General features: G+C 63.8%; 39 protein-coding genes and 1 pseudogene. 1 reads left to right on the forward strand and 39 read right to left on the reverse strand.

The window, feature by feature from the left end; genetic code table 11:
* From EO156_RS22065 to EO156_RS22260, 39 genes and pseudogenes are all read right to left on the reverse strand, one after another.
* Positions 1-731: pseudogene (locus tag EO156_RS22065) on the reverse strand (flagellar hook-length control protein FliK); the annotation flags it as partial.
* Entirely contained in the window at positions 728-1,183 is a 456-nt protein-coding gene (fliJ, locus tag EO156_RS22070) for a flagellar export protein FliJ (RefSeq protein WP_005918178.1), read from the reverse strand. The pseudogene EO156_RS22065 and the gene fliJ, both read right to left, overlap by 4 nt.
* Positions 1,184-1,186: 3 nt before the next feature.
* A complete protein-coding gene (locus EO156_RS22075; protein ID WP_005918170.1) occupies positions 1,187-2,563 on the reverse strand; it encodes a FliI/YscN family ATPase in 1,377 nt (458 codons plus the stop codon).
* Positions 2,560-3,180 (reverse strand): FliH/SctL family protein, encoded by a 621-nt coding sequence (locus tag EO156_RS22080; RefSeq protein WP_016850279.1) that lies wholly within the window; start codon positions 3,178-3,180, stop codon positions 2,560-2,562. The genes EO156_RS22075 and EO156_RS22080 overlap by 4 nt, the downstream gene beginning before the upstream one ends.
* Entirely contained in the window at positions 3,177-4,166 is a 990-nt protein-coding gene (gene fliG, locus EO156_RS22085) for a flagellar motor switch protein FliG (RefSeq protein ID WP_005918162.1), read from the reverse strand. The genes EO156_RS22080 and fliG overlap by 4 nt, the downstream gene beginning before the upstream one ends.
* Before the next feature lie 10 nt (positions 4,167-4,176).
* Positions 4,177-5,901 carry a flagellar basal-body MS-ring/collar protein FliF gene (fliF, locus tag EO156_RS22090; RefSeq protein WP_005921334.1) on the reverse strand — a complete coding sequence of 575 codons (1,725 nt, stop codon included), beginning with the start codon at positions 5,899-5,901 and terminating at the stop codon, positions 4,177-4,179.
* A 13-nt stretch (positions 5,902-5,914) separates the two neighbouring features.
* Complete coding sequence (gene fliE / locus EO156_RS22095; protein ID WP_005918157.1) at positions 5,915-6,286, reverse strand: flagellar hook-basal body complex protein FliE; 372 nt, start codon at positions 6,284-6,286, stop codon at positions 5,915-5,917.
* A gap of 334 nt (positions 6,287-6,620) precedes the next feature.
* Entirely contained in the window at positions 6,621-10,145 is a 3,525-nt protein-coding gene (locus EO156_RS22100) for a glycosyltransferase (protein WP_078585887.1), read from the reverse strand.
* Entirely contained in the window at positions 10,142-11,512 is a 1,371-nt protein-coding gene (locus tag EO156_RS22105) for a polysaccharide pyruvyl transferase family protein (protein WP_016848714.1), read from the reverse strand. Before EO156_RS22105 ends, EO156_RS22100 begins: the two co-directional genes overlap by 4 nt.
* Positions 11,513-11,548: 36 nt before the next feature.
* Complete coding sequence (locus tag EO156_RS22110) at positions 11,549-13,072, reverse strand: FkbM family methyltransferase (RefSeq protein ID WP_016848713.1); 1,524 nt, start codon at positions 13,070-13,072, stop codon at positions 11,549-11,551.
* Positions 13,069-13,692 (reverse strand): UDP-3-O-(3-hydroxymyristoyl)glucosamine N-acyltransferase, encoded by a 624-nt coding sequence (locus EO156_RS22115; protein ID WP_016848712.1) that lies wholly within the window; start codon positions 13,690-13,692, stop codon positions 13,069-13,071. The genes EO156_RS22110 and EO156_RS22115 overlap by 4 nt, the downstream gene beginning before the upstream one ends.
* The gene (locus tag EO156_RS22120; protein ID WP_026006773.1) at positions 13,682-14,827 is read right to left on the reverse strand and encodes a Rieske 2Fe-2S domain-containing protein; all 1,146 of its coding nucleotides are present in this window, start codon (positions 14,825-14,827) and stop codon (positions 13,682-13,684) included. Before EO156_RS22120 ends, EO156_RS22115 begins: the two co-directional genes overlap by 11 nt.
* Positions 14,828-14,830: 3 nt before the next feature.
* A complete protein-coding gene (locus tag EO156_RS22125; protein ID WP_016848710.1) occupies positions 14,831-15,484 on the reverse strand; it encodes an acetyltransferase in 654 nt (217 codons plus the stop codon).
* Positions 15,481-16,215 (reverse strand): SDR family oxidoreductase, encoded by a 735-nt coding sequence (locus tag EO156_RS22130; RefSeq protein WP_016848709.1) that lies wholly within the window; start codon positions 16,213-16,215, stop codon positions 15,481-15,483. Before EO156_RS22130 ends, EO156_RS22125 begins: the two co-directional genes overlap by 4 nt.
* Complete coding sequence (locus tag EO156_RS22135; RefSeq protein ID WP_003483002.1) at positions 16,212-16,976, reverse strand: SDR family oxidoreductase; 765 nt, start codon at positions 16,974-16,976, stop codon at positions 16,212-16,214. The genes EO156_RS22130 and EO156_RS22135 overlap by 4 nt, the downstream gene beginning before the upstream one ends.
* On the reverse strand, positions 16,973-18,010 hold the full coding sequence (locus EO156_RS22140) for a ketoacyl-ACP synthase III (protein ID WP_016848708.1): 1,038 nt from the start codon (positions 18,008-18,010) through the stop codon (positions 16,973-16,975). Before EO156_RS22140 ends, EO156_RS22135 begins: the two co-directional genes overlap by 4 nt.
* Before the next feature lie 4 nt (positions 18,011-18,014).
* Positions 18,015-18,236 carry an acyl carrier protein gene (locus tag EO156_RS22145; protein WP_003482998.1) on the reverse strand — a complete coding sequence of 74 codons (222 nt, stop codon included), beginning with the start codon at positions 18,234-18,236 and terminating at the stop codon, positions 18,015-18,017.
* A 64-nt stretch (positions 18,237-18,300) separates the two neighbouring features.
* Positions 18,301-19,410 (reverse strand): DegT/DnrJ/EryC1/StrS family aminotransferase, encoded by a 1,110-nt coding sequence (locus tag EO156_RS22150; RefSeq protein WP_005914429.1) that lies wholly within the window; start codon positions 19,408-19,410, stop codon positions 18,301-18,303.
* A gap of 118 nt (positions 19,411-19,528) precedes the next feature.
* Entirely contained in the window at positions 19,529-21,013 is a 1,485-nt protein-coding gene (locus EO156_RS22155) for a sigma-54 dependent transcriptional regulator (protein WP_007962152.1), read from the reverse strand.
* Positions 21,006-21,389, reverse strand: a complete 384-nt coding sequence (locus EO156_RS22160; RefSeq protein WP_003482992.1) for a response regulator transcription factor — start codon at positions 21,387-21,389, stop codon at positions 21,006-21,008. The genes EO156_RS22155 and EO156_RS22160 overlap by 8 nt, the downstream gene beginning before the upstream one ends.
* An 8-nt stretch (positions 21,390-21,397) precedes the next feature.
* Positions 21,398-22,801, reverse strand: a complete 1,404-nt coding sequence (gene rpoN, locus EO156_RS22165) for an RNA polymerase factor sigma-54 (protein ID WP_029828974.1) — start codon at positions 22,799-22,801, stop codon at positions 21,398-21,400.
* Between the two features lie 216 nt (positions 22,802-23,017).
* Positions 23,018-23,650, reverse strand: coding sequence for a response regulator transcription factor (locus tag EO156_RS22170; RefSeq protein WP_003482986.1), 633 nt, complete (start codon positions 23,648-23,650; stop codon positions 23,018-23,020).
* Positions 23,651-23,718: 68 nt separating this feature from the next.
* Positions 23,719-24,285, reverse strand: coding sequence for a PilZ domain-containing protein (locus EO156_RS22175; RefSeq protein ID WP_003482980.1), 567 nt, complete (start codon positions 24,283-24,285; stop codon positions 23,719-23,721).
* On the reverse strand, positions 24,285-24,578 hold the full coding sequence (locus EO156_RS22180) for a hypothetical protein (RefSeq protein WP_005932695.1): 294 nt from the start codon (positions 24,576-24,578) through the stop codon (positions 24,285-24,287). The genes EO156_RS22175 and EO156_RS22180 overlap by 1 nt, the downstream gene beginning before the upstream one ends.
* Before the next feature lie 8 nt (positions 24,579-24,586).
* Entirely contained in the window at positions 24,587-25,000 is a 414-nt protein-coding gene (gene fliS, locus EO156_RS22185) for a flagellar export chaperone FliS (RefSeq protein ID WP_003482976.1), read from the reverse strand.
* 149 nt (positions 25,001-25,149) lie between these two features.
* Positions 25,150-26,475, reverse strand: coding sequence for a flagellar filament capping protein FliD (gene fliD, locus EO156_RS22190; RefSeq protein WP_016848726.1), 1,326 nt, complete (start codon positions 26,473-26,475; stop codon positions 25,150-25,152).
* A 271-nt stretch (positions 26,476-26,746) separates the two neighbouring features.
* Positions 26,747-27,946, reverse strand: coding sequence for a flagellin (locus tag EO156_RS22195; RefSeq protein ID WP_016848727.1), 1,200 nt, complete (start codon positions 27,944-27,946; stop codon positions 26,747-26,749).
* A 318-nt stretch (positions 27,947-28,264) separates the two neighbouring features.
* On the reverse strand, positions 28,265-29,470 hold the full coding sequence (flgL, locus tag EO156_RS22200; RefSeq protein ID WP_016848728.1) for a flagellar hook-associated protein FlgL: 1,206 nt from the start codon (positions 29,468-29,470) through the stop codon (positions 28,265-28,267).
* The gene (gene flgK / locus EO156_RS22205) at positions 29,470-31,344 is read right to left on the reverse strand and encodes a flagellar hook-associated protein FlgK (RefSeq protein WP_016848729.1); all 1,875 of its coding nucleotides are present in this window, start codon (positions 31,342-31,344) and stop codon (positions 29,470-29,472) included. The genes flgL and flgK overlap by 1 nt, the downstream gene beginning before the upstream one ends.
* 11 nt (positions 31,345-31,355) lie before the next feature.
* A complete protein-coding gene (gene flgJ, locus EO156_RS22210; protein WP_016848730.1) occupies positions 31,356-32,534 on the reverse strand; it encodes a flagellar assembly peptidoglycan hydrolase FlgJ in 1,179 nt (392 codons plus the stop codon).
* A 1-nt stretch (position 32,535) separates the two neighbouring features.
* A complete protein-coding gene (locus tag EO156_RS22215; RefSeq protein ID WP_005921309.1) occupies positions 32,536-33,654 on the reverse strand; it encodes a flagellar basal body P-ring protein FlgI in 1,119 nt (372 codons plus the stop codon).
* Positions 33,655-33,664: 10 nt separating this feature from the next.
* Positions 33,665-34,357 carry a flagellar basal body L-ring protein FlgH gene (flgH, locus tag EO156_RS22220; protein ID WP_003482963.1) on the reverse strand — a complete coding sequence of 231 codons (693 nt, stop codon included), beginning with the start codon at positions 34,355-34,357 and terminating at the stop codon, positions 33,665-33,667.
* A gap of 38 nt (positions 34,358-34,395) precedes the next feature.
* Positions 34,396-35,181, reverse strand: coding sequence for a flagellar basal-body rod protein FlgG (flgG, locus tag EO156_RS22225; RefSeq protein WP_003482961.1), 786 nt, complete (start codon positions 35,179-35,181; stop codon positions 34,396-34,398).
* A gap of 773 nt (positions 35,182-35,954) precedes the next feature.
* Positions 35,955-36,710, reverse strand: a complete 756-nt coding sequence (gene flgF, locus EO156_RS22235) for a flagellar basal-body rod protein FlgF (protein WP_005921307.1) — start codon at positions 36,708-36,710, stop codon at positions 35,955-35,957.
* Between the two features lie 142 nt (positions 36,711-36,852).
* Positions 36,853-38,076 carry a flagellar hook protein FlgE gene (gene flgE, locus EO156_RS22240; protein ID WP_003482957.1) on the reverse strand — a complete coding sequence of 408 codons (1,224 nt, stop codon included), beginning with the start codon at positions 38,074-38,076 and terminating at the stop codon, positions 36,853-36,855.
* A 31-nt stretch (positions 38,077-38,107) separates the two neighbouring features.
* Entirely contained in the window at positions 38,108-38,773 is a 666-nt protein-coding gene (locus EO156_RS22245) for a flagellar hook capping FlgD N-terminal domain-containing protein (RefSeq protein WP_003482955.1), read from the reverse strand.
* Positions 38,774-38,810: 37 nt separating this feature from the next.
* On the reverse strand, positions 38,811-39,218 hold the full coding sequence (flgC, locus tag EO156_RS22250) for a flagellar basal body rod protein FlgC (RefSeq protein ID WP_003482953.1): 408 nt from the start codon (positions 39,216-39,218) through the stop codon (positions 38,811-38,813).
* Positions 39,219-39,221: 3 nt separating this feature from the next.
* On the reverse strand, positions 39,222-39,623 hold the full coding sequence (gene flgB, locus EO156_RS22255; protein WP_003482950.1) for a flagellar basal body rod protein FlgB: 402 nt from the start codon (positions 39,621-39,623) through the stop codon (positions 39,222-39,224).
* A gap of 319 nt (positions 39,624-39,942) precedes the next feature.
* Positions 39,943-40,887, reverse strand: coding sequence for a chemotaxis protein CheV (locus EO156_RS22260; protein WP_003482947.1), 945 nt, complete (start codon positions 40,885-40,887; stop codon positions 39,943-39,945).
* 363 nt (positions 40,888-41,250) lie between these two features.
* On the opposite strand from EO156_RS22260, the gene flgA reads away from it, so the two are divergent.
* Positions 41,251-41,895 carry a flagellar basal body P-ring formation chaperone FlgA gene (gene flgA / locus EO156_RS22265; protein WP_016848732.1) on the forward strand — a complete coding sequence of 215 codons (645 nt, stop codon included), beginning with the start codon at positions 41,251-41,253 and terminating at the stop codon, positions 41,893-41,895.
* Positions 41,896-41,995: the final 100 nt, after the last annotated feature.

Here is a 41,995-nt window from a genome sequence, read left to right on the forward strand (position 1 = left end):
ATCAACGCGGCGGTCTGCGCGTCGCCGCTCACGGCGGTGGTCGAAGTCGGCTTGGCGCCTGCGACGGCGGCCGGCACCAGCGCTCCCAGCGCGGGCAGGGCGGTGCCAGCGTTTGAAGTGGCGGCGGCTGCGGTTGCATCGGTGGGCAGTGCGGTGGCCGTCGCGGTAGCGCCGTTGGCACCGGCCATGCTGGCCGTCAGTGCCGCCGCTGCGGCCGCCAGCACATCGCCACCCGGCAGCGCCTGTGCCAGCAGGCCCATGCCGAAGCCACCCAGCCCAGCCGGCGGCCAGCCGGCATCGGTCGCGGTAGCTGTCTCTGCGGGCGCGTCTTCGCTGGTAGCGGCGGCCCTGGCGGGTTTGCCCGTCTTGGTGGCAGTGGCCGCCGTGCTCTTATCGGTCGTTGCCGCGTCCTTGGCGGTAGTTGGCTTGGCCTGCTTGGCATCGCCGTCCTGCGCCCGTGGCCGGGCAGTGGCATCGCCGGCCGCATCGTCGCGGGTGTCCTCGTCGCTGCGGTTCTTGTCGGACTGGTTGGGCTTGGGCGCGGACTGCTTGGCAGGCACGCGTTCGGGTGCCTGCGGCGGGGCCTGGTTCGGCGTGTTGGCCGGATTGAGCATGCGCGCAAACTGGTCCTGGCCTGCGTCCGGTTCGGACGACGGGTCGCTGTAGCTGGATTTCTTGCCGGTGCCGGCAAGCGCACCAAGGCCGGCGGCGAAGGCGGACAAGGGATTCATGCGGATTCTCCGTGGGTGTCTTGGCTGCGGGCCAGGCGCGAACGACGCGCGCCGAGATCGTCCATCTCACGCTGGTCGCGGCGTTCGATCACTTTGTTTTCCTGGGCGCGGTAGCTGGCGGCCAATTGCTCCAGCACCTGCTTCTCGCGGCTGGCCAGCAGCAGGCGGGTGCGCTCGGCTTCGACCTTGGCGATATTGCTTTGCACGGTCTGCGCCTGCTGCAGCACGGCGCTGTCCAGCCGGTCCAGGAAGGCGCGGCGGTTGCTCAGCGCCACCGCGCTGGTGCCGGCCATCTGGCTGTTGGCGTATTCCTCGGCGTAGCGGCGCAATTCTTCCAGGCGCGACTGGTGGGTTTCCAGGACGCGCTGGCGCTCGGCCAGATCGCGGGCGACCTTGTCTTCCTGTTCCTGCGCGCGGCGCAGCAGTGGGTCGATCCGTTTGGACTGCATCATGGATTAGTTCTCGGGTTCGACCAGTTGTTGCAGGGCGGACAGGCTGTCGCTCAGGAGCGAGGCCTTATGCACGTCCTGGCCGAGGAATTCGACGATCTCCGGCCAGCGCGCCAGCGCTTCGTCGGTGGCCGGGTCGCTGCCGCGCTGGTAGGCGCCGATGGCGATCAGGTCGCGGTTGGCGGTGTAGGCCGAAAGCAGCCGCTTGAGCTTGCGGATGCGCAGGCGCCAGGTGTCGTCGGCGATGTCCTGCACCACGCGGCTGACCGAGGATTCCAGGTCGATGGCCGGATACAGGCCGCTGTCGGCGACCCGACGCGAGAGCAGGATGTGGCCGTCGAGAATGGCGCGGGCGGCGTCGGCGATCGGGTCCTGCGGGTCGTCGCCTTCGGTCAGCACGGTGTAGAAGGCGGTGATCGAACCGCGGCCCTTGGCGCCGTTGCCGGCACGTTCCACCAGCGCCGGCAATTTGGCGAACACCGACGGTGGGTAGCCGCGGGTGGTCGGCGGCTCGCCGACCGACAGGCCGATCTCGCGCTGCGCCTGGGCGAAGCGGGTCAGCGAATCCATCAGCAGCAGCACGTTCAAGCCCTGGTCGCGGAACCATTCGGCGATGGCGGTAGCGCGGTAGGCGCCATGCAGGCGTGCCAATGGCGGGCGGTCGGCCGGCGCCGCCACGACCACGGCGCGGCGCAGGCCTTCTTCGCCCAGGGTGGTTTCGACGAAATCGCGTACTTCGCGGCCACGTTCGCCGATCAGCCCGACCACGATGACGTCGGCCGAGGTGAAGCGGGTCATCATGCCCAGCAGCGTCGATTTACCGACACCGGAGCCGGCGAACAGGCCCACGCGCTGGCCGCGGCCGATCGGCAGCATGGCGTTGATGGCGCGCACGCCGACGTCCAGCGAGGTGGTGATGGGTTCGCGCGCCAGCGGGTTGATCGACACGCCCGCCATGCCGATGCTGCCTTCGGCGCGGATCGGGCCCTTGCCGTCCAGCGGGGTGCCGTCGCTGTCGATGACGCGGCCGAGCAGGCCTTCGCCCACTTCCACGCCGCCGCGGCGCCGCGAGGGCACCACGCGCGCATTCGGCAGCAGGCCATGCAGTTCGGCGCTGGGCATCAGGTAGGTCCGTTCGCCGGCGAAGCCGACCACTTCGGCATCGACCCAGCCGCCATCGACCTCGACCTTGCAGGTGGCGCCCATCGGCGCCTCGCAGCCGGTCGCTTCCAGGGTCAGGCCGACCGCGCGGCGCAGGATGCCTTCGCGGATCAGGGTGCGGCCGGCGGTGGGCTCCAGGCCGAGGGTGCCCAGGCGCGTGGCCAGGCGCAGATTGCGTGCATCCAGCCAATCGGCCGGGGTGGCGCCGAACAGGGCGCTCACAGACCCGCTCCGGATTTGCGCATGACCGTCTCCAGCGCGGCTCGCAGGCGCGCGTCCAGGGTGCCGTCGATGCGCACGCTTTCGGCATGCACACGCAGGTCGCCGCGGCTCAGGCTCGTGTCCGGGGCCACGCGGGTGGTGCTGCTGGGCGCCAGATGCGGCAGCAGCGCGGTGATGTCGTCCGGGTGCAGGCGGACTTCGACTTCGCGGCCGGCACCGCCAACCGCATCGACTGCCTCGCCGACCAGGTCGGCCAGCAGCTGCGGGTCGGCCTGGTAGGCACGGCCGACCAGCTGGCCGGCGATGCGCACGGCCAATTCGCCGAGCGCGCCGACCACTTCGTTCTCCAGCCGCGCCAGCGGGCGGGTGAAGTTGTCCAGGATGCCGTCGATCTGCGCGGTCAGGCGGCGCACTTCGGACTGGCCCTGGGCAAAGCCTTCGGCATGGCCGCGCGCGAAGCCTTCCTGCTGGGCGGCGTCCTCGATCGCCTGGATCTCTTCCAGGGTCGGCGGGCGCAGCACCGGCTCGAGCATGGCCGGTTCTTCGTAGTCCGGTTCGGGCAGGGCCGGGGCAAGCTGCAGGTCCGGGGCCAGCCAGCGGGTGACCACCTCGTTCATACCATGGCCTCCGCACCGGCGCCGCCCAGGCTGATGGCGCCCTCGTCAGCCAGGCGGCGGACGATGGTGAGGATTTCCTTCTGTGCCGCTTCCACGTCTGCAAGGCGCACCGGGCCGCGCGCTTCCATGTCCTCGAGCAGGATTTCGGCCGCGCGCTGGGACATGTTGCGGGTGATCTTTTCGCGCACCTTGACGTCGGCGCCGCGCAAGGCCAGCCCCAGGCGCTCGCCGGAGACTTCGCGCAGCAGCGTCTGCAGGCCGCGGTCGTCCAGGTCCACCAGGTTGTCGAACACGAACATCAGGTCCTGGATCTTGCCGGCCAGGTCGGCGTCGATCTTGCCGATCTCGCCCAGCACGCCCTGATCGGCGCCGGTGTCCAGGAAGTTGAGGATGTTGGCCGCCACCTTGATGCCGCCCACGTTGGACGACTTCAGGTTCTGGTTGCCGGCGAATTGACGCTCCATGATGTCGTTGAGCTCGCTCAGCGCATTCGGCGGAATGCCGTCCAGGGTGGCGATACGCAGCAGCACGTCGGCGCGGGTGCGCTCGGGCAGCAGCTTCAGCGCCTCGGCGGCCTGGTCGCTGTCCAGATGCGCCATGACGATGGCGATGATCTGCGGGTGTTCGTTGCGCACCAGGTCGGCAACCGCACGCGGGTCCATCCACTTCAAGGTGTCCAGGCCGGTGGTGTTGCGGCCCAGCAGGATGCGGTCGATCAGGCCACCGGCCTTGTCGGCGCCCAGCGCCTGGATCAGCACATTGCGGATGTAGTCGTCGGCGCCCACGCCCAGCGAGGTCTTGCCCGCCAGTTCGCCGTTGAACTCGTCCATCACCTTTTCGACCTGGTCGCGCGAGATGCCGGTCATGGTGGCCATGGCGATGCCGATCTTCTGCACCTCCTTGGGATCCATGTGCTTGAGCACTTCGGCCGCGTCGCTCTCACCCAGCGACAGCAACAGCACCGCGGCGCGCTGTACTCCGGTCATCGGTTGTGTATCAGGCTTCACTGGCGACCCATCCCTTCACGACTTGTGCGACACGTTTTGAATCGGCTTTGACTGCCTCGCGCGCCAGGCGCATGCGCTCTTCGTAGGCGTCTGGCAGAGCGATCGGGGTCTTTTTGTCCTGACCGATCTGCGCGGTGTCTTCTTCCAGGCGGGGCATCAGGTCGTCATCGTCGTCGACCATCCGCACGTCGGCGCTCTGTGGAGTGCCATCCTTGCCAGCCTTGCCTTGCTTGTCCTTGACCGCGGTCACGCCGGTGAGCTGACGCAGGGTGGGGCGCACCACACCGAACAGCAGCGCCAGCACCACCACCGCACCGACCAGCAGGCGCAGACCGTTCTGCACGCGCGGATCTTCCCACCACTTCGGACCTTCTTCACCAGCCACCGCTTCGCGCACGAACGGGGCATTCATCACCGACACCGTGTCGCCGCGTGCCGCGTCGAAACCCACTGCCTGCTTGACCAGGCCTTCGATACGGGTGAGCTCGGCGGCGGTGAGCGGCTGTTCGACCATCTTGCCCTTGGCGCCGGGGCGCGGGACGTTGTCCAGCAGCACCGCCACCGAGACGCGCTTGATGCGACCGGCCGGCTGGCGGGTGTGTTGCAAGGTTCGGTCCAATTCGTAGTTACGGGTGGCGCTCTTGGAACTTTCGGTCGGCGTGGCCGGGGCGGCGGCCTGGCCGTTGGCCGCCGCCGCAGTGCCCGGCGCGCCGGCGACTGCCGGTGCCGGCGGCTGGCCGGGGCTATTGCTGGTGGCGCCCGGAGGGCCCTGCGGGCCGGTAGCGCTGGTGCTGGTGTCGCTGACCTGCTCGCTGCGAAGCTTGGCCGGCTCGCCGTTGTAGAGCTCGCGGGCCTCTTCGACCACCGAGAAATCCATGTCCACGCTGGTTTCCGGATTGACCCGGCCCGGGCCGGTCATCGGCTCCAGCAGTTCGCGGATGCGCTGGTTGTAGGAGCTTTCCTGGCGGCGCACCTGTTCGAACTGGGCAGCGTGCTGGGCCGCATCGCTGTTCGGGTCGGCGATGGAGAGCATGCGGCCGCTCTGGTCGACCACGGTGACGCGTTCGGGGGTCATGTCCGGAATGCTGGAGGCCACCAGATTGACGATGGCATCGACCTGGTTGCGCTCCAGGCCCTGGCCGCCGCGTAGTTCCAGCACCACCGAGGCGCTGGCCACATCGCGCTGGCGGGTGAAGGCGCTGGGCTTGGGAATGGCCAGGTGCACACGGGCCTCGCGCACCGGGCGCAGGGTGCCGATGGTGCGCGAGAGTTCGGTTTCCAGCGCGTGCTGGTAGCGGGCGTTTTCCACGAACTGGCTGACGCCGAAGCCCGGGTCCTTTTCCATCAGTTCGAAGCCGCCGCCGGTTTCCTTGCCGGTCAGGCCGGAGCCGGCCAGCTTGAGGCGGGCGTCGTACAGACGGTCCTGCGGCACCGAAATGGCGCCGGTGCCCTGGTCGATCTTGTAGGGAATCTGCGCGGTGCGCAGCAGGTCGGCCGCTTCGGCATTGCCCTTTTCGTCCAGGCCGGTGTACAGCGATTGATAGCCAGGCTTCTGCGACCAGAAGAACACCGCCAGACCGGCCGCGACCGCCAGGGCGATCATCGCCATCATGGTCAGCTTGCGGGTGATCTGCAGGCTGCGGACACGGTCGAACCATTGCCCCGCCTTTTCGGCGTTCTGGTTCATGTTTTCTTTGCTGATCGCGAGTGCCATGTGTCGTCAACCTTTACAGCGGCATGTTCATGACGTCCTGATAAGCCTGGACGAGACGGTTGCGGACTTCCACGGTGGCGCGGAAGGCCACCTGGGACTGCTGGGAGGCGACCATGACCCGAGCCAGATCGGCATTGGGGTCGCCCATTTCGAATGCTTTGGACAGTGCGCCGGCCTTCTGCTGGGCCTCGTTGACGCCGCCGATGGCGCCGCGCAAGGTCTCGCTGAAGCTCGGTGCCTGCGTCGCCGGTGTTCCCTGCGTGCCGGCCAGTCCCTGGATCTGGTTGCCACGCGCCGCATCGCCTACCGCGCCCATCGAGCCTTGGCCCATCTGCGTCTGGTAGCTGCGGATCTGCGAGAGGATGGAGGTAACGGAGTCGCTCATGGGTGCGGTCAGCCAGGGAGGCAGTGACACCAATGCAAGCGGCGTGCCGAAATGGCGCCGGGATTCCGGCGCGGGTACGTTTCTGTCGCGCCTTTCGTGGTCGGGGCGCAGCGTGATGGCCCCCATCCGCCCTTCGGGCACCTTCCCCCGCAGGCGGGGGAAGGGAGCCGGTGGATGGCCAGTTGCAGTGCAACCCACAGATCACGTGCAGCCGGGCTTTTGCAGTACACCCTGAAAATCAAGCGCACCCAGGCTTTCCTTCTCCCGCTAGCGGGAGAAGGTGGCGCGCAGCGCCGGATGAGGGCAACACCGTCAGAGCCAGCGTAACCGCGCGCTAGCCCGGCAACCAGGCGGCGCGCCAGGTATCCAGATGGCTGCCGCTCAACATCCAGTCGCGGTGCACCGCCTCGCGCAACGCTGCGCCTTTCGCCGCTGACGCGTCCGGGTCGGCCAGATGCTCGCGAATGGCGCCGATCCAGTCGCGGTAGCGGTTCTTCACCAGCGTCACCGGCAGGCTGCCCTGGTAGCAGCGCACGTCGCTGGCGATCACCGGATACCCGCAGGCCCCATATTCGAGCAAGCGCAGATTGCTCTTGCACTCGTTGAACAGGTTTTGCTCCACCGGTGCCAGCGCCAGATCCAGGTCCAATGCTGCCAGCGCGGCCGGGTAGCGGTCGATCGGCACGCCGGGCTGGAAGTGATGGATGTGCTGGCGCAGCGCGAATGGGTACATCCCCATGAACACCCATTCCACTTCGTCGGCCAATTCCCGCACCACATCGGCGATCAGCTCCAGGTCGCCGGTATGGCTGGCGCCGCCGGCCCAACCCACCCGCGGCTTGCCACCCTGGCGCTCGCCTCGCGCCGGCAGATGTTCCCACCAATGGGGCGGCAGGCGGTTTTCGGCCACCCGGATATCGCTGTGCAACCCGGCGAACGCCTCGGCCAGGGCAGGGGTGGACACCACGAAACGGTCCACCATGCTGAGCCCGCGCCGCATCGTCTTCAGGATGTCCTTGGGCATGTGCTCGCGATGCGCGTTCTTCAGCGGCAGATTGGGCAGGTAGTCGTCCAGTTCGTACACCTTGAACGCGCGCGACAACGCCTTCATCCGCCGCATGGCGTCCAGCCGCGCTTCGCCGACCTGGCGTTGCAGGATCACCACGTCCGGATCCTGGCGCGCCAGCTCGCTGATCTCCAGGTAGCCGTTGAACAGCACCCCTTCGGCCATTCCAGCCTCCCGCAAGGCACGCAGCGGCTGGATCACCCGATAGTGGCCGCAGCCTTCGATATCGGCCGGCAACGCGATCACGCTCGGCAGCGGTCGCCACGACTGCAGCGGCCGCCAGCTCGCGCGCGGGTCGGCCAGCGCGAAGCCGGCACCGGGGTCCAGCGAAAATCCCGGGTTATAAGCTGGGTCGTTGGCCATCATCGGCAGCCACCGCGCGTACATCGCTTCCTCGTCGAGTGACGTGGCGGGCGTGGTGTCGGGCGGATCGATCAACAGCTGCGCACGTGCCGCGAAGACATTGAGATAGCCGGCCTGCTGCAAGCGCAGGCACAGGTCGACATCGCTCCACTGCGCCAGCGCCGGCTCCAGGTCGAAGCCGCCTGCGTCCACAAACAGCTGGCGCGGCAGCATCAGGCATTCGCCACTCAACGCGCTGTAGTTCTGGTCCAGTTGCAGACGCTGCAGATAGCCCGATTCATCGAATGCCGCACCTTCGAACGCGCGCGCTGCAGGTGTCCCCAGGCCCAGTAGCAGTCCGGCGTGATGCACGGTGCCGTCGCCGCGCAGCAGCTTGCCCGCAACCGCACCGACCTCCGGGCGCAGCGCGTGGTTGAGCAATTGCTCCAGCCAATCGGCCTTCATCACCGCCGCACCCGCTGCTAGCCACAACACCACCTCCCCACGTGCGTGCTCCACCGCGGCATTGCATACCGCCTCACGCGGTGGTTCGGCGGCAAAGCGCAGCACGCGAATCTGCTGCATGCCCAGATTCTCGATGCCGCTCAGCCAGCCATGCAGATCCGGCTCGGTGGTGCCGCGATCCAGCAGCAACACCTCGTAATGCGGATAGCTGGTCTTGGCAAGAATGCTTTCCAGGCAGCGCTGCACCTGCGGCAGCCGGCCATCGACCAGCACCATGATGCTCACCAGCGGTTGCTGCGCATGGCGGTAGTCCACCGCATGCCGGCCGGGACCGGCGCTGTGCACCACGGCGTCCACGTAACCGCGTTCGGCGAGATGGCGCGCAATCGCCCGGCGTTCGTCTTCGTCGTCGTGCTGCGGCGTGGCCGATGCGATCAGGATGGGTTCTGCAATATGACGGATGCAGGCCAACCCGTAACGCTCGATCAGGCCGAGCTGGTAATCCAGCTCGAATGCCGCGCCGGGCCCGGTGGGAAAACCGCCATCGGCCAACAGCGCGCGGTGCCGGAACGCCCAGTGCCGCGAAAGCGTCGCCGGTGCGCTCAACAGCATGTCCAGATACAGCGCCGGCCGCAGCGCCAGCCCCAACTGTCCGTTGTCCAGCGCCATCACTTCATCTGCGTAGACGGCTTGGCAGTCGTCGGGTAACGCCAGCATTTCCAGCGCCAGCATCATCAACCCGCTGGCAGTGAACAGGCTACCGGCATCGACCAGCAGCACCCAATCGATCGCATCCTGTGCGGCGATCACCCGGTTGAGCGTTGCTGCCAGGCCATGCGCCTGGATCAGCACACCACGCTCGCCGTGCGCGGCAACCTGCTGCGGCGAGCTGCTGACGACCCAGGTTCGATGCTGTTGATAGCAAGCGACCGCCTCCAGGCTGTCGCGCGTCGCAGCGACCGCTGCGGCATCGCCGTGACGGTCGATCAGCAGCACCGCGATGCGCGGCCCGCCGGAATGCGCCCGCAGGCGCGCCTGGATCAATGCACGTTGCACCGTGCTCGGATGGCGCACGCCCAGCCAGGTCGTCGGCGACACGCGCTCGGCCATGCCGGCGCTTTGCATCAACGCATTGACCAGATCCACCGGCTTGAACACGCGCGCCTTGTGCGGACTGAGCGGGGCCACGCGCACCTGCCGGTTATCGCCGCTCTCGCGTCGCCAGCCGAGCTGGCGGATGCCCTGGCGCAAGTCTTCATGCCCCTGATCGCCGATGCCGGGCTGGTCGCGCCCCCCTTGACTGAACTGCGCACTGGAGACCCGAAACTGCGTGAGCGGGCTGGCCAGCATCGCCAGGTTGCCGTGGCGCAGCAGCTTGACGTAGATCGCCAGATCGCCGACCCAATGGATGGCCTTGCCGTTCAAGGCCATCAGGTCGTTGCCCAACGCCAACAGATCCGCACGCCGCGCGAGCACGCAACTCGGCTCACCGATGAAATTGATGGTGTGGTCGGCCAGAAACGACACCAGCTCCGGCCCGTCGATCAGCACGTCGTCGGCAAACGGGAAGCAGGTGGCCAGAATGTCCGGCAGCGGCTGCCCGTCGTCATCGATGCGCACCCGTCGCGACGATGCCATCGCCGTGCCCGGGTTGCGCTCGATCGCCTCGACCAACTGCGCAATGCAATCGGACTGCAGCACATCGTCGTCATGCAGGAACTTGATGTACTCGCCCTGCGCTAGGCCAATCCCCTTGATCGTGCTGACCAGCTCGCCAAGCCGCGGCGTATTGCGGTGGTAGCGAACGGGGAAGGGCGCATCCGCCAACCTGGACGCCAGCGCAGCCTCAATGGCGCCATCGGCATTGTCGTCGCAGATCACCAGCTCCAACGCCGGATAGGTCTGCGCCAGCACGCTCTCCAGCGCCTGCGCGAAGTAGCGCGGCTTGTAGGTCGGCATGACGATGCTGACAAGATTCGGTGTCACTTTGCTTCACCCGAAAACCGGCTGAGGTATTCCAGATACTCCTTGCGCGTCAGCCCAGGATAGCGCCGTCTTAGGAGTTGGAATTTATCTACCAAGCGCCGAGACATCTCTCCGCCGTGCTCTCTCCGGACAACAAGTTCGCGGTCCAGATTCTCTACCAGTTCGGTGTAGGCCTCATGTAGCTCAGCTGCAACTGACGGGCTAGTGCTCTTCTTCAGATTCGGAAATTCAAAGCACGGTCTCTCATGAGATACCGTGCAAGGCGTAAGGCCAACTGCGTCGAGGAAATCAAGAAATTCCTTATGCAAAGCAGGGTAAGCGTTGTTCATTTCCGAGAGGTCGAGGTTCTCGAAAACTTCACGGATGTTGCTTCGACTGTGAAGGCTCGGGTCATAGGGGATGCGGAGGTATTCGCAAGTTTCCCTGGCCCTTGAATCCGGATTGGTCACGATGGCGGGAACGCCGCTATTGATCGACAGGATTCCGGAGTGAAGCCGGGTTCCAATCGTGAGGCAATGGTCGTTGCTTTTGAAGAACTCGGTCCACTGCCTGTAATCCGAGAAAAATTCTAATCGTCCAGCCATGGCCTTGGCCAATAGTTGGAAGGATGTAGGTATTTCGTTGAGGTTGAAAGGTTGCGCTGTGATGTTGGAAGTCGGCGGCAGTGCTTTCTCAAGGTACAGCAAGTTGATGAAATATAGTTCATCCTGCAATAGATGGGATGTCCGCGGCAGCCCAGAATTGAAAAATGTGGCGGTAGTGATGACCTTATCCGCATTCCATGGTTTTTTGTGCAGAGTCCGGATAGGTCCGTTCTCGAAGTAGCTCGGGCATCCAATTACCTTGACGTTCTTTATGTCGAGGCTATTCAAGATCTCGGCGGAATAATATCCGCGAACACCAATCAACTTGGACTTTTCGGAAAGAAGGGAGAAAAAACGCTTCTGATTGGGGCTTAAGCGCTTGGCCAAGCCCGGGTCGTAGCCGTTGAATGAGTTCGCGCAAAGGCTCACCGGTACAACCGGGATCATGATTTTTTCGAGAAAGTGCGTAATTCGCTCAATGGGAAGGCCCGAGAAGTCCTCCCGGATGTCATCCTTCATGGTCCAGACGAGATGCGAGTACTTTGCATTGATCTCTTCTGCAAGTTGATCGGATAGCGTTGCTTCCAGTGCATTGGAAATGTGGTCAAGCTTCACCGGGCGCCCAAACAGCGCCTTCAAAAAACCATAGGCGATGTAGCCGTTGCCGATGTTCTGGCCTCTGATATTGTCTTGGGACGGCCCCATGCCTTTCAGGAAATCCGAGATCTCCAGAGATTCAGGAAGGGCTGAGTTGAAAAGGAAAATCTTGCTGGCGTCGGTCATCTCTCTATATTCTCCGGGTCATGAATGCTCCTGGGCTTAATTCGCCCAAGGTGGCGGCTCGGCTCCGGCGACGGGCGATGCGTACAGAACAAGGTCGTAGTAGTGGGCAGGAGAGTGCTGGCGCAGTCGGAAGTGGTAACCATCTACTAATTTATCCAGTTGTTCCACGATATCGAGCAAGTCCTGGGCGTAGTGGTATACGCAAATAGCCATACGTGGGCGCTGGGTATGGATGAGGCGAGATGCGCCTTCCAGTGCTCTGGCTTCAAATCCTTCGATGTCAAGCTTCAGTAACGTCAGTTTTTCAAGTTCATCGTCTAGGCGCGTGGTAGATACGGAAATTTCGCCATCCTGCGACACATGGCTGGAGACGGTACCGGTCTCCTTGAAGCGTAACGTCGTATGTACGTTGGAGATGGCTTTGTTGATGGTCTTGAGATTACGAGGCAAAAAGGGGAGGGCACTCGCGACACCCTGCAATTTCTGAAAGTTGATGCGATCAGGTTCGAAGGCTGTGATGCTCTCGTATTGATGGCGGGATGCGTCCAGAAACTTGCGGACGATGGGTCCCTCGAAGGCGCCACCATCACAAAAATTTTCGCGCTTTCCCAGTTGGAAGGTGCTGCTGTCGGCGAACGCGGAAAAGTATTCGTTGATCGGTGCGGCCCAGCAGTCCCTCAGAAGGCTGGAATCGTAGGTCAGGCGAAACAATAGGTTGCTGTAGAGCGTGAAAATGCTGAATTCGTCGTCCAGGCGATCCGCAAGGCGCAAAAACGCGTCCAGGCGCAGAAGCGTGCGCTGGCGGTACACCTGGGCAGGTTCGTACACTGCTGCCAGCCCACAGTGGGCGATGGCCAGGGAGGCATCCACCCTTTCGATGCCTGCGTGCTCGCAGATCGTACGGGCCAGGCCGGATTCATCTGGGCTGTAGGAGAAGTCGATGGCCAGTGCCCCGGGGTGGTGGGCCGCTTGCTCGACGAACTGGCGCAAACTCCAACGCGGCACGCCATGTACTGTGTCAGCTTCGTTTGGCTTGTCATCCACGGCGGCGATGACACGTGTGGGGTATTGGACGATCTGGGGAGCATAGATGTTGCCAAGGCCAGAACGCGGTTGGATGAGGAACAGAGGGCGCTGCTCAAAATCCGGGATCAATGGATCCACGGAAGGTGCAACGCTCAACTGCTCAATATGCGCAGCTGCGCAGAGATTGGTGGCAAACGCACGGCCGCGCGGGCTACAAGAGAAATCGATAGCGACTGCATCGGGATACTGGCCCACATTCGCAAGAAACTCCTGACTGCTCCACCGCGGCGCGCCGTGGATGTTATCCAGATGGGTGCTTTGGTCATCAACCGCGGCAATTACATGACGTAAGTTGGCCACGACCCTAGGGCCATGCACCATGCCTGCGTAGGACTCGGGAGCAACTAGGAAAACAGGGCGGTCGGCAATCGCGGGCAGGCGCGCAATGACATCGTCGAGTGCGGGACGTTCCTGTTCCGCGATGCGTAGAATGCGTTGGCGAAGCTGCTCAATTTTCGAGTGCATGAAGGTCATCTATCGTAGGTATGAATCGGGGCGTCGTAGCGGAGATCAAAATAGGTTTTGGTGGGCACGTCCTCGTCGTAAATACGCGGCCAGCCAAGTTCGCAGCTTCGTCCGACCTTGACGCCCCCGCGCACGATGACGCCGGTCCGCAGAACGCTATTGCCGCCGATCTCCACACCCGCGCCGATTTGCACACCATTCTCTATCCAGCATGAAGATTTAACGCGGCATGCGGGTCCGAGGTGCGTGCCGGCATGGATGACGGTGTTATAGTCGATCCTGCACCTGTGCCCAACGACAGCATTGGCGCCCACGAATGCGTTGAGCCCAATGGCCGTGTCAGCGCCGATGGCTGCGCTGGAGTGGATGAACGGCTCCAGCTTGAAGCCACGCTCCATCGCTGCCTGCATCAGTTCCATGCGCTTGAAGTTGCCGAAGCGTTCGTCGAACGCCACGAACATGGCCCCGTCGGTGGGATTCAGTCCATCCAGCACGCCAAGATCGAATTCGTGTTCGGAGTCTTGTGGCACCTCGATCCTGATGACGTTCTCTTCCCGACGCGCCTGCTTCCAAGCATGAAAGGCCAGGTCGAGGTATTCGCTGCTCCCGATGATCCACCTAGATTTCATGTTCGGTTTCCATCAGGGTTTCATACCAGCGTTCGACCAGGCGATTCATGGATTCGTAGACGCCCTGGGTGGGCAGCGGAGCGTCTGTGTGCAATGCGGCCTGCACCCGCTCCATGATGTCCACGTCTTCGCCCACCACCGTTTTGCTGCCGTGCATTTGTGCCAGTAACACCTGGCCGGAAAACCCATAAGGCCGCTTCTTGCGTGCGCTGAACCAATGGATTTCCAAGTCGGTCCTGTCCGGCGCGATCGGGATGTGGTGTTCCAGCGTGAAGGAGTAGCCGCCGTTCGCACTTGCGATATGCAAGTTCGGAAAAGCCAACCAGTTGAAGTAGGCATCCTGATTGCCCCAGCGTTCCACTTTATCGTGCCAGCCGAAGTGCTTAAGGTTGGGGATGGTGGCTTCCGGGCCGCCGAAACTGAAGCGGCGCATCTCGCGCCTCAGCGCTGCGGGCGATGTGTCCTGCAAGGCCTCCATGGACTCCTTGGCTTGTTCCTCGTTTACCTGTGGAGTGAAGTTGACGCTTTTGGCCAAGGTTTTGGGGTGAACAAAGCGCGGGTGGTTGGCGTCCCGCAGATTCTCGTAGGCCAGCTTCCAGTTGTACCGGCCATGCCATGTGGTCACCATGACCTCGGTGTCATAGGCGTTGGAGCTGCTTTCCAGCAAGGCGATGAAGTCTGCCGAAAACTGCTCCTCGATTGGCATTGGGTTGGGATCGAGGTTGACAAACAGCAGGTTGCCGATGGCGCGCAGTGAGAATTCGCGCAGCTTCAAGTTGGCCTTTTCACTATTGTCCAGGTGGTAGACCGCATCGCAGTCCGGGATGTTCTTTACCCGGCCTTGTTCGTCGTAACTCCACGCGTGGTAGGGGCACACCAAAGGCCGGCAACCGATAGTACCGGTTTGAATCAGTGCACTGCGGTGGAGGCAGACGTTCTCAAACGCACGGATTTGCCCATTGAAGTTTTGGATCACCAGAGGAACACCCGCGATCTTGCGTGTGATAAAGCAATTGTGATCCTTCAGCAGCGTCTTAAGCCCTGCGAACAACCACACCTTGCGGAAGATCTTGCGCCGCTCGCGATCAAAGATTTCCTGCGACAAGTAATAGTTGGGGTGCATCCTGGATCGCATGGATCAGTCCATCGTCATGTTCTTGTGGAATACGATCTTGGCCGGATTGCCGAACACGGTGGCGCCCGCTGGCACATCCTTCAGCACGACTGCACCGGTGCCGACGACGGCGTGCTCACCTACCTTGATACCGGGCACCAGGGTGGCACGCGGGTGCACGACTGCGAAGTCGCCTATCTGCACGCCGCCGCCCATGAAAACCTGTGCGCCCACATGAGCATAATTGCCAATGCGAACATCGTGTCCAATCACCGAGCAAGTGAGCAGATTTGCAAAATCCCCGATCCACACATCGGGCCCAACGTGGACCTGGTTGCCGAGAAAGCAACCTGTGCCTAGACGCACGCGGCGACTGAGGTGCGCCTCGGTGCAGATCGGGATGAACGAGGCCCCCTTCGCAAGCAGCGGCTGAATGTACTTCCGCCGTTCCAATGGGTCGCCTTGCGCGCAGACAAAAGCCTCGTTGCCATGCGGCACGTATGTCAAAGGGTCGCCGACGATGGGTACCCCAGTATCGAAGCCATCGAGAATATGCTCGCGGCTGTCCAGGAATCCGGTGACTTCCCATTCCTTGCCATGTGCAATATCACCTTGCATTTGCTCCAGGACCTCGCGGCCCCAGCCGCCCGCGCCGACGATGAGCACGGAATAGGTCACAGGACAGCCCCACCGTCCATTACCAAACTGGTCCCGGTTACCCAGCGGCTGGCATCGGACAACAGATAGATTGCAGCGTTCGCCACGTCCTCCGGGGTACCTAATCCGAGCGGATGGCGTTTTCGCTGTGCTTCTAGATGGGTTGCGTCCCAGATGGGCGTCACGACTGCAGAGGGAGACATACCATTGACCCGAATCTTGCGCTTGGCCTGCTCCATGGACAGGCAACGGATGATGCCGAGCAGGGCTGACTTCATGGCCGAATATGGTCCTACCCCAGGTGTGCCGATATGGGCCGCAGTGGAAAGCATGAAGACGATGGAACTTTGAGGCGCAAGAGCGTTGGCCTGCAACAGCCGCTGGGTAAGCATGACAGGGGCCAGGAAATTGACTGCATAGACATCGGTCATGAGCTTCTCGGTCAACTGCCTGATAGGGCTCAAGCGCTGCCTGCCAGCGCAGTGGACCAAGCCATCTAGGCTGGAAATGCCCTGTGCCAGTCGTTCACGGCCTTCGGCGTCGGTCAGGTCGGCCAGCACCTGGAGATGCCCTTGCCCCTCTAGCAGATTGTAGGTTTCCTGAAGGCGATCTGCGTCGCGTCCGGTAATGACCAAGCACGCCCCGCGTCGCGCGCAGGAAACGGCAATCTGCCTGCCGATGCCCGATGAAGCGCCTGTGACCAAAATGGTCTTGCCATCCAGTGAAAAAGCGCGTTGCGCCGCGTTACTCATGCGTAGATGTCCATCGGTACAGAAAAACCGCCATCAAGAATGAAGTGGTTGCGCGTGATCCAGCGGCTGGCATCGGATAGATAGAACACTGCTGCATAAGCCACGTCTTCCGGCTCGCCCATGCCAAGTGGCGTCAATTCAAACAGGCTGTCCATATTGCCGCCGCTTCCCTGCAAGCCATCCAGCAGAGGAGTGCGTACGTAACCCGGTGCGATGCAGTTGGCGCGCATGCCTTGCTTGGCCACTTCCATACCCAGCGAGCGCATCATGCCCAGCAGGGCGCTTTTGCTGGCAGCGTATGCGCTGCTTGCCAGCGGGCCGATATGTGAGGCAATTGAGGCAATAAATAACAGCGATCCGCCCGGCGCGATCTGCTTCTTCGCCAATAGGCCTCGCGTCAGTAGCATGGGTGCGTAGGTGTTGCTTGCAAATGTCTCGTCCAGGTGCGCATGACCGATCATTCGAAAGGGGGTCAGCTTGGACATGCCAGCTGCGTGTGCCAAGCCATTGATGATGCCGCTTGCACCAACGACCCGGTCAATGCCTTCCTGTTCCGCCAAGTCCGCCACCACTTGCGTGTGGCCTTGGCCTTCCAGTTGGTTGAATGTGTCTTGCAACCGCGCGGTATTGCGCCCGGCGATGACGACGCAGGCTCCCATTTGTGAGCAAGTGATGGCAATTTGTCGACCGATACCCGATGAAGCACCAGTCACTAGGATGCGCTTGCCTTCCAGGGAAAACGGATCGCGCTCGGCGTTCATGCTTCGATCAGTGCCGGAAAGACTGCATTCTCGACGTCCACGATGGCTGTGCCCCAGGACAGGCCAATGCCGAAGCCGGCAAGCAACAGGCGGTGCTTTGCCTTGATCAGCGTGTCGTTCAAACGGACGGTCATGGTGATGGGCAGGGAAGCGCCACTGGTATTGCCGAAGTCTCGCAGGGTCGACGGCACTTTCTCTGTAGGCAGCGCCAACTTCTTGCGGATGGTTTCGTTGATCATTTTGTTGGCCTGATGGAAAACGAAGAAATCAACGCTGTCCTTAGCAGCACCGGAATACTCAAGCAATCTTTCCACCGCTGGAGGCACTCGCTGGGTCGAGAAGCTCAATACGGCCGGGCCATCCAGAATGAGCTCACCTGGCCAGTGCAGCACACCATTTTCGTCACGTGTAGGAGAGATATGCTGAGGTCCGTAAGGCTCACGATGTCCGCCTATGGGCAACATGATGGCCCGGTAGCCGCTGCCATCGCTGTTCAAGTCGAAATGCATTGGTGGCGCATTTTTGTCGAACTCCAGCGCCGTGGCGGTGCCCGCGTCGGAGAACAATGGGTCCAGAAGTGTGGCGGAGCGGTCGCCGACCAGCAGAAGCGCTTTTTTGATGGTGCCCGCCGCAATCATGCTGCCCACCAGGTGCAGGCCAAAGGGATAGCCGGAGCAGCCGAGATTGACATCGAAGGCGATAGCGGTCTGTGGCAATTGCAGCCGGTGCTGCATGATGATGGCCGTGGCTGGGATGGGGTAGTCGGGTGATTGCGTCACGACAATCAGTGCATCGATTTCTTCCTTGTCCCATTGCAGCTCTGCAAGCAGCTTTTCCGTGGAGATGAGCGCCAGATCGGAAAATGTCTGCCAGCTCGGGCAAATGCGACGAAACTCGATGCCGATGTTACGCACCAGACGCTCGCGCTCTGAGCGCATCCTCGGCGGACAATCGGTCAGGTTGGAAATGATCCGCTTGGGCACGCAACTCGCCATGCCCGCAAAGCGGACATTACTAAGAGTGGACAGTCCCATGGCTTTACCCCAGCAGTTTGTAGAGATCGTTTAGGGTGACGCAGTTTTTGAGATCGTCGCCGGTAATGACCTTTCCGTAATCCACGTCGAACATGACGATTACCCCCAACGCTGAGAGCGAATCCCACTCAGGCAAGTCGGCCAGCGCGGTGTCCATGGTGACCTCCACCGGCTCCTGGAAGTCGGTGGCGGAGAGGAAGTTCTCGATAAATGTTGCCTGGGTCATGCGAGCTCGCCTGGGTGCCTGTTGTGGAGATGTGAGGTTGAAATGCAGGTGCAGCGTTGTACGGTCATGTCGCCTGTTGGCCGGCGATGAGATCGGCGATGGTATCGACCTGATCGCGACTCAAGCCAGGAAAAATCGGCAGGCACAATACCTGCGCCGCCACTGAGCGCGCCACCGGCAACCATGCCGGCGCCGACGAGGGCAGAGCACGGTACATCGGAAAGTCGCTGATCAACGGATAGAAATAGCGCCGCACCAGAATGCCGTGCTCGCGCATCAATTGGTACAGCGCATCGCGCGACAGCGGGTAGTCGTCCTGCACCAGTACCGGGAAATACGCATAATTGGGGCGGGAATGTGCCGGCCGCGCAACGCAGCGGATGCCGCGCACATCGCTCAACCGTTGGCGGTATTGCGCATCGATGGCGCTGCGCTGGGCGATGGCGTCGTCGATGTGCTGCAGCTGCAGCAGGCCGAACGCCGCGCTGATCTCGTTCATCTTGCCATTGATGCCCGGTGCCACCACGGTGGTTTCGTCGACGAAGCCGAAGTTCTTCAGATGCCCGATGCGCTGGTAGCTCCTTTCGTCGGGACAGACGATCGCGCCGCCTTCGAAGGTATTGAAGACCTTGGTCGCATGGAAGCTCAACACGCTCAGGTCGCCATGGCGCAGGATCGAGCCGCCGTCGTCGCGCACACCGAATGCATGCGCAGCGTCGTAGATGACCTTGAGGTTGTAGATGTCGGCGATACGCGTGATGGCTGTCGTATCGCAGGCAGTGCCGTAGCAATGCACCGGCATGATCGCGGTGGTCTGCGGGGTGATGGCCGCTTCGATCTTCGAAGGGTCCATGTTGAGCGTCACCGGGTCGATGTCCACGAACACCGGCGTGATGCTTTTCCACAACAGCGAATGCGCGGTGGCAACGAACGAGTAGGGCGTGGTGATCACTTCACCGGTGATGCGCAGCGCTTGCAGCGCGGTGATCAGGGCGGTAGTGCCGTTGGTCAGCAATGCCAGGTGCGGAACCCCCAGGTACTCGCACAGTGCGCGTTCGAGTGCATGGTGCATCTCGCCACCGTTGCTGACGATGCGGCTGGTCCAGATCCGCTCCAGATAGGGCAGAAATTCTTCCAGCGGCGGCAGCAGCGGACTGGTGACGGGGATGGGCATCAATGCCTCGGCAAGTGCTGGTGAAGGTCGGGATTCCGTCGCAGCCGGCGGCTGCGAACGGAGTGATCCTGCTGAAGCAAGCGCTATGCCAGCGAGCGGAACCTGAGCGCGTGCTGGCTCAGTTGGCCAGCTCGGTCTGCTCGCGATCGATGCCGTACTTGCGCAGCTTCTCCACCAACGTGGTGCGGCGCAGGCCCAGCAGCTGAGCGGCATGCGCCACCACGCCCTGCGTGCGTTCCAATGCTTCGTTGATCAACGCCAACTCGATATTGGCCATATGCCCACGCAGATCGATGCCGTCGTCCGGCAGGCTGGACGTCGCCGCCGGCTCGGCATCGGCGGTCTTCGGTTGCAGCGTCACCACATTGCTCGGCAGTGCGCTGACCTCCACCGGTGCCGCCACCAACTCCGGCTCCGGCGGCAGCTCGACCGGAATGGCGGAAGCGAAATCGCCGCGATAACGCGCCGGCAGATCCTGCACCCGCACCAGCCCGCCGGGATGCAGCACCGCCAGGCGCTCGACCAGGTTGGTCAGCTCGCGCACATTGCCTGGCCAATCGTAGCTGCGCAGCGCCTGCAGGGCCTCGTCGGCAAAGCGCACTTCGCCGCGACCGGTGCGTGCCAGCTGGCCTGCAATGGTCTGCACCAGCATGGCCAGATCGTCCACGCGCTCGCGCAGTGCCGGCATTTCGATCGGAAACACATTGAGGCGATAGAACAGGTCCTCGCGGAACTGGCCATCGCTGATGCGCGATTCAAGATTGCGGTGGGTCGCGGCGATCACGCGCACGTTGCAGCGGATGGTCTGCCCGCCGCCGACGCGCTCGAAGCTGCGCTCCTGCAGCACGCGCAACAACTTGACCTGCATCGGCAGGCTCATGTCGCCAATTTCGTCCAGCAGCAGCGTGCCGCCTTCGGCCATCTCGAAGCGACCCTTGCGGGTGGTCAGCGCACCGGTGAAGGCGCCTTTTTCGTGGCCGAACAATTCGCTTTCCAGCAGATCCGGCGGGATCGCGCCGCAATTGATCGCCACAAACGGCCCGTCGCGCCGCGGCGAGTGCTGGTGGATGGCGCGTGCCACCACTTCCTTGCCGGTACCGGATTCGCCCAGCACCAGCACTGTGGTGTCGAATGCAGCCACCTGGTCGATCAGCCGGCGCAGGCGGGTCACCGCCTCGCTGTTGCCGGTTGGGCCGGAGTCCTGCTGCACGCCGGCCTGATGCTCGGCGTCCAGCCGCTTGAGGCTTGCGCGGCGCAGCAACGCTTCCAGCTGCGCATGACGCAGGGGAGTGTCCAACGCCCATACATTGGCTTCGTGCAGGCCGTGGGTCTGCGCAAACGCGCTCGGGCTGCCCTCCATCAGCAACACCGGTGGCGGCAGCTTGGCATCGGCCAGCCAGTCGAAGAATTTGTCGGCCTGTGCGGCGTCCTGCGCCGAGCCCACCATCACCGCCATCCACTCATCGTGGCGGTGACGGCCAGGATTGATGTCGGCGCCGTCGGTGACCCAACGGGGATTGAAGTCCATGAACTCGAGCAGCGACACGGTGCGCTCGGCGCGCACGGCGTCACTGTCGATCAACAGAATGCGGGACTCACTCATTCCTGGCTCCTTCCGTCAGGCCCTCCAGGATTGGCATGACTTCCTGGATATAGGACAGCTTGCTGACAAAATTGTCAGCACCCGCGCGAAGAGCGTGTTCACGATGCTCGGCATCGTCGAAGTGGCTCGCGATGACAATATACGGCGGATCGTCCTGCGTCTTGATCAGACGCGTGGCCTGCAGCCCACCCATCTCCGGCATGGCCAGGTCCATCAGCACGACATTGGGGCGCAGCGACTCAGAGCGCTCGATCGCTTCCAGCCCATTGGCGGCACTGCCCACGATATTGAGCCAGTCGACCTTGCGAAAATGACGCATCGCAGCGTTGATGAAGCCCTCGTGGTCGTCGACCAGCAGCACGGTGAGTTTGCTCATAGTAGTCCTTATCCTGCCCGGGCAAGCAGCGGTTTAGTGGTGCGGCGGCGCTCGCGTGCCGGTGCGATATCAAGTTGTTCGCGATATTTGGCCACGGTGCGGCGCGCAATGTTAACGCCTTGCCGCGACAGCAATCCGGCAATCGCCTCGTCGGCCAGCGGCCGGCCGGCCGGCTCGCTTTCGATCAAGCGGCGCACCATCGCCTTGACGGCCTGGCCGGAGACGCTGGCGCCTTCCAGCCGCACGGCGAAGAAGTGCTTGAGCTCGAAGGTGCCGCGTGGGGTCTGGATGTACTTGCCGGTGGTGATGCGCGAAATAGTCGATTCGTGCATGCCGATCTCGTCGGCGATTTCCTTCAGCGTCAGCGGTGCCATCGCTTCTTCGCCACGCGCCAGGAAGGCGGCCTGGCGTTCGACGATGGCGCGCGTAGCGCGCAGCAGGGTCTCATAGCGCATCGACAGCCCGCGGGTCAGCCAGCGCGCTTCCTGCAGCATGTCGCGCAACGGCTGCGCGGCCTCGCCGGCGTCGGCCAGCGCGCGTTCGTGCACCGGGTTGATGCTGACGCGATGGGTGGTGGCCGGGTTGAGTGCGACGCGCCAGCTGTCGTCGGCATGCCAGGCGAGCACATCCGGGATCACGCTGGCATTGCTTTCCTGCAGCAGGTCGTCGCCCGGGCGCGGTTGCAGCGACAGGATCAGCCGCACCGCTTCGCGCGCATCGTCCACTTCGGCATCGTGCGCGCGCGCCAGCACCGTGTAGTCGTGCGCGGCCAGCAGCTCCAGATCGCCGTCGAGGATGCGCGCAGCCAGATGGCGTGCCGGCACGCGGCCGGGCAGGGCGCTCAACTGGGCCTGCAGACACTCGCGCAGATCGCAGGCGGCCAGACCGGCCGGGTCGCCGTGCAGCAACCGCTGCCGGATCGCTTCCACCGCCTGCACGGTCATGCCCAGACGGGTGGCGCCCAGCTGTTGCAGCGTCGACAGCGCTTCGGTCAGATAACCGGCGTCGTCGGTCTGCTCCAGCCAGAACGCAGCGGCCCCCAACGCCGCCTCGTCCAGGTCCAGCGCCAGCTCGCGCAGGATGCGCACATGCGGGTCGGTCGACTCGCCGGCGGCCACGCGCTGCATGCGATCGTCGTCCCCATCGTTCCAACTGCTGCCCTGCACGTCCCACATCGTGCTTTCCGGCAGCTCGTCGAACGCGGCGATATCGCTGGCGCCATCGTTGTTGGTGGCGGCCTCGTCCCCGTTATCGGCCAGCTCTTCCAACTCCAGCAACGGATTGGTTTCCAGGGCACGACGGATTTCCAGTTCCAACTGCATGCCGTCCAACTGCAACAGACGGATCGACTGCAGCAACTGCGGGGTGAGGTGCAGTTGCTGGCCAAGCTGGGCGGAAATGGTCGTCTTCATGGAAGCGCTTCCGATGGGCGCTGCACACAGCAGCGATGGAATGCATCTTGCAGGACAATGCGACGGGTTTCTAATCAGGGAGTCGGGTGAGGTGACTCGTGATTTTCCTGACAGCCTGTCGGGAACTTCCCGACGTTTCCGGCGGGCTCAAGCATGCCCGCCGGAATCCCGTCACTGTTTTAACCGTCGCTGGCCCACGCGTGCCCGGCGGGAGCGTCAGACCAACTCGTTGTGATGTTTGGCGGCCAGGAGCACCAAGTCGTTGGCGCGCCGGCACCCGAGCGACTCCATCATGCGGGCGCGGTGGGTTTCCACGGTCTTGACGCTGATGCCCAAATCGGCCGCGATTTCCTTGTTGCTCTGGCCGCGGCCGATTTCACGCAGGATCTCGCGCTGACGCGGCGACAGTGCGGCAATGCCGACCGGCTTCTCGCGGCCCAGCATCGGCGCAATCATCTTGGACGAGATCTGCGGGCTCAGGAACACCTGGCCAGCGGCGGCAGCGCGCAACGCCAGCTCTAGTTCCAGTGGCGCGGCGTCCTTGACCACGAAGCCGACGGCGCCGCGATCGAGCGCGTCGCGCACATGCACCGGGTCGTCGTGCATGGACATCATCACCACATGCGTACGCGGCGCGGCGCGCAGCACGTCGGTCATGGCATCCAGGCCGCTGCGGCCGGGCAAAGACAGGTCCATCAGCACCAGATCGGGCCGGTGCAGGGACGTCATGTCCAGGGCTTGTTGCGCGTTGCTGGCTTCGCCCACGACATCGATGCCGGCGAAGGTTTGCAGCAGCCTGGACAGGCCGGCACGGACAAGGGTGTGATCGTCGACGATGATGACTCGCACGGCGCAGAAGAGACCTTTTTCAGTAAAGGGCACCTTAGCCGACCCGGCGTCCCGCGCCAACCATCGGATCAACGCTGGCGGCGGGCGTCGGCGATCTGACGGCGGTGCAAGCGAAACAGGTGGCGTTCCAGGGCGTCCTGCAGTCCCGGGGCGAGCGGTGCAAACCGCAGCCACAACCAGACATCATGGCCATCGCTCGCGTTCGCCAGCACGGTGGCAGGAAGCTGTACAAGTTCAGGAAGCCAGTCGGACGGCTGCAGGCAAACGCTGCCGGTTGTGCCCGGTGGGTGGCTGGTTGCGCAACTCAGGCGGATGCCGCGTACCGACCAATGCACCATGCCCTGGCTCAGCCCGCTGTCGCCCTGGCGCACCAGGCGGCCGATCAGCGCCAGCATCAAATCCAGTTTGGCGTCCATGCGCTGCACCAGCAGCGGTAGTTCGCCGCGGTCTTCGCCGGTTTCTTCGCTACGCAGGTCTTCGACCTGGCCGAGACTGCGCAACAGGGTTTCTGCGGCGCTTTGCGCGCCTGCATCGCTCCCGGCGCGGAAGCCGGCCGGTAACTGCAATTGGCAACTGAGCGTGTCGGCAAACAGTTCGGCATCGGCGGATGGCGCGAGTGTGCCGAGCGCGCTCATCAGATCCGTCCGACCCGCGCGTAGGCGCGGCTGGCCGACGATGAGGTGCGCTGTGCGCGGATCAGCTCCAGCAGCTTGCGCTGCCGCTCGCGCATCATCCGCATCAAGTCCTGATGCATGGCGAGCAAGGCCTGCAGCGCGTCGCGGTCCTGCTGGATGTCTACCTGCTGCGCGTATTCGCGCAGGTGCAGGTCGTGGTTGTCCAGCATTTGCGGCATTGCCTCGAATTCCTCTTGCGCCATGGCCAGGCGGAGGTCGGCGATTTCTGCTTGAAGGCTTTGCACGCTATGCATGGCAGGACTCACGAAACGGCGGTAAGGCCGCGTTGTTCGAGGGGGATGGAGTTCCACGCCGAGTCGATTTCGCTGAGCAACCCCAGCGCTTCGGTCAACGCGGTCTCGTCGTTGTGCAGGTTGGCCGCGGTCAGTCGCTGCATCACGTAGTCGTACAGGGCCGAAAGGTTACCAGCGATCTCGCCACCGGCTTCGTGATCGAGCGAGCCGTTCAAATGACCGACGATCGCGCACGCCTCGCCGATGGCCTTGCCCTTGCGCGCCTGGTCGCCCTGCGCCAGGCAGGCCTGGGCCAGACGAATGCGCTGGCAAGCACCGGCAAACAGCAGCGAGACCAGCTTGTGCGGATCGGCTTCGGTCACGCTGGTGGACACGCCGACCTTGCGATATTGCTCGGCATACTGACGATTGGAACCGTACATGGATGACTCCTCAATGGGCTGACCTTCGCTGTCCCGGAGCGCTGCGCTCCTGCGACGACGCTCCTGCCGGAAGGCAAGGCCGAAATCACGATAGGCCTTACTTGTATCGGCAATACCCTGACAGGACTTGAGGATCGTCATCACGGAAATCAGCTTGTCAGCAGGCTGCTGAGCGAGCTGGTGCTGCTCTGCAACTGGGTGATCATGGTTTCCATTGCGGTGAATTGGGCGGTGTAGCGGTCGCTGAGTTTCTCCATGCGCGCATCGAGATCGTCCAGCTCCGACTCATAGCCCTTGATGGTCTTGTTCAAGCTGTCCGAACGCAGGGTCAGCGTGCCGTTGGTGACATTGACGTTGCTATCCAGCACCTTGCTCAGGGTGCCGCTGAACTTGCTGTCCTTGCCGAACACCTCGGCCGCGGCGCCACCATCCGACGCGATGGCGGTGTCGAACTTGGCGCCGTCGAAACTCATCACGCCATCCTTGTCGATGGTCAGGCCCAGGGCCTTGAGTTCGTTGACATTGCCGCTGACCTGGCCGCGCAGTTGTTGCTGCAGATTGCGCACCAGCGAATCGCCGGTCAGCGCCGAAGCGGTCTTGGTGGTGGCGTCGTAGCTGCTGCTCTTGGCCAGCAATGTGTTGGCGGTGTTGTAGGCCGCGGCGAACGCGGTGAGGTTGCCCTTGAGGCCGCTGGTGTCGGCTGCCACGCCCAGATTGAACTTGGTGCCTTCAGCGGCCTTGGTCAGGGTGAGCACCACGCCGGGCACGAGGTCGCTGACGGTGTTGGAGCTGGACGTGCGCTCGAAACCGTCAACGCGTACCAGCGCATCGGCGGCGGCGACGGTCTGGTTCAGCCCGCCGGTGACGCCGGGGCCGTAGGTCAGGCTGCTCAGGCTAGGGTCGCTGGCGCTGATGGTCAGTGCGCCCTTGGTGCCGGAATCGACCGCATTGAAGACCAGGTGCTGGCCATCGTTGGCGGTGACCACGCTGGCAGTCACGCCCTTGCCGCCGGCAGCTTTGTTGATGGCCGCGGCGATGTCGGTGAGCTTGTCGGTGCCGCTGATGTCTACGGTGACGCTCTGATCGCCATAGCCGATGGTCAGCGTGCCGCTGCCCACCGTGGCATCGGCAGCGAATGCACCGGAGGCCAGTTTCTGCGAGGTTGCCAGCGAGACCACTTCCACCGAATAGTTGCCCGGCGCCGCCGAGCTGGTGGTGGTGGCGGTGAAGCCGGCATCGGTTGGCACCGTGGCCTTGTAGGCGTTCGTGTCGGCGCTGCTGATCACCTTGTCCAGCGCAGACTTGAGCGTGGTCATGCTGCTCTTGATCTGGCTGATCGCCGACAACTGCGTGGTCGCGGCAGTGCCGGCCTTGTTGATGCGTGCCTGCTCGGGGTCTTTCTGCCGGGACACCAGGGTGGACACCACGGTAGGGATGTCCAATCCGGAGCCAGAAGTGCTGATCACCGATGCCATGTTGCATTCCTCGTCTGGGCGCCCGAAACAGACGGACGCATGGGATTACGTGACGGGTATCGGCCGCATCCGCGAGGACTTTAGCGGCGGCGAGGGGTCACGCGCACGACGGCTATCGATGCAAGTTCCATGCCTGCCGAATCGGCGGCGCGCGTCAACAATCCGTCCAAGGCTGGCGTGGCCGGGCTGCGGCCACAAAAAAGCCCCTCCGAAGAGGGGCTCTGGACTTGCTGCGGAGCGCTGCCGCATTGCTGCGGCAGGTAACTGCCAGTTACTGCAGCAGGCTCAGCACGTTCTGCGGAACCGACTTGGCCTGGGCCAGCATCGCGGTACCGGCCTGCTGCAGGATCTGCGTGCGGGTCAGTTCGGCGGTTTCCTTGGCGTAGTCGGTGTCGCGGATACGGCTACGCGAGGCCGACAGGTTTTCCGAGGTTGCGCTCAGGTTGGCGATGGTGGAGGTGAAGCGGTTCTGCACCGCACCCATGTCGGCGCGCGAGGAGTTGACCGCGGTCAGCGCCTTGTCGACGATTTCCAGCGCCTTCTGCGAGCCGGAGAACGTGGAGATATCCAGGCTGCTCAGGGTCGAAGCGGTGGAGCCGGAAGCGGCCGAAGCGGTGGTGATGCCTGCGCCGACGGTGATGCCAGCGGCGCTGGAGGTGCCAGCCGACAGCGAGGTGAAGTCCTGGCCAGCCTTCAGCGATTCGATCTGCAGCGAACCGTCGCTCTTGATCGAGGCGTACATGCCGGTCTGGTCGAGCTTGTCGTTGATCGCCGAGGCGACCTTCTTGTTGACGTCGGCGGCGGTGTCGCCGGCGCCGATCTTGACGTCGGCAATGGTGACGCTCTTGGCCGAGCCGCTGGCGTCCTTGAACGACAGGCTGATGCCGCTGACCGAACCAGAAGCGGTGGCGGTGCCGGTGACGCCGGCGCCGGAGACGGCGGCAGCGAAGTTGGCCTTGCCCAGCGAATCGACGTTGGCGTCGACGATGCTGTTGATGCCGATGGTCTGGCCGGCGTCGGCGCCGACCTGGAACAGCGCGCCGGAGAACGAGCCGTCCAGCAGCTTGGTGCCGTTGAAGTTGGTCTGGTTGGCAACGCGGTCGATTTCCGCGGTCAGCTGCTTGACTTCCGAATTCAGCGCGTCACGGTCGGTGGACGAGTTGGTGGCGTTGGACGACTGCACCGACAGCTCGCGGATACGCTGCAGGTTGCTGCCGATTTCCACCATCGCGCCTTCGGCGGTCTGGGCCAGCGAGATACCGTCGTTGGCGTTGCGCGAGGCAACGTCCAGGCCGCGGATCTGCGTGGTGAAACGCTCGGAGATCGCCAGACCCGCGGCGTCGTCCTTGGCGCTGTTGATGCGCAGACCAGACGACAGACGCTGGATGCTCGTCGACATGCTGGCGCTGCTGGTGTTGAGGTTCCGCTGAGCGTTCAGCGACATTACGTTGGTGTTGATTACCTGTGCCATTTTGATTTCTCCTAAGCGATTTTTCCGGCAAGGGGGACTTGCCTGGAGCCTCCGCAGGGGGGCCATCAAGTTGGCCGTTGCCGCTGCTGAGATGAATAACGGCGTTGCGTCGGGAACCTTTAGCGAAATTCAGTATTTTTTACTGTCTTTCTGCGTCGGGACGAAATACGTAAGCGTTGCGTATCAAGGGGTTTGGTTTATTCGGCAGCACCCCGCCAATCTTTAGCGTTGGTATAACTCTTCGAAAAATAAACTCCATCCGCCTGCGCAAGTGCTCACCCGCAGGAGCGAAGAAAGCCCAAGTTTTCTGCGGCAAAATCAGCGGATGATGTTGAACAACGACGACGACTGCATCTGCTGAAAAATCGTTTGAGCGGCCTGCAACGAGGCCTTCTCGAGTTGGTACTGCCCGATCGCCGAGGCGTAATCCAGGTCGCGGATCGACGACAGGCTGGTCTTGAGGGTGACTTCGTTGGATTCGAGCAATGAGTTGGCATTGTCGATGGCCGACAACTGAGCGCCGCCGGAGGCGCGCGCATCGATCATCTTCGAGGACGCCTGCGTGATGTCGCGCATCGACGACTGCAGCGTGTTGATCATCGCTGCCTTCTGCGGCGCGGTCAGCGTGTCGGAATTGAGCGCGCCGACCAGGTCGTCGATGGTGGAGAACACATCCTTGGTACCGGAGGCGCCAATCTGGAAACTGTCGCCCACCGCCGGTGCGCCGCTGATGCGCATGCGCACGCCGGCGGCGTTGATGTCTTCGCCCTCTTTGTACGTGCCGGTGCCGACCACCGTATTGGTGCTGTCGCGCACTTCATAGGTGTCGGCGGCTGTGAACTGCACGCTGTAACTTCCGCCGTTCCAGCTGCCGGTGCTGGCATCGCGGCTGAAATCCAGCAGCAAGCCGGTCCCCGTGTTGGCGGCGTTGGCGTGCGCATCCACGGTGCCGTCGCCGGTGCGGATGCGCATGAAGATTTCGCTGCCGGGCAGGGTGTCGCTGACGAAGGTGTCCGGCGCCACTTCGACCTGCTTCTGGGTCTGGTCGCCGTTGTAGGTGACTCTGCCATTGCTCTTGATGAAAGGCGCACTGCCATCGGCGGTGCCGCCGAACAGGTAGCGCCCGGTGCCGTCGGTGCTGTTGGCCAGGCTCACCATGCTCTCGCGCAGCGCCGTCAGTTCCGAGGCGATCGCCTTGCGATCGTCGGGGCTGAGCGAAGAATTGCTGGCCTGCACCGCCAATTCGGTGACGCGCGCCATTTTGTCGCCGGCTTGCGAAAGCGCGTTTTCCTGCAGCCCAAGCCGGTTCTGCACGTTGTTGGCGTTTTCGCCGAAGCGCGTGATCGCCGCCAGGGCGCGGTCCAGGCCGACCGCCGTGCCTGCAGCCACCGGGTCGTCCTTGGCGGTGACCAGGCGCTGCCCACTGGAGAGCTGCGATTCGAGCTGGTTCAGCCGCGACTGCTTGGCGCCCATCGAGGCGACCGACTGGCTGTACATCATGCTGGTGGAGATACGGTCGGTCATCAGCGTACGGCACCCAGGATGGCTTGGAAGATGGTGTCGGCGGTAGAGATCATCTGTGCGGCGGCCTGATAGGCCTGCTGCAGTTTCAGCATGTTGGCGGCTTCCTCATCGAGGTTGACGCCGGAAATCGAATCGCGGCTGGCCTGCGCCTGGTCGTTGATGACCTTTTGCGCATCGGCCGAATAGCTGGCCGCACGCGCGGCCGAACCCACCGAGGTGGTCAAGCCGGAGAGCGCGCCATTGAGGGTCACCGTGCCACCGCTGAGCGCCTTGGCATCGTCGATGTTGGCCAGCAATTTGGCATTGCCGTTGTCGCTGGAGCCGGCGCCCATCGGGCCGACGCCGAAGGTGTCGCCGGCCTTGGGTGCGCCGTCCAGCGCGAAGCTCCAGCCATTGGCGCTGATGGTCTGGCCGGCGGTATAGGCGAACGGGCCGGCGCCATCGATGGTGTACTGGTTGGCGTCGATGAACTCGATCGACGAAGGGGTCAGCAGCGCGGGGTTCTGCGCATTGGTGACCTTGACGTCGCTGATCTTGCCGGTGCCCAGGTTGGCGACCGTGGCGGTGGCCTTGACCGGAGTGGCCGCGGCGATGCGCGAGGGATCGGTAATGGCGACCGACAGGCTGCCAGCCAGCCCGGCGGTGGGCTGCAGCAGGAACTTGTCGCCGCTGGCCGGCGTGCCGCCCACCACCATGCTGACGCCATTGAGCACCAACGGGTCGGCGGCGGTGCCGGTACCGGTCATCGGCACGGCAGAGCCGGTACTGGCGTTGATGGCCTTCCAGTTGGTGCCGTCGAAGCTGAGGGTGACGTTCTGGCCGTCCACGGCACTGACGTTGCTGAAACTGGCGCTCAGCGATGCGCTGCCGGCATTGCTCGGATTGGCGGCAACGGTGGGCGAACCGATATTGAAGAAGTTGCCGCCCATCGCGCCATACAAGTCCATGCCCTGTCTGTGGCCGGCATTGAAGGTGCTGGCCATGCCCACGGCCAGCCGGCCGAGTTCGGCCTGGGTCGGCTCGAGCACGCTGCTGCGGAATTCCAGCAGACCGCCGATCTGGCCGCCCAGCGAACTGGCGCTGAGGCTGACGTTCTGGCCTTGGGTCTGCATCGCCACCTGCAGCTTGGTCGGCTGATAGGGGTCGGCAACGGTGGTGAGTTTGGAAGAGGTGGTACCGACCACCAGCGGTTGGCCGCCGGCGGTGAAAACGTTCATGAAGCCGCCATCCTGGATTACCGCGGTACCGCCGGTAAAACCGACCAGCTTGCTCACCAGCGCGTCGCGCTGATCCAGCATGTCCGGCGCTGCCGCCTGGGCACTGCTGCCGATGGTGCCGTTGAGCTTGGCGATCTGCTGCGTCAAGCGATTGACTTCGTCCACCGAGGAGGTCAATCCGCTGTTGACTTCGTTGCTCAGGCTGTCCATCTGCCCGTTGAGCTGCTTGAAGCGCGTCGCCAGCGAATTGCCGCTGTCGAGCATGCTCTGGCGCTCGGCGGTGGAAGAGGCGTTGGACGACACCGCGCTGGTGGAATCGAAGAAATTCGACCACAGCCCGGCCACGTTGGTGGCGGTGTTGGAGTACAGCGCGTCGACGCGGTTGGACAGCGAGGACAGCTGCTGCAGGCGCGAGAGTTCGCCGCCGCTGTCGAGCAGGCGCGAGATGGCCAACTGGTCGGCCACCCGGCCCACATCGGTGATCTTGGCGCCATTGCCCACGAACGCGTAGCCCATGTCGGTGGGCGTGCGCGTTGCAAATTCCACACGTTGGCGGCTATAGCCTTCGGTATTGATGTTGGCGACGTTATGGCTAACGGTCGACAACGCCCGTTGGAAGGCGATGAGCGCGCTGGTCCCGGTGGACATGATGGACATGAGCGTTTACCTCAGCGACGGATGGTGCCGAGTCCGGCCGGCTCGGCGGTACTGGCATAGCGGTTGGACAGATCGGCCGCCGCGTTGCCGATGGCGGCCACCGCACGGTCGATGGTCGGGCCGTTGGCGATCGCCGCGATCTTGGCCGCATAGCCCGGATCGGTGGCGTACCCGGCTTGTTGCAAGCCGCGTGCAAAACCCTTGATATCGGTGCCGGCCTGCAGCGCGGTCTGGTAACGGCTGTTGTTCTTCAGCAGCCGCACGTAGTCGGCAAAGCTCTCCTCGGCCGAGCCATAGGCGCGGAAATCCGCGGTTTCGGTGGTCTTGACGCCGTTGACGTATTCGTGGGTGCCGGTGGTGACCTTGTCGCCGCTCCAGCCGGTGGCCTTGATGCCGAACAGGTTGTTGGAGTCGCCACCGTTGCCGATGCCGCGACGGCCCCAGCCGGTTTCCAATGCGGCCTGTGCCACCAGCGCGCGCGGGTCCACCCCCAGTTCGCGCGCGGCTTTTTGCGCATGCGTCCAGATCTTGGCGACAAAGCCTTCCGGCGTGCGCTCGCCCAGGCTGGCAGCGGCGCTGCTGGCGGCACTCGCATTCACCGCGGCATTGGCATCGGCCGCATCGCTGGCGGCCACGTCGGCCCAGCGATCGTTGGCCGACGGCCAGCTCAGCGCGGCAGCATCGTCGCTGCCGGCTTCGCCAGCGCCGGTACGCCCGGCAATCAGATCCAGCACCTGGCTCATGCCGATGCCGCTCAGGTTGCCTGCGCCCAGGGCCGCCTTCGCCACGCTGCTGGTCGTGGTGCCGGTGGCCGCACCATCGCGGGCGGGCAGCGGCAACGAGGCATCGCGCTTGCCGGCGACCAGGGCGTACGCCTTGGCCGCTTCGGCGGTGTTCAACGAGGTGTTCAAAGCCGGGCCGCTCGTGTCGCCACTGAGCTGCTTGGAAATCATCGCCGACAGACCCAGCCCCTTGCCGTCGGTCAACGCCTTGGCCATCTGCTGGTCGTACATTTCGCGGAACATCTGGTTCTGGCCCGGAAACATCGGGTCGCCGGAGCTCGCATCGCGCATGCTCTTGACCAGCATCTGCGCGAACTGACCTTCGAGCTGACGGGAGACCTTGTCGATCTTTGCGGGATCGGCCTTGGTGCTCGGGTTGAGATCAATGGGCGAGGCTGCGATACGCATGTCAGATCACCTCTAGCTCCGCGGTGAGCGCACCGGCTTGCTTGAGCGCTTCCAGGATGGCCACCAGGTCGCCGGGCGCGGCGCCCACTTCGTTGACTGCACGTACGATCTGATCGAGCGTGGTGCCGCCTTCGAACTTGAACATGCGGCTGCCTTCGGAGGTGGCCGTAATCGTCGATTGCTGGGTCACCGCGGTGCGGCCGCCACTGAAGGCGCCTGGCTGGCTGACGTTGGTGTTTTCGCTGATGGTGACGGTCAGCGAGCCATGCGCGATGGCGGCCGGCATCACCCGCACCAGCTGGCCGATGACCACGGTGCCGGTACGTGCATTGACCACCACCTTGGCCGGTGCATCGCCAGGGGAGAGTTCGACGTTTTCCAGTCGCGACAACAGGCCGATCCGCGCGCCCGGGTCGGTGGGCGAGCGCACTGCCACGGTCACGCCGTCGACCGCACGCGCGGTGCCGGCGCCGAAGCTGCTGTCGATCGCCGCGACCATGCGCGAGACGGTGGTGAAATCGTTCTGATGCAGGTTGAGGGTGATCTCGCCGGTGCCGGCGAACACGTCCGGCAACGCACGTTCGACGGTGGCGCCGTTGGGAATGCGACCGACGCTGGGCACATTGACCGAGACGCGCGAGCCGTCCTTGCCCTGCGCACCGAAGCCGCCGACCACCAGGTTGCCCTGGGCCATCGCATACACCTGGCCATCGGCGCCTTTCAGCGGCGCCATCAGCAGCGAGCCGCCGCGCAGCGAGACGGCATTGGCGATCGAGGAGACGGTGACGTCGATCGGCTGGCCGGGTTTGGCGAACGGCGGCAATTCGGCATGGATGGCCACGGCCGCGACGTTTTTCAGCTGCGGGTTGACGTTCGCCGGAACATTGACGCCCAGTTCGCCAAGCAGGTTTTTCAGGCTCTGCACGGTAAAGGGCGCCTGGCTGGTGCGGTCGCCGCTGCCGTCCAGGCCAACCACCAGGCCGTAGCCGACCAGCGCGTTGCCGCGCACGCCGCCGACCTGGGCAAGATCCTTGATGCGCTCGGCGCTGGCCGGCGCGGCAATCGCGCACAGCGCGACGGCGGCAGCCAGCAGACGGAAGGGCAGGGAAGACAGGTTCATGGTCGCAGGCTCAGTAGGGCGACAGACGGGAATTGAAGAAGCGGCTCAGCCAGCCCATCGCATTGGACTGCGCGATTGCGCCGCGGCCGCCGTAAGCGATGCGGGCGTCGGCCACCTTGCTGGAGGGCACGGTGTTGTCCGGGGCGATGTCGGCGGCGCGCACGATGCCTTGCACCTGCACCAGTTCGTCGCCCTGGGTCAGGCGCAGGTTCTTCTGCCCCTGGATCACCAGGTTGCCGTTGGGCAGGCGTTGCATCACGGTGACGGTGACGCTGCCCTGCATGCGGTTGCTCTGCGCGGTGTTGCCCTTGCCGGCAAAGCTGCGGTCGCCGCTGGTGCTGTTCTCAAGCACGTTCAAGCCACCGACGGTGAGCGGCGCGCCCAGCAAGGTCGGCGCGGCCATGGTGGTGGCGTCCTTCTTGCTGATGCTGGTGTTGGCGGTGGACGAGGCGGTGGTGCTTTCGACCAGGTTCACCGTCAGCAGATCGCCGACATCGCGGGCACGGCGATCGCCATACAGGTTCAGGCCGGGGCCGGCGGCGTAGATCGCACCGGCCGTCGGCTGCGCCACCGGTGCCACGACCGGCACGATCGGCGCCATTTCGGCGAACGGACGTACATCGCCGGCGGCCACGCAGCCACCCAGCAGCGCGCTGCAGGCAATGGCGAGGCACGGACGGGAGAGAGAAGGCAGGCGTGACATGGCGTTGATTCCTGAGAGTGCGAGGAGCGGCGAGCCGATCAGACGTTGTTGTTCAAGTAACCGAGCATCGAGTCGGTGGTGGAGATGGCCTTGGCATTCATTTCGTAGGCGCGCTGCGTCTCGATCATGCTCACCAGCTCTTCCACCGTATTGACGTTGCTGCCTTCCAGTGCGCCCTGCACGGTGGTACCCAGGCCGTTGAGGCCGGGGGTGCCGTTTTGCGCGGGGCCCGAAGCGGTGGTTTCGACGAACAGGTTCTCGCCCTTGGCCTGCAGGCCCGAGGGGTTGATGAAGTCGGTCAGCGTCAGTGCGCCGATTTCCTGCGCGGCGGCCTGGCCGGCGAGGGTCACGCTGATAGTGCCGTCGTTGCCGATGGTCAGCGACTGCGCGCCTTCCGGCACCTGGATGCCGGGCTGCAGCGGGTAGCCGCTATTGGTGACCAGTTCGCCCTGGGCATTGATCTGGAAGGTGCCGTCGCGGGTATAGGCGGAGGTGCCATCGGGCATCTGCACTTCGAAGAAGCCGCGGCCGTTGACCATCACGTCCAGCGCGCGGCCGGTCTGCTGCTGGCTGCCCTGGTCGAAGCCCTTGAACGTGGACACCACGCGCACGCCGGTACCCAGTTGCAGGCCGGTCGGCAGCTGCGTCTGCGCGGAGGTCGAGCCGCCGGGCGCACGCACCTGTTGGTACAACAGGTCTTCGAACGCGGCACGGTCGCGCTTGAAGCCGGTGGTATTGGTATTGGCCAGGTTGTTGGAAATGACCGACATGCGCGTCTGCTGCGCATCCAGTCCGGTTTTGGCGACCCACAAAGCCTGATTCATGACCCGATTCCTCGTTAGACCCGGGGATGTGTTCCGGGCACGGCTGGGTATATGCACGTGCCGTGCCAAACCCGCGTCGAATTTCTGCCGGGTGTGCGGTGGGTCACGTGGAGTGGGGTTGCTGCGGGCGCGTAGGGCAGGGGCGGCAGCTGGGAGCAGGTGTCAGCGGCAGCGGTGGGGCTGGGTATGGATCCGCTTTGAAATCTGTTGCCGGTTGAGCGCTCGATCAGGGGCGGACGCGCGCTTGGCGGCAAGCGGGTGCGTTGTTGGCCGTGTCTTGCTTGAGCTTGGTCCGGGCTTGAGGCAAAAGCTGGGTCTGTCGAGGGCGCGGTGCCCTCACCGTTTGCGGGACACACCGTGAACCCATCCATGGGGGCGCGATGGCGGCATCCATGCCGCCAACGGTCCCGCAAGCAGCAAGGGCACCGCACCAGACAGTTGGCTGGTGGTTCTACCGAAGAACGAAGACACCGCGTTGCACGGTTTGCCTACTGCTTTGTTGAAAGCTCGACCCATCGACCAACTTGACTGGTCCTTGCCCGCCCACCGTCGTGGGACCCTTGGCGGCTTGTATGCAGCCATTGAGCTTGTAGGGACCTACTTGCCGCGTGTCTGGCGATGGTGGGCGGGGGCAAGGGCCCTGCAGGGAGGGCGAAGATCAGCTCGTCTGCAGCGTAAGCCCAGATCATTCGCTCTGCAGAAAACCTGCCAAGCTGGCTTTCGATTGCCAACAGCGCTGGCTGGCACGAAGGCGCAGCCCGCATGAGCTGCGCTTAGCCGCTCACCCGCAGCAGCGAATTGGCCGATTGCGCGTTGTCGTCGCCGTTCTTGATGATCTTGACCTGCATTTCGAACTGCCGTTGCAGCTGGATCATTTCCACCAGTGCGCCGGCCGCGTCCACATTGCTGCCTTCCAGCATGCCGCTGTTGATGGTCTTGCCGGTGGCTACCGCAAATGCCTGCGCCGGGTCGGTGCTGGTGTTGCGCATCAGCCCGTCGGGGCGCCGCGTCAAACGGTCGGCGGGCGCATCCACCACCTTCATCTTGCCGACGATGGCCATGGTCTGCGGGCCTTCGCCCTGCGGAATGATCGAAATACTGCCGTCGCTGCCGATCTCCATCGCCTGGTGCGGCGGGATCGTCATCGGGTTGCCGCCTTCGTCCAGCACCGCATGCCCGTTGGCGGTAACCAGTTGGCCATTGGCGGTAAGCGCCAATTCGCCGTTGCGGGTGTAGGCCTCGCTGCCGTCGGGCGACTGCACCGCCAACCAGCGGTCCTGCTGCAGCGACACGTCCAACGGGTTGCCGGTGACCTTCTGATGGCCCTGGCTACGATCGAAGCCCTGGTCCACATGCAGCGCATCGATCCGCGACGGATAGCCCTTGCCCTGGATCTTGAACGCCTCGGTGTTGGCCAGCGCGGCCTTGAATCCCACCGTATCGACGTTGGCGAGATTGTGCGAGACGGTGCCTTGCGCCTGCAGGGAGGCGCGGGCACCGGTCATCGCGACGTAGAGGGCTTTATCCATGGAACACCGGGAATCGGGAATGGAGAATCGGGAATCGCAAAAGCGGGATTGCGGGGGCTGGGAGGGTAGGGGAAGACCGGGATCGGTGACGCGCGACGCCGGCTCTTACGATTCCCTACTCCCCATTCCCCATGCCCGGCTTTTAACGAATATTGATGATCGTTTGAGTGACCTGGTCCTGGGTCGAGATCATCTGCGAGTTGGCCTGGAAGTTGCGCTGGGCCACGATCATGTTCACCAGCTGCTCGGTCAGGTCCACCGTGGAGGCTTCCAGCGAGCCGGATTCGATCTGGCCCAGGTCCGAGGTGTCCGGCGCGCCGGTGCGGGCGGCACCGGAGGTGTAGCTCTCGGCCCACATGTTGTTGCCCTGCGACTGCAGGCCCTGCGGGTTGACGAAGCTGCTCAGCGCGACCTGGCCCAGCGGTTTGTCGGCGCCGTTGGAATAGCGTGCGAACACCACGCCGCTGGTGTCGATGCTGATTTCGTTGAGCTTGCCGCTGGCGTAGCCGTCCTGGCGCGTGTCGCGCAGGGCGAAGGCTTCGCCGTACTGGGTGGAGCCAGTGACGTTGAGCTGCATGTTCAGCACGCCTGCGCCGGTGCTCGGGGTGAACGGGTCCATCGCGATGATGCCGTTGGCCGGGGTGGTCAGCGCGCCGGTATCGGAGAACTGCAGGGTGGTCGGGGCGCCGACCGCAGCGCCGTCCACGTAGTTGTAGACCTGCCACTCGTTGGGGTTGGCGGTCTTGACGAAGTAGGAGGTCTGCACATGGCTGACGCCCAGCGAGTCGTAGACATTGATGCCGCCGGTGGAGTGGCTATAGGTCTTGTCGTCGGCCGGATTGAACGGGGTCACCGTCGGCGCGGTGGCATTGCCGGGCAGGGTGAAGGCCAGGTTGACCGTGGAGGTGGATTTCGGCGGGCTGTCGGTGGTCAGCAGCTGCAGGTCCGACAGGCGGCCCACGTCGAAACCGTTGCCGCTGGGGTTGGGTGCGAATACCTGCAGGCGTGCGCCCTGCGGGTTGACCACATAGCCGTTGGCATCGGTCTGGAAATTGCCGGCGCGGGTATACATCTTGGCGCCGTTGGACGAGACGGTGAAGAAGCCTTCGCCGGAGACCGCCAGGTCCAGGCTGCGTCCGGTCGGGTCGATATTGCCCTGCGAGAACTGCTGGGCCACGTTGCTGACGCGCACGCCCGAACCGACCGCATTGCGCGACAGGCCGTAGCTGGTGCTCTGGAACATGTCGGCAAACTCGGCGCGCGATTCCTTGAACCCGGTCGTGTTGACGTTGGCGATGTTGTTGGAGGTGACGTTCAGATCGGCATTGGCTGCGTTGATGCCGGACAACGAGGTATTGAAGCCCATGGACGAGTTCCTTTAATTGTTGGTTGCCGGCTCAGCTGACGCGGAGCACGTTGGCGAGCGGGGAAGTGCCTAGCCCGGTCAGGTTGAGATACAAACCGTCCGAGCCGATCGTGACGCTGTCCACCGGTGCCTGGACATAGGTAGACAACTTGCTTTTGGAGCCGGCGGTGTCGGTCTGGGTGGCAGTCACGCCGTACTTGCCGGCCGCCATGCGATTGCCGTTTGCGTCGGTGCCATCCCAGTCAAACGACACCTCGCCGGCAGCGCTGGCCGGCACGCTGATCTGTTTGACGAAGGTGCCGTTGGCGTCGGTGATTTCGAAATTGACGAAACCGGCCGAGGTCGCGGCGACCACGCCCTTGGCCGAGCCGGTGGCATCGATCGCGACCTGCGCCGAGGGCACCAGCACGTTGTGGCCAACCAGCGCTGCGCCCTTGAGCACCTGGTCGCTGTTCATCGAGTCGGAGAAGTTGCTGACCTTGGTATTGAGGTCGCCAATGCCCTGCACGGTGGAAAACTGCGCCAATTGCCCGAGAAACGCGCTGTTTTCCATCGGTTTGAGCGGGTCTTGATGCTGTAGCTGTTCGGTCATCAATTTGAGGAAGTCGGCCTGGCCGAGTGCATCCTCCTTCTTGGCGACGGTGCTGCTGGTACTCAGGCCAAGGCTTTTGTAGAGATCGCTGCCGATCGTGCTCATGCGGAGTGTTCCGTTGGTAAGGGTCAGCTAGGAAGGGTCAGCGACCCATGGTGAGGGTCGCGAGCGCCAGTTCCTTGGCGGTATTGAGCATTTCCACGCCTGCCTGGTAATTGCGCGAGGCGGAAATCATGTTGACCATCTGCGAGACCGGGTCCACGTCGGGCGAGAACACATAGCCCTCGGCGTCAGCCAGCGGGTGGCCGGGTTCGTAGCGGCGGATCGGCGGCGCATTGGTGGTGGTGATCTCTTTGACGTTCACCGAGGTCAGGCTGGGGTCCTGGCGGCTTTGCTGGGCCTGGAAGATCGGCTCGATCGGCTTGTAAGTGGCCTCGGCCGAGCCTGCGACCGAATCGGCATTGGCCAGGTTGGACGCGATGGTGCTCAGGCGCACCGACTGCGCGTGCAGGGCCGAGCCGGCCACATCGAAGATGGGAAGATTGCTCATGACTTATTGGCCCGTGATCGCGGTGAGCATCGAGCGCACCTTGGATTCGAGGAAGCTCAGCGACGCGCGGTATTCCAGCGCGGCGCGGCCGTAGGCGGCGCGTTCGGCATCGGGATCGACGGTATTGCCGTCAAGGCTGGGCTGATCGGCTTCGCGGGTGAACTGGAAGGGGTTGAGCCCGGCGCCGCCGCCTACTTCGTAATGCTTGGCGTCGGTGGTCTGCAGCAGACCGCCATCCTGCTCGCCCTGCGCCGACTTCAGCGCCGCCTCGAAGTTCAGGTCCTTGGCCTTGTAGCCGGGCGTGTCCACATTGCTCAGGTTGCTGGCAATGAGCTTCATGCGCTGCTCGCGCAGCGTCAACGCGTCGCCATGGACGCCGAGGAACGAAGAGAAGGGACTGGACACGGTGCTCTCCCGCGAAGTGTTGCCAGGGAGGAAGCAATGTTTGTGCCAAATCGAGGTGGGGGAGGGGCCGCGCCGGGAGAGCACCCGAACCAGCGGAAAAACGGGCTTGGCAGGCAGAGATCGCGACGTAGGTCGCCCGCTAGGAAGCTGCAGGTGTTAGCTGGGCAATTTGCAGGCCGACCAGACTGTCTGGCAGGAATCAGGACCTAGCGAGGGGGGCTCACGCCGCCGCAATTCCGCCACCAGGCGCCCTTGTGCGGGGAACAGGCGCGGGAGATGTCCGCCCGCGGCTCATCGACTGCACGGCCCGAACGTATGATCAGGCCGCTTCGGCGACCACTTTCAGGCGGGCCAGCACATAGTCGGCCAGTTCATGGGCGCTGTACTTGGCCACGAAGGCGTTCGCGCCCACCTGCTCGACCATGGCGTTGTTGAACACGCCCGACAAGGAGGTGTGCAACAGCACATACAGGCCTTGCAGGCCCGGGGTGCGCCGGATTTCCGTCGTCAGCGTATAACCGTCCATTGCCGGCATCTCGATGTCGGAGATCACCATGGCGTAGCGGTCGGCCGGGTTTTCGCCCGAGGCAGCCACCTGCAGCAGGTGGTCCAGCGCCTGGCGGCCGTCCGACAGCAGGGTCGCCGAAACGCCCAACTGGTCGAGCACGCTGCGGATCTGCTGGCGCGCCACGCGCGAATCGTCCACCACCAGCACCTGGAACTGGCGGTCGTAGGCCACCAGCTGCAGCGAGGGATCCAGTTGCACGTCCTTGCTGACCTTGGCGATATCGGCCAGCACGCTCTCCACGTCGATGACCTGGATCAGTTCGCCCTGGAAGCGCGTCACCGCCGTCAAATAAGTGGCTTCGGCGCCCAGTTCCGGCGGCGGGTGGATATCTTCCACCGCGATATTGACGATGCGCTCCACTCCGCTGACCAAGAAGCCCTGGACCGAGCGGTTGAACTCGGCAACGACCAGATAGCCGGGACCGTTTTCCGAATGCGAGTCGCGTTCCGGGTGGCCGATGGCCAGGCCCAGATCCAGCACCGGCACCGAGCGCCCGCGCACGTCGGCCACGCCGGCGAACTCGGTCGGCAAGCCAGGCACCTGGAACAGTTCCGGCCGGCGCAGCACTTCCTGCACCTTGAAGACGTTGACGCCAAAAAGCTGGCGTCCGCCCAGCCGGAACAGCAGCAGGGCCAGTCGATTGTGGCCAGCCAGTCGGGTGCGCTGGTCGATGCGGTTGAGCAGATCGTGGGTCATGGGGCAGATATCGACAGCGCCCTTGGAAAACTTGAGTGGTTTTACGGTTGGCGTGGGGCGCTGTCGGGAATGGGGAATGGGGAATGGGGAATGGGGAATGGGGGATGGGGAATGGGGAATGGGGAATGGGGAATCGCAAATCGCAAATCGCAAAGGCATTAGGACTTCCCGCAGCGAGCCCGAGGCGAAGGGCCGTGCTCTGACGTCCTTACGGTGTTCGCTAAGCAAATCGCACAGCAGCAACGAAGGCCGACCCAGGCCGAGTCCCCCCGACCGCTTCCCGCTTCCCGCCTCCCGCTTCCCGATTCAAAAACAGGCACACCCCTTGCATCACAGCTCCCGTCTTCTTCCGGATCCGGTCCCATGCGCCTGCTCCTGCTTGTCATCTTGTTGGCTGCCGCTCCGGCCTGGGCCCAGAGCTATCAGTCTGTCGATTCCATCCGTGCTGCGGCGCTGGCGACCGTTGGCCCGGACGCCGAAGCCGAGGCCACGCTCGATCCGGGCCTGCGCATGCCGGCGTGTCCGGTCGCGCTGCAGGCGCAGCCCACCGGCACCAATACGGTGGAAGTGGCCTGCCCGCAGCCTGCCGGCTGGCGCTTGTTCGTGCCATTGAAGGTGCGTCGCAACCAGGACGTGCTGGTCTTGCGGCGCGGCATCGGCGCTGGAGAAACCATCTCGCTGGCCGATATCAGTATCGAGAAGCGTGACGCCGCGCGCATCGTCGGCGCGGTGCTGGCCGACCCGGTCGCTGCCGTGGGCAAGACCGCCCGCCGCATCCTTCCGGCCGGTTCGCTGCTGTCGGCCAACGATCTGGTGACGCAACGGCTGGTCCGGCGCGGCGACACCGTGCCGCTGGTCTCGCGCAATGGCGGGCTGGAGGTGCGCATGAGTGGTCGCGCCCTGTCCGACGCCGGCGAAAACGAGCGCGTGTCGGTGGAAAATTCGTCCTCGCGCCGGGTAGTGCAGGGCATCGTTGAAGCGGGCGGAACCGTTGTGGTCTCCAGGTAAAAAATTTCTATAAAGTTTTTTTTCTGGGTGCCGTTATCCCCTACGACCTGTAGAGGAGTTCCTGACATGACCCAGAAAATCGAAGGCAATCTACCGACCG

The sequence above is a fragment of the Xanthomonas sp. DAR33341 genome, assembly GCF_003992815.1.
GTDB classification, from domain to species: Bacteria; Pseudomonadota; Gammaproteobacteria; order Xanthomonadales; family Xanthomonadaceae; genus Xanthomonas; species Xanthomonas cissicola.

Excerpts from the sequence above, each read along its gene's own strand:
- fliJ (WP_005918178.1), bottom strand. The coding sequence starts at position 1,183 with ATGATGCAGTCCAAACGGATCGACCCACTGCTGCGCCGCGCGCAGGAA.
- EO156_RS22080 (WP_016850279.1), bottom strand. The coding sequence starts at position 3,180 with ATGAACGAGGTGGTCACCCGCTGGCTGGCCCCGGACCTGCAGCTTGCC.
- fliG (WP_005918162.1), bottom strand. The coding sequence starts at position 4,166 with ATGACCGGAGTACAGCGCGCCGCGGTGCTGTTGCTGTCGCTGGGTGAG.
- fliF (WP_005921334.1), bottom strand. The coding sequence starts at position 5,901 with ATGGCACTCGCGATCAGCAAAGAAAACATGAACCAGAACGCCGAAAAG.
- fliE (WP_005918157.1), bottom strand. The coding sequence starts at position 6,286 with ATGAGCGACTCCGTTACCTCCATCCTCTCGCAGATCCGCAGCTACCAG.
- EO156_RS22105 (WP_016848714.1), bottom strand. The coding sequence starts at position 11,512 with ATGACCGACGCCAGCAAGATTTTCCTTTTCAACTCAGCCCTTCCTGAA.
- EO156_RS22110 (WP_016848713.1), bottom strand. The coding sequence starts at position 13,072 with ATGACCTTCATGCACTCGAAAATTGAGCAGCTTCGCCAACGCATTCTA.
- EO156_RS22115 (WP_016848712.1), bottom strand. The coding sequence starts at position 13,692 with ATGAAATCTAGGTGGATCATCGGGAGCAGCGAATACCTCGACCTGGCC.
- EO156_RS22120 (WP_026006773.1), bottom strand. The coding sequence starts at position 14,827 with ATGCGATCCAGGATGCACCCCAACTATTACTTGTCGCAGGAAATCTTT.
- EO156_RS22130 (WP_016848709.1), bottom strand. The coding sequence starts at position 16,215 with ATGAGTAACGCGGCGCAACGCGCTTTTTCACTGGATGGCAAGACCATT.
- EO156_RS22135 (WP_003483002.1), bottom strand. The coding sequence starts at position 16,976 with ATGAACGCCGAGCGCGATCCGTTTTCCCTGGAAGGCAAGCGCATCCTA.
- EO156_RS22140 (WP_016848708.1), bottom strand. The coding sequence starts at position 18,010 with ATGGGACTGTCCACTCTTAGTAATGTCCGCTTTGCGGGCATGGCGAGT.
- EO156_RS22145 (WP_003482998.1), bottom strand. The coding sequence starts at position 18,236 with ATGACCCAGGCAACATTTATCGAGAACTTCCTCTCCGCCACCGACTTC.
- EO156_RS22150 (WP_005914429.1), bottom strand. The coding sequence starts at position 19,410 with ATGCCCATCCCCGTCACCAGTCCGCTGCTGCCGCCGCTGGAAGAATTT.
- EO156_RS22155 (WP_007962152.1), bottom strand. The coding sequence starts at position 21,013 with ATGAGTGAGTCCCGCATTCTGTTGATCGACAGTGACGCCGTGCGCGCC.
- EO156_RS22160 (WP_003482992.1), bottom strand. The coding sequence starts at position 21,389 with ATGAGCAAACTCACCGTGCTGCTGGTCGACGACCACGAGGGCTTCATC.
- rpoN (WP_029828974.1), bottom strand. The coding sequence starts at position 22,801 with ATGAAGACGACCATTTCCGCCCAGCTTGGCCAGCAACTGCACCTCACC.
- EO156_RS22175 (WP_003482980.1), bottom strand. The coding sequence starts at position 24,285 with ATGAGCGCGCTCGGCACACTCGCGCCATCCGCCGATGCCGAACTGTTT.
- EO156_RS22180 (WP_005932695.1), bottom strand. The coding sequence starts at position 24,578 with ATGCATAGCGTGCAAAGCCTTCAAGCAGAAATCGCCGACCTCCGCCTG.
- fliS (WP_003482976.1), bottom strand. The coding sequence starts at position 25,000 with ATGTACGGTTCCAATCGTCAGTATGCCGAGCAATATCGCAAGGTCGGC.
- fliD (WP_016848726.1), bottom strand. The coding sequence starts at position 26,475 with ATGGCATCGGTGATCAGCACTTCTGGCTCCGGATTGGACATCCCTACC.
- EO156_RS22195 (WP_016848727.1), bottom strand. The coding sequence starts at position 27,946 with ATGGCACAGGTAATCAACACCAACGTAATGTCGCTGAACGCTCAGCGG.
- flgL (WP_016848728.1), bottom strand. The coding sequence starts at position 29,470 with ATGACCGACCGTATCTCCACCAGCATGATGTACAGCCAGTCGGTCGCC.
- flgK (WP_016848729.1), bottom strand. The coding sequence starts at position 31,344 with ATGTCCATCATGTCCACCGGGACCAGCGCGCTCATCGCCTTCCAACGG.
- flgJ (WP_016848730.1), bottom strand. The coding sequence starts at position 32,534 with ATGCGTATCGCAGCCTCGCCCATTGATCTCAACCCGAGCACCAAGGCC.
- EO156_RS22215 (WP_005921309.1), bottom strand. The coding sequence starts at position 33,654 with ATGAACCTGTCTTCCCTGCCCTTCCGTCTGCTGGCTGCCGCCGTCGCG.
- flgH (WP_003482963.1), bottom strand. The coding sequence starts at position 34,357 with ATGTCACGCCTGCCTTCTCTCTCCCGTCCGTGCCTCGCCATTGCCTGC.
- flgG (WP_003482961.1), bottom strand. The coding sequence starts at position 35,181 with ATGAATCAGGCTTTGTGGGTCGCCAAAACCGGACTGGATGCGCAGCAG.
- flgF (WP_005921307.1), bottom strand. The coding sequence starts at position 36,710 with ATGGATAAAGCCCTCTACGTCGCGATGACCGGTGCCCGCGCCTCCCTG.
- flgE (WP_003482957.1), bottom strand. The coding sequence starts at position 38,076 with ATGGGCTTCAATACCTCGTTGTCCGGCATCAACGCAGCCAATGCCGAT.
- EO156_RS22245 (WP_003482955.1), bottom strand. The coding sequence starts at position 38,773 with ATGAGCACGATCGGCAGCGATCTCTACAAAAGCCTTGGCCTGAGTACC.
- flgC (WP_003482953.1), bottom strand. The coding sequence starts at position 39,218 with ATGAGCAATCTTCCCATCTTCGATGTGGCCGGCTCGGCCCTGCACGCG.
- EO156_RS22260 (WP_003482947.1), bottom strand. The coding sequence starts at position 40,887 with ATGACCCACGATCTGCTCAACCGCATCGACCAGCGCACCCGACTGGCT.
- flgA (WP_016848732.1), top strand. The coding sequence starts at position 41,251 with ATGCGCCTGCTCCTGCTTGTCATCTTGTTGGCTGCCGCTCCGGCCTGG.